This is a genomic window from Mesorhizobium sp. P2_D5 (genome assembly GCF_056404355.1).
In genome coordinates, this window is record NZ_JBFUEE010000002.1 from 230,686 (window position 1) to 287,401 (window position 56,716).

Consider the following 56,716-nt stretch of genomic DNA (forward strand, 5'->3'; position numbering starts at 1 on the left):
CCAGGATTCCCGGCGGACCCGCCGAGTTTGACCGGATCCAGCCGCGCCTCAAGGCGATGCTGCGGGTCGCGCGCTATCATGGCGTCGAACTCGACCCCAACGAGTTCAGGGCGGCCATCCCAAGCCCGGTCCCGAACGCGGCTGACCTCTCGCAATGGGCCCAGAACGGCGGCATGTGGTCGCGCGCGCTTCGTATCCGCTGGTCGCATCTCCTGCGCTTCGAGCACACGGGGCCGGTCGTCCTGCTGTTCAATGACGGTGGCGCGGGTCTGCTCACCGGGGCCAGCCCGGAGCGGAAGGTCGTCTTCCTCAAGAGCGCGGGCGCGCCAGATGATGACGAAGCCATCGCCATCGACGAGTTGCGGCTGTCGCAGGTGTGGACGGGTGAGGCGGTGTTGTTGCGTCCGGCGCGATCCTACATCGCGGCCGATGCGCCTTTCACCCTTCGCTGGTTGATCGACCTGGTACGGCAAGAAAGCCGTTCCATGCGTGACATCGGTATCGCCTCGTTCACGCTCAGCGTCCTTACCGTTCTGCCGCCGATCATCGTCATGACGTTGGTCAACAAGGTGCTGCAGTTCAACAGCGTTTCGACCCTCGTGCTGCTGTCGGCCATAATCGCCGTCCTGTTCGTTTACGAGACGCTCCTCGGTCACGCCCGAAGGCTGATCATCAACGTCGTCGGCGCCAGGCTGGACACCAAACTGAACTTGCATGTCTTCAGCAGGCTCCTGCGTCTGCCACTTGACTATTTCGAGCGTCATCCGGCCGGCCAGACGATGTATCACCTCGCGCAGATCTATCGCATCCGCGAGTTCCTGACCGGAAAACTCCTCAGCACGTTCCTCGATCTGATCACGCTCTGCGTGCTGATCCCGGTGATGTTCTACATCAACGCCACCCTTGGCTGGATCGTGCTTGCCTGCGCGGGCGTGATCATGCTGATCATCTTCGCCTTTCTCGCACCCCTGCGCCGCAGCTACCAGCAGGTGGTCGAAGCGGAGACCTGGAAGTCGGCGGCGCTCGGCGAAACCGTCGTCGGCATCAAGACGGTAAAGGCGCTCGGTCTGGAACCGCAACGCAAGGCGCTTTGGGACGAGCGGGTGGCGGACGCGGGCAGGGCCCGCCTTGCCTTCGGTCAGCTTGCCAACTGGCCGCAGACGCTTGTCACGCCAATCGAGCGTGTGATGGTCCTCGGAACCATGTTGATCGGCGCTTATCTCGCGATGAGCGACACCTCTGGCTACATGATCGGCAGCCTGTTCGCATTCATGATGATCGCCCAACGCGTCGCGCAGCCTCTCGTTGGTCTTGCTCGACTGGTCGAGGACTTCGAGGAGGTAGGGGCGGCAATCGGCGAAGCAGGATCCGTCCTCAACCGACCCCTGGAAAGCAGTTCGAATTCCACCGGCCTAAGGCCGAAGCTCGTTGGCGAGATCAGTTTCCGTGACCTGACCTTCTCCTACCTCGGCACCAAGACGCCGGCGCTCGACCGGGTCAGCTTCGACATTCCGGCAGGGACGATGTTCGGCATCGTCGGGCGTAGCGGTTCGGGAAAATCGACGGTTGCGCGGCTGCTGCAGGGGATCAATCGCGATTACAGCGGTTTTCTCAAGCTGGATGGCGTCGACCTCAAGGAAATCAACCTGCGTCACCTTCGCCAGGGGCTCGGCGTGGTCCTCCAGGACAATTTCCTGTTCCGCGGGTCGATTCGCGACAACATCATCGCCGGGCGCCCCGGCCTGACCCTTTCGGATGCCATGCGAGCCGCCCACCTTGCCGGCGCCGAAGAATTCATCGAACGCATGCCGAACGGCTATGACACCTATATCGAGGAAGGGTCGCCCAACCTGTCGGGCGGTCAAAAGCAGCGGCTGGCGATCGCGCGCGCGCTCATCCACAATCCGACCGTCCTGATCCTCGACGAGGCGACCAGCGCGCTTGACCCGGAGAGCGAGGCGGTGGTCAGCGCCAATCTCATGCGCATCGCCAAGGGCCGCACGATGATTATTGTCTCGCACCGGCTTGCCTCGCTGACCGAGTGCGACCAGATCCTGGTCATGGATCAGGGCAAGGTCCTCGATGTCGCGCCGCACGCGACCCTGCTCGAACGATGCGCGCTCTACCGCCAGCTTTGGTTGCAGCAGAACCGACATCTCGACAGCCGTCACGGTCGTCTGGCCGCCGTGCCGCCGCGACTTGTTTGAGCATCGGCTTCGGGGCGCCCCATGAGCAGCATCAGCATCACCCAATCCAGCCTTCCCGCCCGCCGGCGCCGGACAGAACCAAGCGATCCGACGATGCCCGCCATCCTGGAATTCCAGTGGCCGTCGACGGCTATCGCCAATGCGCCTGTTCCGCGAATGGCGCGCAGCATCGTCTACATCATCTTGAGCATGGTCATCGCCCTGATAACACTTGCAGGGATCATACCGGTCGATCAGGTCGTCACCACCAGAGGGCTTGTGGTCTCGCAATCGCCAAACATCGTGGTGCAGCCGCTCGAGACAGCCATCGTGCGCTCGATCGAGGTACGCGAAGGACAGCGCGTGCGAGCCGGTCAAACGCTTGCGCGCCTCGATGCGACCTTCGCCTCGGCTGACCTCACCGCGCTGGCGACACAGGTTTCGACGCTTGAGGCCGAAGTGGCGCGGTTGAAGGCGGAGGCCGACGGCAAGCCCTTCAACTATGACGGCCTGGACCCGAGCTGGACCTTGCAGGCGTCGATCTATGATCGCCGCAAAGCCGTCTACGACGCCAAGCTGTCGAGTTTCGACCGGCAGAGCGATGAACTCAGTTCCGTGATCTCGCGTTCCCAGTCCGATGCTGATGGCTACCGCCAGCGGCTGGCCGTCGCGGCCTCGATCGAACAGATGCGCAAGCAACTGGAAGAAAGACAGGTGGGGAGCCGCCTCAACACGCTTCTGGCCGAGGACAACTCGGCGGAAATGTCCCGGGCGCTCGGCAACGCCTTGCAGACATCGGAAGCCGCCAAGCGACAGCAGGCGACGGTGTCCGCGGACCGCGATGGCTACATCCAGAGCTGGCGCGCGGAAGTCTCGCAGGGCCTGTCTGAGGCGGGATCGCGCATGTCGGACGCCCGCGAGCTTCTCAACAAGGCAAAGCTGCGCAAGCAACTGGTCGAGCTGAAGAGCGAGGCGGACGCCATCGTCCAGTCGGTAGCCAAGGTCTCCGTCGGCTCGATCCTGCAGTCCGGCGACCGATTGATCACGCTGGTGCCGGACGACGCGGTGCTGGAGATCGAGACGAACATTGTCGGTCGCACCAGTGGGTTCGTCCACGTCGGCGACCCCGTGGCCATCAAGTTCGACACCTTTCCTTATTCGCAATATGGCCTGGCTCATGGCACTGTGCGCGCGGTCAGCCCGGATTCCTTCTCGGCTCGCGAACAAGCGCGCGACCCGAACAGCTCGTTGGCCATGCTGCCATCGGACACTGACCTGTTCTATCGCACGCAGATTTCCATCGACCAGGTCGCCCTCCATGGCGTGCCCGCCAGTTTCACGATCAGCCCCGGCATGCCGGTGACCGCCGACGTCAAGGTCGGCCGCCGCACCGTGCTCAAGTACATTCTCGGCGCCATGCTCCCCGTAGGCCAGGAAGCGATGCGGGAGCCATAGGCTTGGGTGCCGTGCCGCGACAAACGGAGGTATGAGTTCTCGCATCGATGGCAATCCTTGACCGGCTGACTGCCCTTGCCCCGCCGGCGCTGGTGTTGCGCCGGGCGATAAAGCTTTCCGACAGCGGCAAGCCTTCAGAAGCCTTTCCGCTGATGGCAATTGCCGCGCGCGCCGGCATCACCGAGGCCGAATACCGGGTCGCTCGTTGCTATCTCGAAGGTTTGGGTGTGCCGCCGAGCCGGTCGGAAGGCGCGCGCTGGCTGCGGCGGGCGGCCGATCACGGCAGCCCCGATGCGCAGTCGCTTCTCGCCGCGCTTTACGTGGCTGGACTGGCGACACAGGAGCCCGACGGCAATCGCATCGGATCGGAAAGCCTGTTCGAGCGGGATTCCTCGCGGCAGCCGGAATTCGCGCCGGCGCTCGGTCTCGCGAAAAAAGCAGCCGAAGCCGGCTCCGCGACCGGGCAGGCAATCCTCGGCTATATCCTCAGCAGAGGCCCCGAAGCGATGCGCGACCTCGATGCGGCGCATGGCTGGTATGAGAAGTCCGCGGCCGCCGGCTGCCCCGAGGGATGCCTGGGCCTTGCTCTTTCGCTCGCCCGGCGCAGGCAACCTGGGCAGGCGGACAAGATTGCCGCCGAGGTTCGACGCGCTGCCGACGCGGGCCTGCCCACCGCAATCTACCTCCTTGGGGTGCTGACCGAGCATGGGCGTGGCGTGCCGGTCGATCGAGCGGCAGCGGCGCGACTGTATCAGCTCGCTGCCGAGAAAGGCCTTCCCTCGGCCCAGTTCCGGTTGGGATTGGGGCTCATCGACGGTGGCCTTGCGGGTCAGGATATCGCGGCCGGCGAGGCGTGGCTGCGGCGCGCCGCATTGGCGGGAAATATCGAGGCAGCCTACCGTCTCGGCGATCGGTATGTGAAGAGTTCGCAGCCGGACTATGCGGAGGCCGCGACGTGGTATCGACGCGCGGCCGATGCAGGCCATCAGGCCGCCGCCCGCGCCTTGGCATCGCTCTATCTCTCGGGAAACGGTGTCGCCCAGGACGTCGAGGAGGGAGCGCGCTGGCTGCGCACGTCCGCAAATGCGGGAAATCAGGAAGCGCAGGTCGACTTTGCCAATCTGGTCCTCGAAGGGGCAGGCGAGCCTGACGACCGCGACCGCGCCAGTATTGCCGGATGGTTCGAGGCGACCGCCTCGTCGGGCGATCTGGTTGCAGCCTTCAACCTCGGGCTCTGCTTTGCCCAGGGCGTCGGCGTGCGAAAGGACGAGGAGCAGGCGGCGCTATGGGTGAGGCGCGCGGCCGAAGGCGTGGCCGAGGCGCAATATGCGTATGCGCGCATGCTACAGGATGGGCGCGGCGTGGCCGCCGACCAGAAACAGGCCCGCCTCTGGTTTGAGCGGGCGGCCAACGCCGGCATGGTCGACGCGCAGGTGGCGCTTGCCGAAATGCTCCTCAATGGGCGCGGCGGCGCATCCTTGCCCGTGGCTGCGGCGCAGTTGTTCAAGCGGGCAGCCGCCGCCGACCACGTCGGGGCGATGTTTGCGATCGGCGCCCTGTACGGGAGCGGCCAGGGCCTGTCACTCGACCCGGCGGCAGCGCAGAAATGGTTCACGGCCGCCGCCGAGCGGGGACATGGCCAGGCCCAACTCATGCTCGGGCGCTATCTTTCCAATGGCCTTGCCGGGGACCACGACCCGGCAGCCGGTCGCCTGTGGTTCGAGCGAGCGGCTGCACAAGGTGTTCAGGAAGCCGTCGACGAACTCGCCGAGTTCGCCTCGATTTGAGGCTGGTGTGGCGGTCGCTACAGGTTTGCTACACGACGCGCTTACCGGATCGGCGTCTCGCCGCGAAACAGTGGCTGGTGCGCCCGCATCAAGGTGGCGATCCGGTCGGCGACTTTTCGCACCGGCGGGGCGTGACGCTCCTCGTGATGGGTGACGATCCACTGGTCTGTTTCGAGTTCGGGGATAGGGTGGGCGACGCGAACCAGCCGCGGATCGCTGTCACCGACGAAGCACGGGAAGACCGAAAGGCCGGCGCCGGCGGCCACCAGTTCGCGCACCGAATGGGTGTTGTTGCCGCGCACCGCGATGCGGTCGCCATGATGGGCTTGCAGCCAGCGCGCCGAAGCAATGTTTGCCCCTTCGCCCGTGACGCCGACGAACAGCCCGGCGGCGATGCCGTTGATCAGGTGGCGTCCGGAATAGATGGCATGGGCGACCTTGCCGCTTAGACGGCCGGCCAGCCACTGTTCGGTCGGGCGCTCGCTTCGGATGCCGATGTCGGCGGCACGGCGTCCGATATCGACCCTGTCGGTGGTGGTGACGAGTTCCACCCTGATGCCGTCATCGACCGTCCAGATCTCGCCGATATGGGCGGAAACGAAGGCCGAGGTCCACGGTCCGGCTGAGACGCGGACGATGCGGTCGGGCAGGCTTCCCTCCCGCCAGCGGGTCAGCGACTGCATTGCCGCCTCAACCTCCTCGGCGCGCCGCAGCAGTTCTTCGCCGACCGGGGTCAGCCGGTAGCCGGTCTGCTGACGCACGAACAGCGGTTCGCCGATCTGCTTCTCAAGCGCGGTGACGCGTCGTCCGAGGGTGGCCGCGCTGAGCCGCGTGGTTCTTGTCGCCGCGCTCAGGCCACCCAGCCGCGCAACGTCGAGAAACAACCTTAGATCGTCCCAGCCGATATCCATTTTGCAGAAATGAAAAACTCCTTGCGACCCTGGCTGTAGCGCGAAGCGGGCATCATACGCAAGCATGCAGGCCTTGGAGGCGTTGGACAATCCTGCCTGGCGGACCGTGCCCAAGCACCTCGGCTGGCCAGCAAGCCAGTGCAATCCCTTCGATCGCGCATGCGCCTGGCACGGATGCTTTGCGCTTTCGACCAACCATGCGCGTTGGCCATCCGCGCGCCAAAAGGAGACGATCATGCTGGATGAACTTCGACGCCGTTTCGCCCGTTGGCGCGCCTATCGCCAGACGCTTGCGCGCTTGAGGCATATGTCGGACAGCACGCTGGCGGACGCCGGCATTTCTCGCCAGGAGATCCGCAAGCGCGCCCGCCAAGCCAGCCAGCGTCTTTGAGATCGTGGAGGCGGGCATTCGTCGAGACCGCCTGGTGCGGTTCCGCCGTTTCAGGCAAGACGCAGAACATAGGCTGCCGAGCGGGGCGCTCAAGGTACCGGTGCGCCGGCTTCGATCAGCCGGGCCTGCTTGAGATCGACCCACAAAGCCGGCGGAATGTCCTCGCGCAGATAGGCCAGATTCTGTTTCAGCTCGTCGGCTGATCGCGCGCCCGGAATGACGCTTGATACGAGGGGATGGCCGAGCGGGAACTGAAGCGCGGCCGCCGGGAGCGACACCTTGTGACTGATGCAGATCGCCTCGATGCGGCGGACGCGCTCAAGCACCGGCTCAGGCGCCGGCCTGGTGTTGAAGGTTGCGCCCTTCACGGCGCCGGTGGCCAGGATGCCGGAATTGTAGGGCCCGCCGATGATGATCCTGGTGCCGCGCTGCTCGCACAGCGGCAGCAAGGTCGCCAGCGGCTCCTGCTCGAGCAAGGTGTAGCGGCCGGCGAGCAGGAAATAGTCGAACGCACCCGCCACGACGAAGTCGGACAGCATCTGCCATTGGTTGATGCCGACGCCGACCGCCTTGATGACGCCTTGCGAACGCAATTCGTCGAGCGCCGGATAGGCGCCGTCCATCGCTTCCCTGAAACGGCTCCTGGCATAGGGATCCTCGCCTGGGCCGAAATGAATGGCTTCGTCCGGATCATGGATCGAGACCATGTCGACATAGTCGGTGTCGAGGCGCTTCAGCGTTCCTTCGAGCGAACGCATCACGGCGTCGCGCGAATAGTCGAACTCGGCGCGGAATGAACCGGGCTGGTCCCACAGCGCCGGCTGAAGCTCCTCGGGCGGGATCGGCACGAGGTCGTAGCCGATCTTCGACGAGATGACGATGTCCGCGCGGGGTAAGGATCTGACCGCCAGCCCAAGCCGGGTCTCGCTCACGCCAAAGCCATAGACAGGTGCTGTGTCGAAATAGCGGATGCCATTGTCATAGGCCGCGTGCACCGTCTGGACTGCGGCATCGGTGTCGACGGCGCGATACATATTGCCCAGCCCGGTGCCGCCGAGTCCGATCGTCGTCACCTTCAGGCCGTTCTTCGCGACAGCCCTGAATTCGATTTCAGCCATTTTCTCTTCCTGTGATCGCTGCTGTTCTTCGTGCCGGCCAAGCGGCTTCCTGCACCACGCTCGTGCAGCGAAAAGCCCGTCATGAATCCGGTGTCGAAAAAGCATTGACACAAAAGTTGTCATATAACAATGTAACCAGATGACAAATGTGGGCTAGCCCGCAAAACGAAGAGGGAGGAACCAAGTGGACGACGAAACGAAAAATCAGATGGAGACGGTCAAGGCCGCCATCAGCCGGCGCAGTGCCTTTGCGCTGGCCGGCAAACTCGGCCTCGGTGCCGCCGGCCTGGCCAGCGGATTGGCGGGTGCCGGACTTGCCGGCGGCGTCAGCGCCGCGAAAGCTGCGGATTCATCGGCAGGCCTGCCGAAGAAGCCCTACAAGTTCCACTTCGTCTGCCATGTGACGCTCGACCAGTTCTTCACCCCGACCGTCTATGGCATCCAGGACGCCTGCGCGGCCTTTGGCTGCAGCTACCAGTGGACGGGTTCGCAGAAGAACGTCGTCTCCGAGATGGTCAGCGCCATGCAGACCGCGATTGCGCAGAAATCGGACGGCATTGCCGTCTGCCTGGTCGATCCGACCGCCTTCGATGCCGCAACCGACATGGCCGCCCAGGCCGGCATCCCGGTCGTCGCCTTCAACGCCGACGTGCCGGTCGGCAGCCCCAACAAGCGGCTGTCCTATGTCGGCCAGCCGCTCTACCAGTCGGGCTACAACTCGGCGCTGAAGTGGCTGAAGCTGATCCCCAAGGGCGGCCACGTCATGCTGTCGATCGGCGTGCCCGGCTCGCTCAACACACAGCCGCGCCTCGATGGCTACATCCAGGCGATCAAGGACAGCGGCAGCGGCGTCACTTACGATGTCGTCAACACTGGTCCGGATCCGGCAACCGAAATCTCGCGCGTCGAGAGCTACTATCTCAGCCACAAGGACGTGAAGGGCATGTTCGGCACCGGTGGTTCCGACACCTATGCCTGCGGTTTCATCTCCAACAAATATGGCCTGGTGAAAGCCGGCGGCGCCGTGGCCGGCTTCGACCTCTTCCCGCAGACGCTGGACTTCATCAAATCCGGCGACGTCAACTTCACCACCGACCAGCAGGCCTATCTGCAGGGCTTCCTGCCGGTCCAGCAGATGTATCTCTACAAGCTGTCGGGCGGTCTCGTCGGTCCGGCCAACAGCGACACCAGCCAGGCCTATGTGACCAAGGACAATGTCGACGCCTATGTCGGCAAGTCTCGCTTCGAGGGCCGCAGCGACGTCGAGCCGACCTGACGCAGTTCAGCCAAGCGAAAACTCCTGCCCTCGCCACGTCATTGTCCGATGACGTGGCGAGGGCGCCGCTGACTGCCGCCGGCTTGCCCGTCGCCGATCCCCGCCCAGAATTCGAAATCAGGAAGACAAGAGTGCCGCCAATCGCAATCGCAAAAGCCGGGAAAGGCGCCGTTGGCGTCAAGGTTCCGCAGACGATGACGGAGAGGCTGCTCATCCTGCTTTCCCGTTATCGCGAGGCCAGCATCGCCGTCGTCGCCATCGTTCTGGTGGTCTATTTCCAGGTCGGCAGCGATGGCGGGTTCCTGTCGCCGCAATTCATGAGTGTCGTGCTGCGCGACACCGGCCGGCTCGGCCTGATCGCGGCTGCCGAAGTCATGCTGATGATCACTGGCGAGATCGACCTTTCGCTGAGCGCCATCTTCTCGATCGCGCCCTATGTCATGGCGCTGATGTCGGTCACCTGGGGCGTGCCGCTGGCCGTCGGCGCCGTTGTCGGCGTCTTGATCGGTGTGCTGGTCGGCGCCATCAACGGCATCATCACGGTGCGTTTCCGCGTGCCCTCGCTGATCACCACGGTCGGCATGCTGTTCTTCCTGCAAGGCATCGTCGTCTCGATCTACAACAGCCAGCCGATCGTGGCGCCGGTCGAGCAGCCCTTCAACGCGATCTTCGGGCAGAGCCTCTACCAGCCGTCGGATGCGCTCCTGTCCTGGCACGGCGTGACGGCCTTCACGCCATTCCTGTGGGCGGTGCTGATCGTGCTGGCGCTGGCACTGGCGCTGAACCGCACCACCTTTGGCCTGCACACGATTGCCACCGGCAGCAACATCATCGGCGCGCGTGAAATCGGTGTGCGCACCGACCGCATGAAGATCTACAATTTCATGATAGCCGGCGGCTGCGCGGCCTTCGCCGGCATCATCAACACCGCCCAGTTTACCTCAGCAGACCCGCAGGCCGGCAGCCCGTTCCTCACCTTGCAGGCGATCGCGGCCGCGGTCATCGGCGGCACCTCGCTGCTGGGTGGCTCCGGCACCGTCATCGGCGCGCTGATCGGCGCGTTCGTGGTCGCTTCGCTCAACAACGGCCTGGTGATGATCGGTGCCCAGGCCACCGTTTCCGACATCTATCTGGGCGCGGCCATCATCGCGGCGATGATCCTGAGCATCCAGGTCGACCGGCTGCGCACACGGAGGCGCCTATGAACACGCAGACCATTCCGCCGCTCGCGCCCGATGCGCCCGTCGTCCTGGAAATGTCCAACATCTCCAAGAGTTTCGGCGCGGTCACAGCACTTGTCGACGTCTCGATCAAGCTGCGCCGGGGCGAGGTCCTGGCCCTGGTCGGCGACAATGGCGCGGGCAAGTCGACGCTGATCAAGATCCTGTCAGGATTTCACCAGCCCGACACCGGCACGATCGTCTCGCAAGGCAAGGAGGTGCGTTTCGCCTCGCCGCGCGACGCGCGCGCCCAGGGCATCGAAACCGTCTACCAGGACCTTGCGCTGATCGGCGATCTCAGCGTCTTCCACAACATGTTCCTCGGCCGCGAATACCACAAGCGCATCCTGGGGCTGAACCTACTCGACAACAGGAAGATGCGCGAACAGGCACAACTCTACCTGGACACGCTGGGCATCTCGATCCCCAGCGTCAACAGCACGGTCGACCTTCTGTCCGGCGGACAGCGCCAGTGCATAGCCGTTGCCCGCTCGATCTATTCGTCGCCCAGGATCCTGGTCCTCGACGAGCCGCTGGCGGCACTCGGCGTGCGCGAGAGCGCGCATGTCCTGGGCCTGATCCAGAACCTGCGCCAGCAGCGCCAGGTATCGGTGATCCTGATCGTCCACAACTACAACCAGATCTTCGAAGTCTGCGACCGCATCAACTTCCTGCATTCGGGCGAGGTCGCGCTGGACGCCTCCACCGCCGACACCAGCGAGGAGGAATTGATCCGCATCGTTAAGTCGGGCCTCGGCCGCAAGGCGATCGACGCCGCCGCGGCCGAAGTCCGGCCCGGCATCGTATGAACCCACCCAACGCCACGGCTGCCAAAATTCCTGCCGGCCAAACCGTCCAAGCCGATTTGTCGACCCCACACACGGAGTACTCGTTTTGACGTTCTCACCGACCGAGCTGACCAAATCCCTTGGCCGCGGGCTGCTGTCCTTTCCGCTGACCTTTTTCGACGATGCCGGCGCCTTCAACGAAGCGGGCTATCGCGCCCATGTCGCGCAGCAGGGCGCTGCCGGAGCGAGCGGGCTTTTCGCCGCCGGCGGCACGGGCGAGTTCTTCTCGCTGACGCTCGAGGAATACAAGCGTGTCGTGCGGGCGGCATCGGATGAAGTTCCCGATCACCTGCCGCTGCTGGCGGGCGTCGGCTACGGCACGCATATGGCGGTCGAGTTCGCCAAGGCCGCGGAGGCCAACGGCGCCGACGGCCTGCTGGTGTTGCCGCCCTATCTGGTCAAGTCCGAGCAGGAAGGTCTGCGCCGGCATCTGACCGCCATCTGCCGCTCGGTCGGCATCGGCGTCATCGCCTACAACAGGGACAATGCGGTGCTGACGCCCGAGACCCTCGACCGGTTGGCGCAGGATTGCCCGAACCTGATCGGGCTCAAGGACGGCGTTGGCGATATCGAGCTTCTCACCGCCTTGCGCTACCGCATGGACGACCGCCTGATCTTCATCGGCGGCATGCCGACGGCCGAAGTCCATGCCAGTGCCGCCGCGGCAATAGGCATGACCACCTATTCGTCGGCGATCTATAATTTTGCCCCCGAGATGGCGCTGCGTTTCTTCAACGCCTTGCGCGCCGGCCGCATGGCCGAGGTCGGCGACCTCATCCGCAGCTTCTTCCTGCCCTATCTCGCCATCCGAAACCGGCGTGCCGGCTATGCCGTCTCGATCGTCAAGGCTGGCGCGCGCATTGCCGGGATCGACTGTGGACCGGTCCGGTTGCCGCTGCTTGACCTCACAGTGGATGAAGAACGGCAGCTCGCGGCGCTCATGCAGTCCTGCCGCATGCCGGTTGGAGAGCTGGCGTGAGATCAGGGAATGAAGGTCAGGCGCGACGCCGTGCTACGAGCTGACCGAACCGTCGACCATGCGGCGATAGCGCTCGCGGCCCGCCTCCAGATGCTCGCGCAAGGTGAAGCGGGCGGCCTCGACATTGTGCCGCTCGATGGCTTGGTAGATGCGTCGATGCTCCGTCTGGACCTGTTCGAGATAAAGCCGCCGCTGCTCCGGCGTCTCAGTCCGCGGGCGGATCGACTGGCGCGGAATGATGACGGGTCCCAGAAAATGCATGAAGCGCTCGAAATAGGGATTGCCGGTGGCCGAGGCGATCGCCCGGTGGAAGGCAAAATCCGGTTCGATGGCGCTGTCGCCGGCAGCGATCGACGCGTCGATGGCGACAAGGCAATCGCGCATGCGGGCAAGGTCGTCGTCGCTGCGCTTCTCGGCGGCGATGCCGGCGGCTTCGAGTTCCACGGCGAGCCGCAGCTGCAACACGTTCTGGACTTCCGTCAGCGAACGAAGCTCGTCGGAGACGATGCGAAATGTGGTGTTGGCCTCGTGGTCGGCGACGAACACGCCCGAACCCTGGCGGCTGACGACCAGCCCTTCCGAGCGCAGCGAGGCCATCGCCTCGCGTATCACAGTGCGGCTCACTCCGAATTGCGCGATCAGTTCCTGCTCGGTCGGCAGTTTCTCGCCACTGGTCAGATGACCGGCGCGTATTTCGCGCGCAAACCAGTCGGCCACCTGCGCCGTGCGGCTGATCTGAGGGGGAAGGCCAAAGGAACGTTTCATCGCCACCAAGCAATAAACGAACCGCTGTTCTTGGCAACCGATTATTTATATGGTGATATGATGACATTGCAGGGGCGCTTGAAGCACCCAACAGCCGTTCGCCTTGCCGGGCCGGCACCAACATCTCTCCCGATTTCCCTATCATGAAAGGACAGGGATTGGCTCTCTCCGACAAACCGGTGCTGCTGACCGGGGCATCCGGCACGATTGGACGCCTGCTCTCGGTCAGGCTGGCAGAACTGGGCTGGACCTTGCGGCTGACCGATGTCGCGCTCTTGCCAATCCCGCTGCCGCAAAACGCAAGTTTCGATCGTGTCGATCTCGAGGACCAGCAGGCGGTGAACGATCTTGCCCAAGGCTGCGGGCTGATCCTGCATTTCGGCGGCATATCCACCGAACAATCCTTCGAGACGGTGCTCGGCCCCAATCTGCGCGGCAGTTACCACATCTACGAGGCGGCGCGCAGCCAGAAGGCACGCGTGGTTTTTCCTTCCTCCGTGCACGCGGTGGGCCTCTATGAGCGGACCGAGATTCTCGACCAGGACTGCCTGTTGCGCCCGGATGGCTATTACGGCCTGTCGAAGGCCTATGGCGAGATGCTGGCGCGGCTATACTGGGACAAGCATGCGGTCGAAAGCGTGCTGATCCGCATCGGCTCGGTGCTGCCGGAAGTTCCCGATGAACGGATCCTGTCGACCTGGATATCCCACGACGATTTCGTCAGCCTGATCGAGCGCTGCGCCGAGGCCCAGCATGTCGAATGCTCGGTGATCTGGGGGCAGTCCAACAACAGCCGCGGTTTCTGGCGGCATGATGCCAGGCAAAAGATCGGTTGGACGCCGCTCGACAGTTCCGACAGCCAGGCCGAGCGCGTGCGTGGCAAGGTGACGGACAATCCGGTCGTGGAGCGATACCAGGGCGGCAAGTTCATCGTCGTCGACTATAGCCGCGCCGACTTCCCGCCGCGTTCGATGTTCCCGGACGAGTGAGTTTGTTGCGCCGGCAACCGGCCCCGCCCGGCGATCATGTCGGCGGCCTTTTCGGCGATCATGATCACCGCGGCGTTGGTGTTTGACGACACGATGCTTGGCATCACCGAGCTGTCGCAGACGCGCAGGCCCTGAAGCCCGCGCACGCGAAGCTCGGGATCGACGACGCTTTGCGCATCGCCGCCCATCCGGCAGGAGCCGACCGGATGGTAGGCGCTGCGGCCATGTTCGCGGGCGAAGGCTTCCAGCGCCGCGCGTCCATTGGTTGCCGCACCCGGAAGATGCTCCCGGCTGATATATTTGGCGAAGGCCGGCTGGGACAGGATTTCGCGGCTGATCTCGATGCCATCGACGGCGCGCTCCAGGTCGTAGCGTTCGGCAAACGGGTTGGGATCGATGATTGGCGGATCGCGCGGATCCGGTGACCGCAGCGTGACGCTGCCGCGCGAGCGGGGGCGAACGTGGTAGGAATTCAAGGTGCAGCCATTGCCGCCGGGCACCGAGCCGATGCCTTCCTCGACGCCGGCGCCAGGCAGGAAATGGAACTGGATGTCAGGCGTCTTCTCCGCATGGTCGCCCCACCAGAAGCCGCCGGCTTCGACGATGTTGGAGGCCACCGGGCCCTTGCCGAACAGCGCGTATTCGAGGCCGGCGACCGCCTGCCAGCGCTTCTTCTTGTAGCGGTCGATGCCGTGTGGCCCGTTGAGTTCGGCGACGACATCGACATCCATGTGATCATGCAGGTTCTGGCCGACGCCGGGCAGATCGTGGATCGCCTTGATGCCGTGCGTGCCGAGATGCTCGGCCGGGCCGATGCCGGACAGCATCAAGAGTTTGGGGGAGCCGATGGCGCCGGCGGTGACGATCACCTCGCGCCCGGCGCGCAACAATTCGGTACTGCCGTTGCCGACGATCTCGACGCCGATGGCGCGGCCGTTCTCGACAACGATGCGGCTGACCGTGGCGTCGGTGCGCAGCGTCAGGTTATTGCGGCCGAGCGCCGGCCTGAGATAGGCGACCGCCGTACTGCTGCGTTTCCCCTGACGCGTCGTCGTCTGGTAGAATCCGGTGCCTTCCTGCTGGCCGGCATTGAAATCGGCCCTGAAGGGAAGACCCGCCTGCTGCGCCGCCCTGACGAAGACCCGCGTCAGCGGATGCGGCGCGCCGCTCGAAACCCCGAGCGGGCCATCTGTGCCGTGCTGCGGACCGGCGAAGGTGTCGTTGCCCTCGGAGCGCCGGAAATAGGGCAGCACGTCGGCGTAGCTCCAGCCGCTGCAGCCATCGTCGACCGCCCATCCGTCGTAATCCTGCGGGCAACCGCGGGTGAACACCTGGGCGTTGATCGAGGAACCGCCACCGAGCACGCGCGCCTGCGGATAGACCATGGTGCGGCCCTCGATCGCGTTGCCGGGCGCCGTGTCATAGCCCCAGATCAGCGGCCCGGCCGTCATCTTGAAGAAGCCGACCGGCAGATGGATGTAGCGATCGGTGTCCCGCGGCCCGGCCTCCAGCAGGACGACGGACAGGTCGGGATCCTCGCTCAGCCTGGCAGCCAGAATGCAACCGGCCGAGCCGCCGCCGACGATGATGTAATCCGGCATTCTCGCTCCCTCATGTGGGCACAATCGGCGCCCCCTCGTGTGCGCGACGATCTCAAGTCCCTTGTGCCGCGTCAAGAGAAAGGGTATGGTTGCCGTGTTGAAGGGTTGTCGTACAAGTGAGGAGCTTGACGATCCGTCGATCGGAGGCCCGGCCGCGCTCCCCGCAAGCCGCCGGGCGGGAAACAGAATTCAATCGGGAGGTTCGATACATGAAGGACAGGACAGGTTTAACGCTCTCCGGCGCGGTCAGCCGCCGGACGCTGATGATGGGCGCCACCGCCGGAATGGCGGCGCTCGCCATGCCAAAGGTTTTGCGCGCGCAGGAAAAGCCGACATTGGTGACGTCGATCCGCTCGTTGTCCAACCCCTACCACGCGGTGTGGAAGACCGGCGCTGAGGCCTACGCCAAATGGGCCGGTCTCGAACACGTCACGCTGGTCTCGGAAGGCAACAGCGAGAAAGGCATCGCCGACATCAAGGCCATGCTGGCCAAGACCGGCGGCAACATGGTGCTCAATTCCGATCCCAACGACACGCCCGATGCCCGCCCGATCGTCGAGGCCTGCGCCAAGGCCGGCGCCTATGTCGTGACGCAATGGAACAAGCCGGCGGATTTGCATCCCAAGGACTTCAACCCGAACTATGTTTCCCACATCGAGTTCGACGGCATTGCAAGCGGCAAGACCATCGCCGAGATCCTGTTCAAGACCATCGGCGGCAAGGGCGGCATCGTCGCCCTCGGCGGCCTGATCTCGACCACGGCGGCGATCGAGCGCAAGAAGGGCCTCGACGCGGCGCTCGCCGCCAATCCCGACATCAAGCTGCTCGACTTCCAGGTCGCCAACTGGAAATCGACCGAGGCCTTCGACCTGATGGGCAATCTGCTCACCCGCTTCGGCGACGACATCAAGGGCATCTGGGCCGCCAATGACGACATGGGCTCCGGCGCACTCGAGGCGCTGCGCGCCGAGAACCTTGCCGGCAAGGTTCCGATCGTCGGTGTCGACGGCATCAAGACGGCGGTCGACGCGGTGCGCACCGGCGAGTTCGCCTGCACCGTCACCTCGGATCCGTTCTGGCAGGGCGGCATGGGGCTGGCCATCGGCTACAACGCCAAGATCGGCAAGTTCGACCCGGTCAAGGAACCGCCGGAGCACCGCGAATTCTACGGCAAGGCGGTGCTGATCTCGCACGACAATGTCGAGGAATATTACAAGACCAATGTCGACGCCAAGCCGGAGATCGACTGGAACGATCTTTGGGGTCGGGTGACCGGAGCCATCCGGACCTGACCGCCGGGGCGGGCTGCTGCTCCCTGGCGGCCCGCTCCCCTTTACAGTTCGTCGTGCATCGTACCCGCCCGGCGATGGTCATCAGCAGACGGGAAGCGGTTTCTTGACAATCCATACAGAACCCCTGAAGTCCGTTTCGGACATCGAGCGGACGACGCTTATGACATTTCTCCCCGGCCGCATCGCCACCATGTTCGGTGGCAGGCGCTGGCGCAGCCTGGCGCCGCTGGCGGTGCTGGTCGTGCTCTGCCTGCTGATCGCCATTGCCAATCCCAATTTCATCGAGTTGCGCAACCTGGTGCGCCTCGCCAACTCGGCCGCCGTGCCGCTGACGCTGGCGATGGGACTGACCTTCATCATCCTGATGGGCAGCATCGACCTCTCGGTCGAGGGCACGCTGTCGGTCTCGGCGATGGTCGTGGTGCTGCTCGCCGCCAATGACAGCAACGGCAACGAGTATGGCTGGTGGGCGGTGCTGGCCGCGATCGTCGCCGGCACCGCCATGGGTTTCGTCAGCGGCCTCGTCCAGACCATGCTGCGCATCCCGTCCTTCATGGCCACGCTCGGCATGTGGTTCATCGGCCTTGGCCTGTCGGTCTATATGCTCGGCGGCTCGGCGATCCGTCTCAACGACACCTCGATCCGCGAGCTGGCGTTGGCCCGTTTCCTCGGCCTACCGCTGGCGGTGTGGGTCGCCACCGGGGCGTTCCTGCTCGCCGCCGTCATCCAGTATCACACCAAGCTCGGACGCCACATCCTGGCCATCGGCGGTGACGAGGACGTCGCCAAGCTCTCCGGCGTCAACGTGGTGCGCGTGCGCATCACCGCCTTCGCGCTGGCCGGCTTCTTCTTCGGCATTGCCGGCGTGCTTGCCGCGGCACAGCTCGGCCAGTCGCATGCCGTCATCGGCGACGGCCGGCTGTTTGCCGCGGTCACCGCCGTCGTTGTCGGCGGCACGGCCTTGACCGGCGGCGAAGGCGGCGTCGTCAACACGCTGATCGGCGTGCTGATCGTCACCGTGCTCGCCAACGGCATGATCCTGCTCGGCATTTCGCCCTACATCCAGCAGACGGTGCAGGGCCTGATGATCATCGCCGCGGTGGCGCTGTCGCTCGACCGCGTCCGCCTCAGGATAGTCAAGTGACCGCCATGCTGAGCGCTTCCGGCATCATCAAGAATTTTCCTGGCGTCCAGGCTCTGCGCGATGTCTCGATCGAGGTCCGGCCGAACGAAGTGGTCGGGCTGATCGGCGAGAACGGTGCCGGCAAGTCGACGCTGATGCGCGTGCTGGCTGGCAGCTACCGGCCGGACGGCGGCAGCCTCACCCTCGACGGCGAGCAGCTGCGCATGCGCAGCCCGCGCGACGCGGCACGGCATGGCATCGGCATGGTGTTCCAGGAACAGTCGCTGGTGCTCAATCTGACGGTCGCCGAAAACATATATCTCGGCGAGGAAGACCGCTTCACCCGCTTCGGCATCGTCAACTGGCGCGCCATGAACGCGGCGGCGCGCCGGCAACTGGCCAAGATCGGCATCGACATCGACGTCACCGCGCGCACCTCCGAGCTCACCTTCGCCGCGCGCCAGATGGTCGAGCTGGCCAAGGCGCTGACGCTTGAGGAAGTGGTCGAGCGGCAGCTGCTCATCCTGCTCGACGAGCCGACCTCGGTGCTCAACGCCGCCGATATCGATGTGCTGTTCGCCCGCGTGCGCTCGCTCAAATCCCGCGCCAGCTTCGTCTTCGTCTCGCACCGTCTCGACGAGGTGCTTGCGATCTCCGACCGCGTCTACACGATGAAGGACGGTGCGGTCGTCGCCGAGCATCGCGCGGCCGATGTCACCGCGCCGGAGCTGCACGAGATCATGGTCGGGCGCGGGCTGCAGGCCGAATATTACCGTGAGGCCCGCCAGCAGGCGCCGCGCGAGACGGTCATGGTCGAGGCAAAGGGCTTGGGGGCAAACGGCGCCTATCACGGCGTCGACCTCAAGATCAGGGCCGGTGAGATCGTCGGCATTGCTGGCGTCGTCGGCTCCGGCCGCGAGGAGGTGACGCGCACCATCGGCGGCTTCCTCCAGCACGATGCCGGAGAAATGAAAATCGCCGGCGACGCGGTGCGTTTCGCCTCGCCGGAACCCGCGGTGCGCAGGGGGATCGGCTATGTGCCGCGCGAGCGTAGGCTCGAGGGGCTGGTGATGTTCCTGTCGATCGCGGAGAACATTTCGCTGGCTGACCTGTCGAGCGTCATGCGCCATGGTGCGATCGACTATGGCAAGGAACGCCGGCTCGCCGCCGACTGGATCAAGCGGCTGCGCATCAAGGCGCCGGGCCCCGATGCCGCCTGCCGCAAGCTCAGCGGCGGCAACCAGCAGAAGGTGGTGCTGGCGCGCTGGATGACGGCGGGCTCGCGCATCCTCGTGCTCGACCATCCGACGCGCGGGCTCGATGTCGGCGCCAAGGAGGAGGTCTACGAACTGGTCCGCGATCTCTCCGCGCAAGGCGTGGCGATCCTTTTGATTTCCGACACGCTGGAGGAGACCATCGGCCTGTCGCACCAGGTGCTGGTGATGCGCGACGGCGAGATCACCGCGCGTTTCGACGCCAGCCCGGGCAACAAGCCGAACCAGGTGGAACTGTTGCGGGCGATGGTATGAGAGACCGTTTGCAAACTCTGCTCTGGCGGCCATCTGAAGGCGTTTTCTGCGCTTCCGGTGCTCACGGACCAACGTCCGCTGCGCTCCGGTTCTCGAAACCACCATCATATGACTCGCCAGAGCGAGTTTCGAAACAGTCTCTGAGGCAGGCCGATGAATGAAGCTTTCTCGCTGCGGCGCATCTTCGAAGGCAAGTGGACGCAGGGCGCCATTCCGCTGGTCCTGCTTGTCGCCCTGCTTCTGATCATCGAGATCGCCGCGCCCGGCTTTCTCACCGGCGAGACCGTGGCGCTTTTGTTCGCCAACACCGCTGTGCTGTTCATCCTGGCGACCGGCGTCACCTTCGCCATCCTGCTTGGCGGCATCGACCTGTCGATCCAGGCGGTCGCCTCGCTGGCCAGCGTCATCCTGGCGCAGCTGCTGCCTTCGCTCGGCCTTGCCGCCTTTCCGGTGGCGATCCTGTCCGGGCTCGCCTTCGGCACCTTGAGCGGCATTGTCCATGTCAAGCTGCGCGTGCCGTCCTTCGTGGCGACGCTCGCCACCGGCGGCGTGGTCACCGGCATCGCGCTGTGGGTGTCCGACGGCCGCGCCATCACCATCGAGGAAGGCGGCCGCGAAAACACCGCCTGGATCAACGCCACGGTCGCCGGCCTGCCAGTGGTGGTGCTGATCTCGGCGGTCATCTGCGTCGCCAGTTTTCTGGCGCTGCGCTACACGCGCTTTGGCCGCCAGGCGATTGCCGTCGGTGCCGGCGAGCCGGCCGCCTGGGCGGCGGGCATCAATGTCGACCGCACCAAGATTATCGCCTTCGCCGCCTCCGGCATGCTGGCCGCCGTCGCCGGCGTGGTCTTGGCGGCGCGACTGTCGAGCGGCTCGCCGGTCCTCGCCAACCAGCTGCTGCTGCCGGCGATTGCCGCCGTCATCGTCGGCGGCACCGCCATCACCGGCGGGCTGGGCGGCGTCGCGCGCACCGCGGTCGGCGCGCTGATCATCTCGATCGTGCGCATCGGCATGACCTTCGTCGGCGTCAACATCTTCCTGGAAAACATGGTGTTCGGCGCGGTGCTCATCGCCGCCGTCGCCATCACCATCGACCGCAGCAAGATCGCGGTCATCAAGTGACAAATCCATCCGCACCGCCTCCCAAGCAAGCGCGGACCGGACGGGGTCGCATCAAAGGCGTGATGCGGCCCCGCCCCATCAGGTCACAGCATCGTGTCGAGGCCGATCAGCTCGATCTTGTAGCCGTCCGGATCCTCGACGAAAGCGATATGGGTGGTGCCGTGCTGCATCGGCCCGGGCTTGCGCGGAATCTTGGCGCCGCGCTTTTCGAGTTCGGCGCAGACGGCGTCGTTGACGCCGAGCGCCAGGTGGCCGAAGCCGGTGCCGATCTCGTAGGGCTCTTCGCGCCCCCAGTTCAGCGTCAGCTCGACCACGGCTTCCTTGTCCTCCGGCCCATAGCCGACAAAGGCGTTGGTGAACTTGCCGCCGGGATAGTCCTCCCGGCGCAGCAAGGTCATGCCGAGGACCTCGGTGTAGAAGGCGATCGACTTGTCGAGGTCGAGCACCCTGATCATGGTGTGCATATAGCGAAAGCCCGGGGCGTCGCTCATTGGGAAAGTCCTCCGTGTCGGGTGATTGGCTGGTCTGACCGTCCACATCAAACAGCTGGCGGGAGCGTGGCCTCGCTTGATGTTCTAAATCAGGGTTGTATGATAACACGACAAGCAAGGTGGTTGTCCAGTCGTTTTCCCAGAGGGTCCAGAGCCAGGTCATGAATGTCGTGCCGCCCATTTCCGCATCGCTGCTATCGGCCCTGGCCGGCGTGCTGCCGGATGGCGGCTTGTTGACCAGCGACGAAGACCTGGCGCGCTACAGCCGTGACTGGTCCGGCGACCATTTCGGCCGCCCGCTGGCGGTCGCTCGTCCGGCCTCGGTCGAGGAGATGTCGGCGCTGATGCGGCATTGCCACGCGGAGCGCATCCCGGTCGTGCCGCAAGGCGGCCTGACCGGCCTCGTCGGTGCTGCGGTGGCCGCCGATGGTGGTGAGATCGTCATCTCCCTGGAGCGCATGAACCGGATCCGCTCGATCAGCTCGATCGACTTCGCCATGGTGGTCGAGGCCGGCTGCATCCTCGAGGACGCCAAGCGCGCCGCTGGGGAAAGCGACTGCCTGCTGCCGATCACCTTCGGGGCGCAGGGAAGCTGCCGCATCGGCGGCAACGTCGCCACCAATGCCGGCGGCTTCAACGTGCTGCGCTACGGCATGACGCGCGACCTGGTGCTCGGCCTCGAAGTGGTGCTGGCCGATGGCCGGATCTGGAACGGGCTGAAGGTGCTGCGCAAGGACAATCGCGGCTATGACCTCAAGCAGATCTTTATCGGCTCGGAAGGCACGCTCGGCATCGTCACTGCCGCCGCACTGAAACTCTTTCCCAAGCCGACGCAGATCGAGACGGCGCTGGTCGGCCTGCGCTCGGTCGAGGACGCCATGGCGCTCTATGCGCGGGCCCGGCGCGACTGCAGCGACCTGCTCACCGCCTTCGAACTGATCCTGCGCCAGGGCATCGAGATCACCATGCGCGAGGGCGCGGACTTTGCCGATCCGCTGGCAAAAGCCTATCCGGCCTATGTGCTGATCGAGGTTTCCTCCGGCGGGCTGATCGACCTGTCCGCCATGCTCATGGGTTTTCTCGGCGGCGTCGCCAATATCGTCGAGGACGGCATCGTCGCATCGACCCGGGCGCAGGCCGAGCGGCTGTGGCTCTATCGCGAGATCATGGTCGAGCGGCAGGGCAGGGGAGGCCGCTATCTGCGCACCGACGTCTCGGTGCCGATCTCCAAACTTGCCGATTTCGTCACCGACGCGCTCTTCGAATTGCAGCGCGCCCGGCCCGACGCGCTCGCCGTCACCTACGGCCATGTCGGCGACGGCAACATCCATTTGAACGTCGTGCCGCCGGAAGGCATGGATCCGCAAGCGGTGGAGCAACTGTTCGAAGAGGCGGAAGCCGAGATCTTTGCCGTCGTCGACCGCTATGGCGGCTCGATCAGCGCCGAACACGGCATCGGCCGGGTCAAGCAGAAGGCCTTCCTCGAGCGGATCGATCCGGTGACACTTGATCTGGCGGCAGGCATCAAGCAAGCCTTCGATCCGCGCCATATCCTGAGCAATGGCCGCATTCTGGCAAGCAAGGCCAATCATGGTCTATAGGTGAGCGATGACGCTGAAGCTCGACAAGGTCAATCGCGGTCCGCACCTCTCCACTTTGGTTGCGAGTTCGATCTCGCGCGAGATCGCGCAGGGGCGCCTGAAGCCCGGCGACCAGTTGCCGACCGAGCAGGCGCTGGCGACCACCTTCGGCGTCAGCCGCAACGTCGTGCGCGAGGCGATCGCCCGGCTGCGCTCGGAAGGCCGCATCTGGTCGCAGCAGGGGCGGGGGGCCTTCGTGGTGGAGAGCACCAACCCGACGGTGCTGACCATCGACTACGAGGCGCTGCAGCGCGCCGACTCCTTCCGCAACCTGTTCGAGCTGCGCGGCATCCTCGAAGTGCAGGCGGCTGCCCTTGCCGCAAGGCGGCGCACCGAAGCCGATCTCACCGCGATGGGCGATGCGCTGGCCGGCATGCGCGCGGCCCCCTATGGCAGCGTTGCCTGGCTGCGCAGCGACCTCGAATTCCACCGCACCGTCGCCGAGGCGACGCGCAACGCCTATATGGGCCAGTTCCTGGTCTTCGTGTCCGAGCGGGTGCGCGAAAGCATTCTTGCCGCCGGCAACCAGCAGAAATCGGATGACATGGCCCGCATCACGCTCGGCGAGCACGAGCGCATCCTGGCCGCCATCCGCGCCGGCGATGCCGAAGCGGCGCAGACGGCGATGCGCGACCATCTGGCGGGCGCGGCGTTGCGGGTTGGACTGCACGATGGTGAGGCGGTTGCGGAGGCAAAACCTGCGGTGCGGCACTCAAGGTTGAGGAAAGCTATCCGCGGGCAAGCAGCGGGATGAGGTCGCACCCCTGCACCTTGGAGAGCTATGGCGGCTCTATCGGATTGTTCCATGTCTAGCCATGTAACGAGAACATGGTGTGCGACATCCTGATATGCAATTTCGACCGCGCTCAACAGTGGTCGGCTAACAATGCTACGCAGTAATCGCCCGGGGTTCGAATCCCTCCCTTTCCGCCATATAAATTTCCTAACAATTTGATCTGATTTAATTTTTCTGAAGGCAGTTCCAGTTGGCTGCACCGCTGGCTGTACCTTCAACCGGCGCTTGGGGGCGTTTTCGACGCCAAGCAGCCTTCTGCGTACGCCATCTGTTCAGATATCGAGGAACTCCGAGCTCAGACTTCCCTGATTGGCGTCCAGCCATGCCTTCGACGCCTCGAAGCCAAGCACAATCGTTTGCAGGAAGTCCCAGACTGCGGGCCCGTGCGAGCGGTGCCGAAGATGGGTCAGCTCGTGGGCAATGACATACTTCAGCACCTTCCTCGGAGCGAAAACGAGATGCCAGTTGATGAGGATATTACCTTCAGCGCCGCATGATCCCCAGCCATTGGCGAAATCAGCGGCGCGGATCGTGCGAGGTCGAGACAGTATCTTCGAGCCGGTCATGAAGCGCGGCACGGCATGCCGGTTGGAGATGACCCGCTCCATCTCGCGAACGGTGTTGAACACCCACTGCCGCTTGCGCTCCAAGAAGTCTGCGATGTCGTGGTCGTCGTCGCTGGTGAGGGCCAGCACCTCGACATGGCCCGGCGTGACGGTGATGCGGCGTTCCGATGCCGCAGCCGAGCGACGAAGTTCGTAGGGGATTTGCCTTCGGCCTATCTGGAGCGTCGGCGTCAGGCAGCGCCCCCATATGGCCCGCCCCCGTCTGCTGGAAATGCCGGGGGGATGCGCTACCGGCGGGATCGAAGCGGCGTTTGCTGCTTCGACGCGGCGGGCTCACGTGCTTCGGAGCTTTGCCTTGCCTCGCGACTGATGATGTCGGTGACCTGACTGGATGCGATGACATTGACGGGATGACAGATCAGGAGCAAGTTGAGCGCACCGACCGAGCCCCGGGCGGGCCCGGCCACCGCGTGTGCGGTGAAAACCTCGAGCAGCACGGAGACTGACGGGAGGAAGAAATGATCCGGGTCAAGGACGTTTGCGATCGAGCACAATCGCTATGGCTGCGGGTGGTGCGATCGACCCACCCTGTCGACGATGTCGAGAACGACGAGCTGTATCGGCTGATCGACGGCAAAAACAAGGATAACACCGGCACCAACTTCGAGGCGTCCCGCTTCGACATCGAGACCCGTCTATCGCGGTGGGAGAGCTACAAGCCGCCGAACCGTAACTGAAAACTATTCCGGTTCGGAGTACTTTGGACAGCCCAGCCACCGCGCTGGGCTTTTCCATTTCAGTGAACAATGCGATCGGCTATCTCGGCTCGAAGCCGGGCTACGAGCGCGAGTGGCCCGACCGCGACCCGGCGAGCACTGCGAGGGCGCAGCAAGATGCTGATGGCGAAAGCGGTCAGTTGGCTTTCGGCGCGAACCTTGCCCGTCCACTCTTCCATCGACATTTGCTGCCGGTCGCTGGGTTCGAATTTTTCGACTGGTCGGCAGAGTGCTCTCACGGCAGAGTGTGGGCCATGTGCAATCTCTACAACATCACCACGTCGCAAGAAGCCGTCCGCCAGTGGACCCGGACTTTGCGGGACATCTTGGGCAACCTTGAGCCGTCCATCGACATCTATCCCAACCAACCCGGTCCGGTGGTGCGTAATGCGCTGGACGGACAGCGGGAGCTTGCCAACCTGCTGTGGGGCATGCCGACGCCCCTCGAGCGGATGAAGGGCAAGGCGGACTACGGCACCACCAACATACGCAATCCCCAGTACGGCCATTGGCAGCAATATGTCGGCGTCGAGAACCGCTGTGTGGTGCCGGTGACGAGCTTTGCAGAGCCGAGCCCGACGCCCGGCGACAAGGACCCTGAGACGGGCATCCAGCGAAACTATTGGTTCGCGCTCGATGAGGACCGCTCGCTGTTCTTCTTCGCTGGGCTCTGGACGCCATGGCAGGGGGTGCGCAAGGTCAAGGACGGCCCCGGCGACTTCGAGCTTTACGGTTTCATGACGACCGCGCCGAACGCCCTCATCAAGCCGATCCACGAAAAGGCCATGCCGGTCATCCTGAGGACGCAAGAGGAAATCGAAACCTGGCTGACAGCGCCTTGGTCGGAAGCGAAGCGGCTGCAGCGCACGGCCCCGGACGATGCCCTGGTGATTGTCGAGAAGCCGGCGACGCAGATCAAGTTTCCGCAGCAGGCACCGCAGGCTCCGGCTCAGGGCTCACTGTTCTAGGCGGTGTGGACAAATTCCGCATACCACGGTAGCCCCCCCAAGCGCCCCCTGGGGCCGGCAGGGAGCGAGGCGCGAGGCCGACGACCGAGTGGACCTCAAGGCCGAGCAACGCTGCCAAGGCCGCCGCTTCGATCGGGACCTTGGTCGATGAATTTTCGAGGAGGGTTTGAGCTTCTTGTTCGTTCCTTCGTCACTATGGCGAAACCCGAACCCTCCTCAATAAACACCCCTAAATGTCTACCATAGGCGATAATGGATGAGAGATGTCGTCAAGACCTGATGAACGAGAGCAGGTCGGGGTTGAGGACATCCGCATGCGTGGTGAGCATGCCATGGGGATAGTCGGGATAAGTCTTCAGCGACCCGTTCTTAAGCAGGTCGACCGCACGCGGCACGGAACTTGCGAACGGGACGACTTGATCAGCCTCGCCATGCATCACCAGCACCGGCACGGTGATCTTCTTGAGGTCTTCGGTATAATCTTCGAGCCAAGAGTCGACAGTCGCGTAGTGAGCGAGGGCACCGCCGGCCATGCCTTGGCGCCACCAGTTCGCAATGATCGCCTCCGAAGGCTTCGCCCCATCCAGGTTGTAGCCGTAGAACGGATTCTCAGGGACGAAACGGTAGAACTCCGACCGGTTGCCCAGCACGCCTGCCCGGATCGCTTCGAACCACTCCGGCGGTTGACCGGACGGGTTGTCCTCGCTCCGGTACATGTTCGGCGTCAATGAAGCGACCAGCGCCGCCTTCGCGACGCGCTCCTGGTGGCGAGCGACATAGCGCGCCACCTCACCGCCACCTGTGGAGTGGCCGATGTGGATCGCGTCGCGCAGGTTGAGGTGTTCAGTCAGGGCCGCGAGGTCGGCAACCCAGTGGTCCATGTCGTTGCCAGTGCTGGGCTGGTCGGACCGGCCGTGGCCGCGCCGGTCGTGGGCGATCACCCGATAGCCGTGGCGAAGGAAGAAGGTCATCTGGGCGTCCCAGTCGTCCGCTGTCAGCGGCCAGCCGTGGCTGAAAACGATCGGCTGGCCTGAGCCCCAGTCCTTGTAGAAGATGTCTACGCCGTCTGTAGTAGTGATCGTGGGCATTGTTCAGCTCCTTTAGATTAGCCGCGGATGAGAGTCATCGCTCGCTGGCGCGGCGTTCCAGCGATGATCCGGTAAACTAAGACGACCAGTCGTCTATTAATTGGTCAAAATGTTTAACTCAGCAGAGAGGGCAAAACAAAGCGCTCGAAGCTGTCGAAGGGCGCCCGGCTACGTTCGACCTTGGCCCGCATGACCGCCCCTTCGAACGTGTCAATCAGCGCGACGGCAAGCTGCCCTGGATCCTTTCCGGCCGACAATTCCCCTTTCTCCTGCGCTTCCCGCAAGCATGAGGCGAGCGCGGCCGACCACTCGCGATAGATCGCCGCAAGCTTGATCCGCACATCCTCGCTCGTCGGCGTGACCTCCAGTGCCATGTTCCCGATCAGGCAGCCGACCGCGTAACGGCGGCGCTCGTGAAACTCGGCAAGCCCGGCGAAATAGCGCGCGATGCGCGACAAGGGCGGCGTCCGGCGTTGATTCAAAATGGCCCCATACTCAGCGACAACCGCCTCCCAATATTCGGTCAATACGGCGACGGCGAAGGCTTCCTTGCTGTCGAAGTAATTATAGAACGAACCCTTGGGCACGCCGGCTGCCGCGGTGATCTCCTGCACGCCCGTGGCGTTGAAGCCGCGGGTGCTCACAAGGTCTCCCCCTTTTTCCAGGAGGCGCGATCGCGTTTCAGGATTGGCTGGTCTAGGCATGGGTTAATATATGACTGGTCGTCTTATTATCGTCAAGCAGTTTTTTGGTGTGGGCACCGGTTCGTCCGGTTGAACTGCGTTTCCAGCCGTTGAAACTACCGGATAGACGAGGCATGCCGTTGACGCCGTCTCACTGTATTGATTCAAGGCTGTTTTTTGGAGGCAGGCTTGAGCAGAGGCGATCTCACCGAAGCGGAATGGCGGGTTTTGAAGGGCCTATTGCCGATTGAGCCTGTAAATCGAGCTCGCGGCAGGCGACCCGAACAGAACCGTTCGATCATAAACGGCATCCTCTAGCGGCTTCGATGTGGAGCGCCGTGGCGCGACGTGCCGCCCAAATACGGTAGCTGGAATACCATCTATCGTCGGTTCCGACGATGGGCCGAAGCCGGTCTGGGAGACCGTAGCGGTGACGTTGGCTGAGGTCATGGCGGACAGCGGTCACTATAGCATCGACAGCACTGCCGTCCGCGCCCATGTCTCGGCTGCGGGCGGAAAAGGGGGACTCATCAACGCGCTCTTGGCCGCTCGCGGGGCGGGTTCACCAGTAAGCTTCACTGCCTGGCTGACGCCCTCGGACGACCGCTCGCTTTCATCCTAACCGGCAGCGAAGCGGCAGACTGCAAGGCGTATGATGCATTATTCGGCTTGCCCGAGCGCACGCCCGATGCCCTGCTCGCAGACAAGGGATACGATGCCGACGCCATTCGTGCCGACCTTGCCGATCGGAAGGTCGAGGCCGTCATTCCAGGTCGCTCAAATCGTCGCGTAAAAATCGAGCATGACCGCGCGCTCTACAAGCAGCGCAATCGCATCGAACGCATGTTCGGTCAGCTGAAGGTCAACCGCGCCATCGCCACACGCTACGACCAACTGGCCAGCAGTTTCCTCGGAATGATCCATCTCGCCACCGCCAGATATTGGCTCAAATTTGTCCACGCCGCCTAGGCTAGCTGTCATCCCGCCATATCACGCGGCGCACCATGCGGATTTCAACAAGCCGCCTCACGCGTATCTTCATGCCCTCCAATGCGCTTGGCAGCAGGATATCCACGTCGAGCTCGCGGCGTTTGCACCGCTCGCAACGCATGTGCCGGGCCACGTCCCAAAACGGAATGTCCCCGACGAGCTTGACGAGATCCCCCGGCAGATAGTGGCGGGTGATGTTGCAGTTGATGCAGCGGACGCGGATCAGTTGCCCGACCTCATGCGCTCGGCACAAGGTCTGCACAAGGCGGCGCGGTCGTCTGCTCTGTTCCGGCATGGCCAAAAATAGGAACCTATTCCTCGCCGAGTCAATTCGCTCTTGACATTTTCGTTCCCTTTTTGTTCACTGCGGCCATGCAGCGTTTGGAGGAATTGCCGTGGATCGCATTGTCACACTTAACTCTCGTCAAGAGGCCGCCCTCCAGGCCCACGCCGAGGACTTCATCGCAGTCTACAAGGGCGACGTGATGAAGGCGCTCAAGGAAATGATCGTGCTCAACGGGCACCTTCAAGAGCGGCTCGACGCGCTCTCGGCCCCGCGCAGAGCAAGCCGCTAGGGGAGGGGCCGCAAATGGCCACGATGCACCTGGACGCTGAATCCAAAGCCGAGTTGCACACCGAAGCGGAGAAGCTCATAGCCCGCTACGAAAGCCCGCTTGAGACCGTGAAGGCGCTGATGGCCTACAACTGCGAGCTTGAGACCCAAATCCTCGCTCTCGCCCATAGGTATCCGGGGCTGGTGGCGATCAGCTACGACCCTATGCCTCCCATAGTCGTCTGATTGCCATGACCCGCATGGCGGGGTGAATGCCGCTCATTTGAATTGGGACGAGTCGAAGCCGGCGATAGCAGCGCTCTTCCGCTTGGCGCCGTTCAACTGCGGATCGGGCTTGCCCGTAGGCCGTTGCTGGCAGGCGCCTGTTGATCCATGCCAAATCGCAAGATCGGTCGAGCGCGACATATCCCGAAGGGCGTAGCTGATGTCGCCACGGAGGAAGAGACGGTGAAGGCGTCACTTGAAAACTACCATGCCCGGATGCAGCGGGTGCTGGACCACATCGACCGGCATCTGGACGACGATCTGGGCCTGGAAGCACTGAGCGGCGTCGCGGCGTTCTCGAAATACCATTTCCACCGGCAGTTCATGTCCACCTTCGGCTTGTCCGTGCATCGCTATGTCCAACTCGCCCGCATGAAGCGCGCTTCGTACCGGCTGGCCTACACGGATGCCCAAAGCGTCACGGACATAGCGATGGATGCCGGCTACGACGCCCCCGATGCCTTCGCCCGCGCCTTTCGGCAACGGGTCGGGCAATCGCCGTCGTCGTTCCGGAAGTCTCCCGAATGGGAGCCGTGGCTTGCGGCCTTCGGGCCTCTCGACAACGCCAGGAGCAAGCTCATGCAGAAGATTTTTACCACCGACGACGTGACGATCCGCGATGTGGCCCCGACGCCGGTGGCGATCATGGAGCATCGGGGCGACCCGGCGATGCTCGGCGCCACCATCCAGCGGTTCATCGCCTGGCGCAAGGCCGCCGGCCTACACCCCAGGACAAGTCCGACCTTCAATGTCTGGCGCTCCGAGCGGCGTCCTGCGTCGCCTGCCGATTACAGCGTGGACCTTTGTGTCGGGACCGGCCAACCGATCGAGGCGAACGACGAACACATGAGGGCTGGCGTGATCCCCGGCGGACGCTGCGCGGTGCTGCGTGTCGTCGGCAACACCCACAATCTCGAGCCTGCCGCGCTCTACCTCTATCGCGACTGGCTGCCGGCGAGCGGCGAGGAAGCACGCGACTTCCCGATCTATTGCCAGCGGCTGAGCTTCGTCCCGGAGGTGCCGGAACGTGAGACGGTCGCGGAGCTGTTCCTGCCGCTGAAATAGCACCGCTCCCACCCCGTCACATCTCCGGCGGCTCAACCAGCGAAACCCCGTTCAGGCCGGCGACGATATCCGACAGCGCCGGCACGAACTTCTCGCCATGGCCGGTCGCGACCGCGGTGGCAAAGCCGTTGCGCACCGCCGCACCGATCGGGTTGGCGACATTGGCGGCCTGGGCGAAAGAGGCGAGATAGGTCATGTCCTTCAGCGCATTGACGATGGCGAAGCGCTGGGCGTTCTCGTTGCGGGTCAGCACGAAATCGAAGAAGGCCTGGTAGAAGCCGCAATCCATGCGGCTGCCCGAAATGACGCTGTTGAAGACGTGCGGCGTCAGCCCGGCCTTGGCGCCGAGCGTCAGCGCTTCCGAATAGATCGCCGAATAGCCCATCGAGACGAAATTGTTGAGCAGCTTCATCGTGTGGCCGCTGCCGGTCGGGCCGGTGTGGACGACGCGCGCCGCAAACGCCTCGAGCACCGGCCGCGCGCGGGCGACGGCGTCGGCTGGGCCGCCGACCATGACGTCGAGCTTGCCCTCGGCCGCTTCCTTGGGCGTGCGCGCCAGCGGCGCATCGATCAGCGTCACGCCAAGTGCCGCCAGGTCAGCGGCAAGCGCTGTCGTCGAGGACGGGTTGGAGGTCGAGCAGTCGATGACCAGCAGCGGCTTGCCCGCCGCGCCCAGGCCATCCGGTCCCTTGACCAGCATTTCGACCTCGCGCGAACCGGTGACGCACAGGATGACGACATCGCAGGCGGCGGCGAGCGCGCGCGGGCTTGCCGCTTCGGTGGCGCCGGCTGCGATCAGCCGGTCGGCGGCGGTGCGGCTGCGATGCACGCACACCGCCAGCGGCCAGCCCTTGCGCAGCAGATTGTCGGCCATGCCGGCGCCCATGCTGCCCAGACCGATGAAGCCTATGCGTTCTTTCATGCAATCCTCCAAATGGCCCACGTTGGCGGGCCGCATTTCGTCACCTTGCGGCGGGCACCTGTCGATGCAATCCTTTGAAGAAGAATCGGCCTTTGCCGAAGAATCGGACCGGAGGCCGTATTCCCCGATGGCGGAGCCCATGCTTTTCGATGCCATACCGCAAGCGCCCAATCTGCGGACCGGGCTGGTCAACACGCTGATCGCGCAGATCGAATCCGGCGACCTGGCGCCGGGTCAGCGGCTGCCGACCGAGCAGGAGATCGTCGCCGCCACCGGCGTCAGCCGCACCGTCGTACGCGAGGCACTTGCCGCGCTGCGCGCCCGTGGCCTGATCACCACGCGCCAGGGCCTCGGCGCCTTCGTCGCCAAGGATCCGCTGCCGAGGACCTTTTCCATCCTGCCGGACGACCTTGAATCGATCGACGAGGTGCTGCGCGTGCTCGAACTGCGCATGGGCATCGAGGTCGAAGCGACAGGGCTTGCCGCCGAGCGGCGAAGCGACGCGGCGCTCGAGCAGATGGCGTCGCGGCTTGACGCGCTGGAGGCGGCGGTGCGCGCCGGAGGGTCGGGCTCGGAAGAGGATTTCGGTTTCCATCGCGCCATTCTCGCGGCGACGCAGAACGCCAATTTCACCCGGCTGTTCGACACCTTCGGCAGCGCCATGATCCCGCGCCAATGGATACGGCTCGACCGGATGACCCTGCCGGAGCGGGAGAAGTACCTGGCCCGCATGCAGCGCGAGCACCGCGCCATTCTCGCCGCAATTGAGGCCAGGGATGCCAACGCGGCGCGGCGCGCCATGCGCAGCCATCTGACCAAGAGCTATGCCCGCTTCGAGGAGTTGCGCGACAGGGCAAGCCACGACTGAGCGCTTGCTCATGCCGTGGCTCCCGCCACGCCGCCGAGATAGAGTTCGCGCATCAGCGACATGTCGCGCAATTCGGCAATCGGCCCGGAGACGACGATGCGGCCGTTCTGCATGAGATCGCCGCGCGACGCGACGGAGAGCGCCAGGCCGGCATTCTGCTCGACCAGCAGCACCGAAGCGCCGAAGCGCTCGCCGATGCCGAGGATGATCGCCTTGATCTCCTTGACCAGCAGCGGCGACAGGCCGAGCGACGGCTCGTCGAGCAGCAGCACGCGCGGCCGCGTCATCAGCCCGCGCGCGATGGCCAGCATCTGCTGCTGGCCGCCGCTCAGCGAGCCGCCCTTGTCGCGCCGCTTGGTGGCAAGGATCGGGAAGAAGGCCAGCATGGTTGCGAAATCGGCCTCCACGGCGGCGGCGTCGCGGCGTGCATAGGCGCCAAGACGCAAATTCTCCTCGACGCTCATCTCCACGAAGATCTTGCGCCCTTCCGGCACCAGCACGACGCCGCGCCTGGCCATGACATCGGCGGCAAGCTCGGTCACGTCAGTGCCGTCGAAGGAGATGCTGCCGGCGCGCGGCCGGATCAGCCCGGCGATCGCCTTGAGCAGCGTCGACTTGCCGGCGCCGTTTGGGCCGAGGATGGTGACGATCTCGCCCGCCCCGAGCGTCAGCGAGACGCCGCGGTTGACGATGGTCGGCCCGTAGCCGGTGACGACCTCGGAAACGGCGAGCAGGTTCACAGATCGCCTCCCAGATAGACTTCCAGCACCTTGGGATCGGCAAGCACCGTCTCGGTCGGCCCATCGGCGATCTTGGAGCCGAAATCGAGCACGGCAAGGCGCCGGCACAGCATCTGCATCAGCTTCATGTCATGATCGATGACGCAGACGGATATGCCGTGGCCGGGAAGCTGACGGACAAGTCCGACAAGAGCTGTGGTTTCGCGGTCGTTGAGGCCTGCGGCGGGTTCGTCGAGCAGGAGCAGCGACGGCCGCGTGGCGAGCGCCAGCGCAAGGCCGAGCAGGCGCAGGGAGCCGAATGGCAGCACGCCGGCCTTCTCATTGGCAACCGCGCTCAGCCCGACGAAGTCGAGCAGCGCCTGCGGCGTCGGCCACGGGTTGGCGGTGCCGCCGGTCCCCACATGCTCGCCGGCGATCCGGACATTCTCCAGCACGCCAAGGCCTGCAAAGGCCATTGCCTGCTGGAAGGTGTAGCCGATGCCGGCCCGCGATATGGCATGCGGCTTGAGACCGGTGATGTCCTGACCGCGGAACAGCACGGTGCCGCCGCTCGGCCGGTGCACGCCGGTGACGACATTGAACAGCGTGGTCTTGCCCGAACCGTTCGGACCGACGACACCAAGGATTTCACCCTCTTCGATGGCGAGGTCGACGCCTGCCAGTGCGGTGACGCCGCCGAACTGCTTGCTCAGGCCGCTGATGGCCAGGATCGGGCTCATCGCCGCGCCTCCGAGGGCGCCGCGTTGCGCTGTTCCGTCTCCTGTTTCGGCTTACCCGAAACCACCGCACGAAGCGCCCGCACGATGCCGCCGATCAGGCCATCGGGCAAAAGCATGATCACCGCGATCAGGCAGACGCCGTAAACGATGCGCGACTGGACCGGATCGAGGTTGAGCACTTCCGGCAGGAAGGCGACCAGGATGCCGCCGGCGAGCGGTCCCTCGATCAGGCGGGCGCCGCCGATCATGACCATCAGCGCCAAATAGATGCTGGGGAAGGAGGAGAACTGCGACGGGGAGATATGCCCGAGGAAATAGGCCAGCAACACGCCGGAGATGCCGGCAAAGACGCCGCTGACGACAAAGGCGCCGATCTTGTGCCGGCCGACATTGATGCCGAGCGAGGCGGCAAGCTTCTCGTTCTCCCGGATGGCGCGCAGCGTGCGGCCATAGGACGAGTTGATGATCGCCCAACTCGCCACCGCCGCGGCCGTCACGAAGGCCACCACCATCAGGTAATAGCGCGTCAAATCGCTCATATCGGCGCCGAACAAGGTGACCGGGCCGGCAAGGTCGAGCCCGGTCGCGGCACCGGTATAGTCGCCGCCATTGGTGAGGACGATGGCGAGCAACTGCCCGAAGGCAAAGGTCATGATGACAAAATGGTGGCCGCCGACCCGCAGCGACGGAATGCCGACGATCATCGCGAACACGGCACTTGCCAAAGCCGCCGCCGGCAGTGCTGCCCAAAACCCCACGCCAAAGTCCCGCGCCAGGATCGCCGCCGCATAGGCGCCGACGCCGACCAGGGCCGCGTGCCCCATCGACAGGATGCCGGTCTGGCCGAACAGAACCGACAGCCCGTAGAGTGCGATCACATTGATTCCGGCCGAGATCGCCAGCGACAGGAAGCGGTTGCTCGGCGAGAACAACGGAACCAGCGCGATCAGCGCCAGGATGACCAGCACCGGCAGCAGCGATCGCAACGCCTTGAGGCCGGAACCGGCGCGATCCTGGTGGAGGCCTGCCGTCATGACGCCATCCGGGGTCCGCTGGTGCCGCCGAACAGGCCATGCGGGCGAACGATCAGCACCAGGATCATCAGGGCGAAGGAGTAGGCATCGGTCCATTGCGAGAAGCCGTAGCCGGCGCTGAAGCCTTCGACGATGCCGAGGATGAGCCCTGCGGCGACGGCGCCGTAGATGTTGCCGAGCCCGCCGATCAGCGCCACGGCAAAGCCCTTCATCACCATGGTGCCGCCGGTGAACGGCGTGATCGGAAACAGCGCGATCAGCAGCGCCCCGCCGAGCCCGGCCAACGCACTGCCGAGCACGAACACGCCGGTGATGTAGCGGCGCACCGGAATGCCCATCAGGGCCGCGGTGTCGCGGTCCTCGACGCTTGCCCGCAAGGCGCGGCCGTAGCGGCTGGCCGTGATCATGCGGAAGCTGAGTGCCACCACGGCAATGGTGATCGCGATGACCATGACCCGCACCGAGGCGATGCGCACGCCGCCGACCTCCCAGACCGTGGTCAGCGGGCGCGGAATGCTCTTCTGGTTGGGGTTCCAGAACAGCACGACGACATGCTGCAGCACGACGATGAGGCCGAGCGAAACGATGAAGCCATTGGTCGGCCGCTCCAGCGTGAACCGGAAAAGGCCGCGCTCGAGGATGTAGCCCATCAGCCCGACCGCCAGGATCGCCAGCACCACCGCCAGCGGGAAGCCGAGGCCGGCGCTGACGGCAAGCCAGGTGACGATGCCGCCGATCATCAGGAATTCGCCATGGGCAAAGTTGATGATGCCGGTCAGGCCGAAGATCAGGGTGACGCCGATGGCGATCAGCGTGATGACGCTGGCGATCGAAAGCCCGTTGAGGATCTGCTGGATGAAGATGTCCACGGCTCGCATTCTCTGTCGAAGTGATGGCGCTTTTCACGTGGTGGCCGGCTTTCAAGCCCTGCCTGCATTTCTGAGAAGGAGAGGTTGGCGGCGTGAGTGACGCCGCCAACTCAAGGTAGGTTCGCCAGATCAGCTCTTCGGTGCTTCGGCCGGCGGCTGTTGCATCGAGCAGGAGATGGCGCCGCCGGGTGCCGCGGCGCAGACCTCGGTGGCATGGGTGACCTGGTGGGTTGGATTGAAAGTCAAATCATCCGAGACCACGCCCTGATGGTGTAGCGTCAACAGCGCCTCGACAGTCTTGTCCGGATCGAAGCTGCCGGCCTTCTCCCAGGCCTCGGCGAGGAAGTGGACATAGTCGTGGTAAAGCAGCGACACCGACGAGGTCACGCCGTGGGGCGCGCCGGCGGCGAAGTAGGCGTCGAAATAGGCCTTGGCCTTCGGGTTGGACGACTCGCCCCAGCAGACCGGAACGCAGCTCATCGCCACCGGCACGTCGGCCGAAAGCTGCTTTTCCTTCCAGATGCCGGGGTCGACGCCGAACAGGAAGTAGCTCTTGGCGGCTCCCAGTTCGAGCGCCTGCGGCAGCGCCGTCAGCGTTGAATCGCCATTGTACCAGAAGTGGATGATATCCGGATTGAGGCTCTTGGCGCGGGTCAGGAACGGCGAGAAGTCGGTCGTGTCAGGCGGATAGAAGATGATGTCGGGGACGTCCTGCCCCTCGGCCTTCAGCGCCTTGAAATAATAGGACGACAGGAACTGGCCGGTGGCGTCGTTGCCGACGATCATGACCGATTTCTTCGGCTTATAGCCAAGCAGCGGCTCGAGCAGCGTCAGCACGCCGCGCGCGGTCGACCCGGACCGCTGGAATTCCTGCGGCTCGGACTGGAAGAGATAATGATCCTCGCCGCCCGGCTTGACCGAGTCCGGTGTCAGGATTTTCGCCAGCGTCGAATTGCCGGCGAAATGGATGATCTTGGCCGGCTGCGTGATCTTGGCCATGGCCAGCGTGAAGTCATGCGTTTCGGATCCGAAGATCGCCTGCACCTTCACGTCGCGCACCAGTTCCTGGGTGGCGGCGATTGCGGTCGCGATATCCGTGCGGTCGTCGCGTTTGACCATTTCCAGTTTGTAGTTCTTGCCGCCGACATTGATACCGCCGGCATCGTTGATCTGTTTCACGGCAAGTCCGACGCCTGCCGGCAAGGTATGGCCGGCGGAAACGAACGAGCCGGACTCCGCCGCGACGACGCCGATCTTGACGATGTTGTCCTCGGCCAATGCAGGATGAGCAAGCACGCCAAGGCACAAGGCCGCCGACGCGCCCATTTTCAGAACGGTTTTCAACTTGAGATCCTCCCGACTCCAAAATCATTGCAGTCTTACCGGGTTGTCATACAACCCTGTTATCTGGTAAATCCAACGAACGGGGATGTCAATCGCGTTGCCATGCGATAAAAGGCGGCCCGCAGATCAGCAATCACCACCAAGCCGCAGTTAGGAACAGGACATGCAGTCACGGAAATTCGGCCGTACCGGCCGCGACGTCAGCGAGATCGGCTTTGGCTCATGGGCGATCGGCGCCGCCTGGGGCGAGGTCAATGACGACGATGCGGTGGCCGCCCTGCATGCCGCACTCGACGCCGGCGTTACCTTCATCGATACCGCCGACGTCTATGGCGACGGCCGTTCCGAAAAGCTCATTGCCAGGGTGATGAAGGAGCGCGGCGGCGAGCGGCCGTTCATCGCCACCAAGGCCGGAAAGCGCCTGCCGGAGCAAACTGTCGAGGGGTTCAGCCAGAAGAACCTGACCGACTGGATCGACCGCAGCCTGAGATATCTCGAGGCCGACACGCTCGATCTGGTGCAACTGCATTGCCCGCTAACCGACCTCTACTATCACCCGGAAGTGTTCGAGCGGCTCGACCGTCTCGTCGAGCAAGGCAAGATCCGCAACTATGGCGTCAGCGTCGAGCGCGTCGAGGAGGCGCTGAAGGCGATGCAGTATCCCGGCGTCGTCAGCGTCCAGATCATTTTCAACGCCTTCCGCCAGCGGCCGGCGGAACTGTTCTTCGACCTGGCGAAAAAGAACGATGTGGCTGTTATCGCCCGCGTCCCGCTGGCCAGCGGCTTGCTGTCGGGCAAGTTCAAGGCGGACACCAAATTCGAGGACAGCGACCACCGCAAATTCAACCGCCATGGCGAGGCCTTCGACGTCGGCGAGACCTTCTCGGGCGTGCCCTATGAGGTTGGGCTGGCGGCGGTCGAGCGCATCCGGCCGCTGGTTTCCGGCGACACGACGATGGCCAAATTCGCCCTGCGCTGGATCCTGATGTTCGACGCGGTCACGGTGGTCATCCCGGGCGCCCGCAATCCGGCGCAGGCGATATCCAACGCCGAAGCGGCGGACCTTGCGCCGCTGTCGGATGAACTCATGGGCAAGATCCGGGATATCTACGACCAGGACATCAAGCCCCATGTGCACCAGCGCTGGTGATCGAAGGCCCGCAAGCCCTCGTCAGTTCACGGCGCGGCGGACCTGATGGCTGGGGCAGGCGTGTTCGCCCTCCATCAGTTTCCCCGCCCCAGCCGACTTCGCTTAGCTGAGCTACCCGGCGGCTTGCGAGATGAGCTGGGCGATCTCTTGCGGGTGAGAGATCAGCGACAAATGGCTTGCCTTCACCTCGATGGTCTTTGCGTTCATCCGCTTTGCCATGAAGCGCTCGAGATCCGGGTTGATCGTTCGATCCTCGGTCGAGACGGCATACCAGCTTGGCTTCGAGCGCCACGCCGCTTGCGTCGTCTTTCCGGTGAAAAGCTGGTCCGAGATCGGCCCCTGGACGGCATAGAGGATGCGCGCCTTCTCGTGAGCAATGTCGCCGGCGAAATCCCGCAGGAAAGCCTCCTCGCTGAGCTTGCCGTAGCCTTCGGACCAGACAAGGCCAGCGGAGGCAGGCGGCGCTGCAAAGGTCTTGGCGAGCGCCGTGTAGTCTTCGCCCGCGTCCGGAGCGCGCGCCGCGACATAGACGAGCGAGGAAACCTTGGGATCCGTGCCCGCCTCGGTGATGATCATGCCGGCAAAGGAATGTGCGACAAGTATCGTCGGTCCATCCTGGAGCGCGATCGCTCGCCGCGTTGCATCGACGCCCGCCTCCAGCGTGGTCAGCGGGTGCTGGACGACGGTTGCCCTGAAGCCGGCCTGCTGCAGGATGCCAACCACTTCCGACCAGCACGAGCCATCCGCATAAGCGCCATGGACCAGCACGACATTGCGGGCCTTGGGGCCTGTCTGCGCTTGCGACTTGTGGGAGCCGGCCAACAAGCCCGTCGCCACCCCGGCGACAAGTGCGGTGGAGAAAGTACGCCGATTTATCATGATCGTGAATTCCTTGGGCGGTTGGCAGATGGGGATCTGGTTTGTGCCGAGACTTCGGCCGAGACGAGTCGCAAGCGCTTTGTGCGGCGCTCACGTCCAGTCTTCGCAGCCCAGTGCGCCTTCATTACAGCCGTCACCGCTTCGTGATCGCCTGCCACGGGCTGCCTCCTTCAGGAATGCATTGTCCCCGCGACTATCCACAGGTTCGCCCGGCTATTTCGATGCGTGGGGCGGTGGCGTAGAATGACATAAATTCGGCGGGTCTGTAGCCCGCCAATGGCTTGGGAACGAGGCGGAGAGCTTGAATGCGGAACACGATGCTGGGCTTCACGGCACTTATCCTGGCCGCGTGCCAATCGGCTCCTGAAGCGCCGCAATCGGCCGCTCCCGAACCTGCGGCCATCGCGCCCCTGTCTACCTTGGATCCGGCCGCTGCTGCTCCTGGTTCGGCCACAATGGATCAATCCACAACGATCACCCCGCCAGCGAAGGGCGTTCCCGCAAAGTACGCCGCATTCTCGGGCATGTGGGCTGGACGGTTGGAGGGGACGTCCGAAGCCAAAGTCGCTGTGCAGACGATTTCTCCCAGAGGCGATGTGACGGCCACCGTTGCGTGGGGGAATCTGGGCGACAACAGTCCCGGAGAGGCAGCCGGCGCTGGAAGAATTGCGGGGAACACATTGAAGCTCAAGCGCCTCCCGAATGGCGCGGACGTCAGTCTTGTGATGCTGCCCGAAGGAACCTTGGCCGGAACCGTTGCGCTTGCCGGCCAGACCTACACGGGCCCGTTCATCAAGCAATGATCACTGAACCATCCAACCGGCCGCATTGATTGCGCATCGTCTTCCGGTTCCTCGCGGACTGTTCAAGCGTTCCGATGGTCACCGTGAAGGGCGCAACAGACGCCATCGTCGTGTCACATGCCTTCTTCCCGCGGCTTGATGAGAGCGGCCCGGCATCCCTTCTGTTGGGATGAGCTAGGACACCGGGCCTAACCGACAGGATGCCTGTGAGGAACAATGCCGCCGGCTGGATAATTTATGCGCCTCCGCTAATGTAAAGTGAAGCCATCCGAACGAGGGAACGCAACGGTCCGGTGATAACCGGCAAACCCGGTGACGACCTGCATCGTGAGCGTGTTCGAGTAGCTAGCTGGCGTACCGTTTTGACGACGAAGGACGAGGCGAAGGCTTTTTATCTCGCCAGGGAGATCGGAGACGAGGTGCCGACCGAAGAGATCACACCAAGAAGCGAAAACTGAAAATGGCCGGCACCTGTTGGGCGGGGGGCCTGGTTGGGGTAAAGGCGCCGGCCAGGCGGAACAGGTCCGCCACCCGAACAATCTAACAGACGGACCGCTGGCGCCTATGGTGTTATCGCGGAAGCAGGGCCGGACACCGGTGGACCCCTCAATGGGGTGCCGGCGACGCACATGGCGGCTTGGTGCCCGCTATCCCTGACACTTGATTTCTCGACGGGAGACTTCGAGGGACCAGGCGTCGTATTGCCGATACGACCTAGCTTTCGATATATTCGTGCTCGAATCCAGCAAACTTCGTCAGGCCCGGTTGATCGAGTACGCGCACCTGGCCTTGGCGGAATTCGAGAAACTTGCGCTCGCGCAATTCCCGCAGCATTCGATTGACATGAATTGGAGTGAGACCGAGAGCGTCCGCGAGATCGTACTGGGTGAGAGGGCATTCAAAGCTGTTCTGGGTAACAGAGCCGGTCCGTTCCAGACGCGCCTTCAGTTCGAGGAAGAGATGCGCTGTCCGCGCCAAGGCGCTGCGTCGTCCTACATTGGTGAGATGTTGAGCGAGAACCGCTCCGTTGTGCACGAGGGTTTCGAGAACAAGGGAGAAGAGATGGGGCGATTGCATGGCGGCAAGGGTAAATGTCTTGGTCGAAGCCACCAGCACCGTAAGTTCGGTTTGAGCCACGAACGTTTCAAGAGCGCTGCCCGAGTACGATTGAGGCAGGACGATATCGCCTCTCAGTGCAAAATCCAGGATCTGTCGCTGCCCGCCGGCGAGTTCATGGGATCTACAGCCCCAGCCCGACTCGACTATGAACATGCGATCGCTGTCCTCGCCCTGATTGACGATGACCGTCTCCGCCAGATAGCGCTTTGGCGTGAATCCCAACGTCTTGATAAGCGCCGCATCGTCGTCGTTAAGTCCGACATACGATGGACGATTTTCATTCCCGCGCGAAAAAGGATGTGAAGCGTACGTCATCTATAGCCCCGCCCAATGCCCCAAAATACCTCCCTCTGATGGAATGTACATCAAATTTGATGTGATGAGTATCCGTTGATGGCAAACTATCGATCGGTGTAGCGACGGCGCTTTTCGATGAAAATGCGCAGGTTCCACCGACTCGCCACCGGCACGCTACGAAATTGACACGTGGCGGCAGGACTAGGTTTTGTTTCTCTTGAAACTTTCCCGCATGGAGTCGACGATTTCGCTGGCAATGAGGCAGCTGCGATTGTCGACCTGATCGGCGGCATTTCGTAACGTCGTCGACGCGTCCTTCAGCAATCCTCTGATCTCGGCCGCTGACAACAGCTCGGATGCTTCGAGTTCCAGCAGCACGGATTCACTCACGTGCAGCGCGGCAAGCGCCACCGCTCTCGGCCTGGTAGCAAGCAGTTTTAGGAGGTCACCGCTGGCCCTGGCACGCGCTTTTTTTTTTGCCATAGTTGCGTCTCAACCGTTCGGACATGAAGGTTCATAGGCTCAAAATTACAACGCCTCGACGAGTTTGCCGCAACTCCAAGATCGGAAGAGGTCGCTCAATGCCTCTCTTTGAGGCATCCTGTAAGCATACTATCCCGGTTTGCAGCCACGACACAGAGGCACGGGATACCGAATTAGCCGTAGTTACCACCTCCCTACCACCTCTGGGCTACCGTGGTTACAAGCAGACGCAGGAGAAAGCATAGCTGCTCGTAGCCTCTTTGGATTGGCGTCGCTCAGGTTCGCCGTATACGACCACAGTGGCACGAACATCGTATCCCAGGATCGGCGCATTAGCGGCGGCTGAGGACCTGCTTCAGACCTGGCTTGCCCACATCCAAAGCTGGAAGCGGGAAAGGCTCGACCTGTCCACCGGTCTTGTCCAGATACTGCATCAACGCCGTCACCAGATGGTAGAAGATGCTTGCCGGGACTTCCGTCGCCACTGACCTTCCGCGCTCGTCGATCCTGTCGACCCACAAGCCAAGCGGTGCGGGATCGATATGCCATCTGAACAGGCGCGCGACGCGAGCTTCGATCTCGGGTTTCAGATCAGGCCCGCCAATGCCGTCCAGGGCGGCGGCTGCCTTGACGGCTTCGCATTGCGGCCAGCTGCGGGAGAACCGGTCGAGAGGCATTCCCTGCCGCGATACGGCTGCGTAAGCCAGACCTGTGGCTCGGTTCAATCCACTGGCGACCGCCGATGAATAGAGCTTCCTGGCGTAGGCGACCAGGTCTTTTTGCCCGCTCGCCCGCGCGAACTCGACAAGCAGCGAGGCCCATTCGAAATGATGCCCTGGTTCGGTCCATTGTCCTTTGTCTCCCGGCAAGGGCAGCCAATCGACGTCGAAATATTCCCCAAGCGTCCAGCTTTCCTGGTCGAAGAAATGGCACCGGAAGAGATCGATGACGCGTGCCGCCCGTCGCAGATAGGCACGGTCGCCGGTGACGCCGTACCAAGCAAGAAAGGATTCCAGCATGTGCATGTGCGGGTTCGAAGACCGTGCCCCGTTGGAGCCGGGGCTCTCGAGGAACCCGGTCAGGCTGTCGTCCTCGAGATGGGTGTCGACGAAATGAAATGTCTGTTGTGCAAGCCGCAGGGCGTCCTGATGGCCGCATCGATGAGCATGAGCCAGCGCCAGGAGCACGCAGGAATGATCGTAGGCGTCCTCCGTCGGGTCAGCCACGCTGCCGTTGGCATTGAGCGTGCGCACCCAGCCGCCACGGTCGGTGCGGCCGTATTTCGCGATGAAGTCGATACCGTGGTCGATGAGTTTGTCGGCCGGTCCAGTCCAGCCGCGTTCCTTGGCCACCGCGAAAGCATAGATCTGGCGAGCCATCGTCCGCATGCGCTTGGGTTTGCCCAACGGCCTTCCATCGAAGCCGAGAGCCTCGTGGAAGCCGCCATGCACATCGTCGACACCGGCAGTGGACCACAGTGGCAGGGTTTCTTCGAAGAGCCAGTGTTCGACACGCTTGCGCCATGAGCCGCTGATGATGACCCGGTCTTCCGAGGCGGTGAATTTGGTTTCGAGGCGTCCGCTCTTCTCCAGCTGTTCGACGACCTTCTTCACGTGCTGACTGTGGCTGACCGGGGCGACGAACACCGCGTCCGGCGTCGCCACTATCGCTACATCCTTCATTCCGACGACGGTCAGCAGCCTGCCCTGGCTTCTGAGGTAGGAGTTGCCGCAATCCATGGCGACGATGTCGCCCATGACGACGTTGCCGTCGCCGTCGGTCGGGCTGGCTTCCAGCAGCGATTGCCAAGATCCAAGGTCGTTCCAGCGGAAGGAAGCCGTGACCATCGCGATGTCGCCCGCATGCTCCATGATCGCGTAGTCGATCGACGTCGAGGGGACAGCCAGGTAGAAGCCCTGTGGCAGGTACAGACCCGAGACCTCGGTCCGCGCTGTCTTGTAGGCCCGTTCCGCAGTCTCCCAGATGTCCAGCTGGAAATCGAGAAAGGCCTGCCGCATGGCGTCGGCACGGAAAAGGAAGATGCCGGCGTTCCAGTAGAATCGTCCCGACGCCAGGTATTGGCGGGCCGTCTCGGCGTCTGGCTTTTCGACAAAGCGTGAAACCAAGGCTACTCGGTCACCATTTGCCGTGGCCTCGATGTAGCCATATCCGGTTTCGGGATGCGTCGGCTTGATGCCGAACACGATGATACTTCCTGCATCGGCGGCAGGCACGCCCGCCTCGACGGTTTCCCAGAATTGCGCTTCGGTCGATATCTGATGGTCGGACGGGACCACGAGCACCAGCGCGTCGGCGCCATGTTCGGAGATCGTTTGCAGGGTGGCAATGGCGACCGCGGCGGCGGTATTGCGGCCGACCGGCTCGAAGATCGGTCTGCCGCCGTTCAGGCCGAGCGGAGCAATGTCCGAGATGACGCGGTCGGCATGCCGTTCGGACGCTATCAAATAGATCGGCGTCTCACCGTCCGGCCGCGCCTTGAGGCGTCGAACAGTCTTCGCAAGCATGGAGCCGTCGCCCGAAAGGTCGTGGAATTGCTTGGGATTGTCTTCGCGCGAAAGCGGCCACAGCCGTGAGCCGACGCCCCCGCTCATGACGAAACTTACGATCCGGTCCGGCATGGTCCAATTCCTCTTCAGCCAATTCCCGTCAGAACGTCTGGTTGTAGGCTCCGACCTCTGGATTGCGGCGCAGCACGGCATCGAGAGCCTCGAACATCTCGCGGCGTCGTTCCGACGAGACGGGGCTTTCCACCACGACGACAATCTCCGGTTTGTTCGACGAAGCCCTGACCAGACCCCATGTGCCGTCCTGGGCAACCACACGGACCCCATTCACGGTGACGAGATTGGCCAGCGGCTGGCCAGCGAACTCGATCCCGTCCCCCTTCATTTTCGTGAATTCCCCGACAACTTTCGCGACCACGCCGTATTTCACCTCGTCCGGGCAGTGGGGCGACATGGTCGGGGTGCCGAAGGTCAGCGGCAGATCGCGGTAAAGGTCGGCAAGTGTCTTACCCTGGTTGCGGTCGAGCATCTCGCAGACGGCGATCGCGGTGAGGAGTCCGTCGTCGTAGCCGCGTCCAATCGGCGGGTTGAAGAAGAAATGCCCCGACTTCTCGAAACCAGCGATGGCATTGAGTTCGGCAACGCGCCTCTTGATGTGGGAGTGCCCGGTCTTCCAGTAATCCGTCCTTGCACCGTTCTGCAGGAGGACGGGATCTGTCATGAAAAGGCCCGTCGACTTGACGTCCACGACGAAGGCGGATTTCGGGTGCAGGCCGGAGATGTCTCGCGCCAGCATGACGCCGACCTTGTCTGCGAAAATCTCGTTGCCTTCGTTGTCGACCACGCCGCAGCGGTCGCCGTCGCCGTCGAAGCCGAGCCCGACATCGGCACCCGTCTCCAGAACCTTGTCCCGGATCGCGTGCAGCATCTGCATGTCTTCGGGATTGGGGTTGTAATGCGGAAACGTGTGGTCGAGCTCAACGTCCAGCGGGATGACTTCGCAGCCGATGCCTTCCAGCACCTGCGGTGCAAAAGCGCCGGCGGTTCCGTTGCCGCAGGCCGCCACCACCTTGAGCTTTCGGCCGAGGTTCCTTCCGGCAGTCAGGTCTTCGATGTATCTCTCGCGAAATCCGGATACGAATTCATAGCTTCCCCCGCCTATGAGATCGAAATCGCCGTCCAGCACGACCGCTTTCAAAGCGGTCATCTCATCAGGCCCGAATGTCAGAGGCCTCTGCGCTCCCATCTTCACGCCGGTCCAGCCGTTCTCGTTGTGGGAGGCCGTCACCATGGCCACCGACGGAGCGTCGAGCGCGAACTGGGCGAAATAGGCCGTGGGAGAAAGTGCCAGGCCGATGTCTTTGACGCGCGCGCCGGCCGCCATCAGGCCGGAGACCAGCGCCATCTTGATCGCCATGGAATAGCTGCGGAAATCATGGCCAGTGACGATGTCAGGGCCAACGCCCATTCGGCGGATCAAGGTGCCGAGCCCCATGCCGATCGCCTGAACGCCCATCAGATTGAGTTCGGGTTCTTTGTCCGAGCCTGGCTGCCCGAACCACCAGCGCGCGTCGTATTCCCGGAAGCCAGTGGCTTTGACCAGGGCGCTGGTTTCGAAGGCGAATGTGTTTGGCCTGGCTTGGCCGACTATGGTCACGGTCACGGTTTCCGCTCAGCAGTTACAGGCGAATAGTCCTAGCACGCTGCCGGACGCAGCCCCCTTCATGAATTCGAGTAGCCCTAACGCGCTGGTTTGCACCCCCTCATCCAATAGGAGCATGACCGCCGATGGCCGAAAGGATGTCTCGTCCAGGCAATGGGGTCTTGTATTCTATAAGGTGCGTCCTGCTCGGGCGCCGACGAGAAAGGTGGGCTGCAAGATGCCGCTGACCGCATTCAAGTACCCGTTCCGCGAGGACGTCGACGAAAGGCGGTTCGGTCGCCTGGCTCGGCTTCTCGAGCTCATTCAAGTGGAAATCGAAAGGGAATCCGCGGCACTGCGTCCGTCCGTGGAAAGGATGACGGACTGCGCCGCGTTCGCTTTGGAGGCCATGGAAAATGGCGAGAGCCCCGAATGCATATCCGAGCGGATCGATTCCCTTGCGCGCGACCTGGCACTCAGCCGCGGACGGCAGGCCTTGCTGGAACAGCAGAAGTCTTTTGTCGACAGGACCAGAGCAGGGCTGCCGGGCATTCTCCCTTCCCATAGGGCGTAGGTCCCTACGCCAATTGGCGGCGTTTAACCTTCCCTGACGCAGGCGTAATCTTTTCGCGGCAAGTCTGGGATCGAGGGGCCTCAGCTTTCAATGAAAACATCGGCTGAATGTCATCGACCGCCAGCATGGGGACCGCCTGCATGGGAACCGCCTGCATGGGGACGGCGTGCGCGCAGGATTTCCCGCACGCCTGCAGGAGAATTTGAATGAACCGCATGTTTCCCAATCAATGGCCTCCGGCAGCGGACCAGCAGGCTTCCGTCAGTCAGGAGTTTATTGGCCTCTCCGACATAACCGAATTTCTGCGGCACTACGTTGGAACCATCTTCGCCTGCCTTGCTGCGGCTCTCTTGGTGGCCGGGTTCTACAATTCGACCACCGACCCAACTTTCATCGCCAGCGCGCAGATTCTGATCGAGCCGAAATTGCCACAACACTTGCAGGAGGGTGGCGAAGTAGATCTGTCGTTGGACACCGCCCAGGTGGAAAGCCAGATAGCAGTGATGCAGTCGGAAAAGATCGCCGCGATGGTCCTCGACCAGTTGAAACTCGTCGACGACCCCCAGTTCAACCGTCCGCAGACTCCGACTTTGCGGGAGAGATTCAAGAAGATAGGATCAGTCCTGCTCGATGCTTCCGAGCTTAGGAAGAGCGCCTGGCTGACGTCGCTTGCGCAGCATTTTGGCCAAGGCGTGCCTGAAACACCCGTGACGCTGACCGATTACCAAAAGTCCCGGCGCAGCATGTTGATTTTCCGCAACGGCCTCGACGTCCGCAGAGTCGGCGTTTCCTACGCGATAGACATATCCTTCACCTCTCTCGATGCCGAAGGTGCAGCCAAGGTTGCGAACGCCACGGCCGATGCCTTCGTGCGTGAGCAGATCGAAACCAAGGCCGACGCGGCAAGGGAAGGCGGCGCGTGGCTCGAGATGCGCCTTAAGCAACTGCGCACCCAGATGAACGAGGCCATGGCGAAGGCGCAAGAGTTCCGGTCACGGCACGACTACAGCGTCGGCGGTGAAGCCACGGACGAAGGTGGGGCGAACGCAGTGCCGACGCTCGAAGAACTCGAGGTGACTGCTGAAACCTACCAGAAGATGTACGAGAGCTTCCTGCAGGCCTACACCAACTCGGTAAGCCAGCAGTCGTACCCGGTCGCCGACGCAAGGGTGATCACAGCTGCGACGGCGCCGCTCTATCCGAGCACTCCAAGGCCGAAGCTGATGCTGGCCTTCGCGGCGGTTGCCGGCCTCATTTTCGGCATCGGACTTTCGTTTGTGAGGCATACGTTCGACTGGACCATCAGGTCAGCACGACTCATCCGGGAGAATTTGGGTGTCGAATGCGTCGGAGAGCTGCCGCCCACCACCAAGAGAAGGGAATCCGGCCACCTCGACGAAGTCGCAAGATATCCGCACTCCAGATACAGCCACAGTCTCAGGAAAGTGCGAACCGAAATCAGCCTTGCGGAAACCAGCCGCCCGATCAAGTTGCTTGGGCTGACGGCTGTATCCAACGACAGTTCGAAGAGCTCAGTCGCCAGCAATCTTGCCACGCTGTATTCGATGTCCGGGCTGAAGACGCTGGTAATTGACGCCGACATCAGGCGACCGACACTGACTACGCGGCTGCTCGGCCCGTCGGGCGCCCTCGACAAACCGTGCCAGGACCCCGTCCGGCTTAATATCGTCCGCGCTCCTGGGCGGCCGTTCGACTTGCTTCCAAGTTCGGTGGTGGATGCCAGGCACCTGCTGTCACCAAGCAACATGGAGGCGTTCCTCCTGGATCTGACCGCTCGCGACCTTGCCGCCTACGAACTTGCTGCCTACGACATTGTCATCCTGGACCTGCCGACGCTTGCCTCGGGAGCCGACGAATTGATTGTCGGATCCGTCCTGGATGGCGTCGTCGTCGTTGCCCAGTGGGGCAAGACACATGTCCAAACGTTGCGGGAACTCGTCAGGACGCTGCAGGCCAGCAGGACGCCCATCCTGGGCGTGCTCCTGACGAAGGCCCGCGCGATGAAGTCCAAGCCCCGCATGAAACTGGTGGCGAGACATTCCTCCCTCGGAGGTCGCAAAAGCGTGTAGGGGGATCATTCCTTGGGATTAGGGGGTAGCCCTGGAGCGTCACGCTACCTCCTTTGCCTTTCTTGCCGACAAGCCCCGACCTTGGAAGAGTGATCGGAACAATTCGAACAGCAACCGTCCCATGTCAACAAACACCTTCGAGTCGCATCAGGGAACCCCGATCTGGGTTCAGCCGCCTCTTCCCGTGGCGGCTGACAGCCGAACGGCAGTCCTGCACGTTGTTCCTGCGCCCGACCACAACAGTGCCGGGGCAGTATTGACAGACCTGTCGCCCGCCATCAGGACGGGAACGACGAACCCTCCCATCGGAGGTCTCCTGAAGCGGCTCATGGATCTGGTCATAGCGGGCACGGCGCTTGTCATGGCTGCGCCTGTGATGATCGTCGTTGCCCTGCTGATCAGGATCACGGCAGGAGGCCCGGCAGTGTTCTCGCACAGCCGTATCGGGTTCGGGGGAAAGCCATTCGATTGCTATAAGTTCCGCTCGATGGTTGCCAATTCGGAAGAAGTTCTGAAAGCATATCTCGAAGCCAACCCGCATGTCTGCAAGGAGTGGGAAGAGACCCACAAGATCAGGAACGACCCTCGCGTCACGCTGCTTGGGTGGATGCTGCGCAAGTCGAGCCTCGACGAACTCCCCCAGCTCTTCAACATCATCCGTGGCGACATGAGCTGCGTGGGCCCAAGGCCCATCGTAAAGGACGAACTCATACGCTACGGCGACCACCTGGGGGAATACCTTCGGACAAGGCCGGGACTCACCGGTCTCTGGCAGGTGAGCGGAAGAAGCAGCATGGACTACGCCAACCGCGTGGCGCTCGACAGCCAGTATGTGCGGAACTGGTCGATCTGGCTCGACATCGTGATCTTGTTCAGGACGATTTTCGCAGTGATGCGCTTCGACAGGGCTGCCTGAAGTCCCGACCGCTCACCCTTCCGTCCGCTTCCAGTGGACGGACAGCGACAGGCCGACGATGTAGGCGCAAGCCAATACGAATGCCAGGATCAGGAATTTGGTGACGGTCACATGGCCGGGCAACCCAAGGCCATTCCAGGCAAAGCTTCCGATCACAAGCAGTGCGGTAGCCGCGATCAGGGCGGGAGCCTTGAACCGCAGTCCCAACAGAACGCCCCCCGCCGATACAGCCACGACACTCATGAGCACCGAAATCTCCAATGATACCCGCAGCACTGATCGACTCACTGCGGCAGGGAAGGTTTCGTCAGCGTGTGCTCACTGATATGCGGCCTCAAAGTGCATGGCAAGTGCCAGGGTATTGCGCAGACGATCCGGTTAGGCATAGCCCCCAGTTTTCTTGCGCCCTTGTTCTTCGTGCTTCCAGGCGGCTTCCAGCCGAAGCGCAGGCCAATGGGTGCGACGGGTGAGGACCTCACTGAACCATGCAAGTTTGATCAGTTGGTGCCCTGAATCGGGAGCGTCTCTGCCTGCACGCTGCCGCCTGCAGGGAGGGCGGCCAAGCCGGACGGCGGCGGGGGGATATCGATCTTCACGGTATCGCCTGGCTCGATCGGCGTGGTTTCCTCAGCCGTGAGCTCTTGCGAGCCGCTGTCCGTCATCCTCACGATCTTGAAGATCGGCTTGGCCCGTTCGCCGCGCTCTCTAAGGGCGAGCAGAGCAGGTGCCGTGACCTCGGTATCGTGCAGTAACTGCACCGCGGTGTTGGCCTTGCTGGTCACTTCGTTGAGCTGCAACTGCGTCTCGCGCAAGGAAGCGGCGACTTCGCTGGCTTGGCTATTGGCGAGGTTGAGGATCTCGATGTCGGTCTTGCTTATCTCCTGCCTGACTCGCAAAAGCGAGGTCTCGGCAACCAACCTGTCGCTCTGCATCTGTGCGACCGTTCCCTGTAGAGAGAGTTCCCGCGGTGCAACCGCCAACCCCTTCTGGACAAGGGCCGAAACACCCGCGAGTTCCTTCTGGATGAGTTCGATCTGTTGGTCGTGGAAGGCCATCTGCTGGCCGAGCGAGGTCAGTTCCTTTTCGAGGAAATCCTTGAGTTCGCGGAGCGCACGGAGTTGTGTCGCCATGGCGTCCTTGCGGACAGCGAAGATCTTGCGCTCCTGCTCCATCGCAACCGCGACCGTCTCGTTCGAAGCTCTGTCCATCAGTTGCGCAGGGAAGGCGATGTCGTCGCTGCCAGCCAGTTCCGATTCCAGCCGCGCTTTGCGGGCGAGCAGACTGACGTTGCTCAGCGCCAACAGACCCACGTCGCCCTGGCCCGCGATGACTTCACGCTCGAGCCTCGACATGTCCTCCTCGCGTGTTCGCAGGCCGCCGGCGATTCCCATCGCCTGCAAGACCGTCAGTCCGGGCCTGAAGGGAAACTCGCCGGGCTGCGTGACGTAGCCGACGATGTAGAACGGCCTGTACTGGACAATCTCGACGGCGACATCCGGCTGGCGGCCGAGTCCCATCTGCTGCATCAGGCGGTCGCCGATCGCACGGGCGAGGTCGCCGGGGGCGGTGCCTTGCGCTCGTATCTGGCCGACGAATGGAAGGAAGAGCGTGCCGTCGGCACCGACAACGAAGCTGTCGTTGAGAGCGGTCCATTCGAAGATCACGTCGCGTGATGCGCGCCATTCGTAAACCTTGAGCCTGACCTTGTCCTGGGGTCCGAGGAGATACTCGGCAGCCATCGTCGGCAAGGGGCAGGCAGCTGCTGCCGCCAATGAAGCCGCCACCACCGTCAAGAGCCATTTCCGCATTGTCTTTCCCGCCGTCAGATTTTCAGGATGTATTCGGGTTCGATTCGTCCCATGGCGATGTGCAGGATCGCCAGCATGTTGCCCCTGAGCCTGCCCCTGCGATCGATATACGGCTCGGGCCGCAGGCTCTTTGCGAGGTTGGCTGCAATATTCCTGAACATCAGGGGAAGCGCGAAAGAGGCCGGAACGGAGCCCTTCCTGATCAGGTAGATCGCATTCGCAACCTGGGAATAGCCGAACCGCTTTCCGCTGACCCGGCCTGACTTGATACCGAGGTGGACGCCCGTGATTTCAGTGACGCAGACCACGCGACCTTTGGATCTCATTTGGCTGGTGAAGTCGATGTCTTCCTGCCAGCCGTACAGGACCAGGCGCTCGTCGAAGCGCAAATCTCCGACAAACGAGGACCGGAAGGACATGTTGCATCCGTACGCACCGACATGATCGACCACCGGTGGCCCATCATGTTTTTTGCCGCGGGCTTCCCGCAAGGCGGCTTCGGCATCTTCCCAGGTGAGGCCGGCATTCGTGGCCCCGTCCCTGACGACCATGCCCATCACCACCGCCCATCCGTCATTTTCCACGAAAGCTTTCTCGACCTGCGCCAGGTATTCGGTGGACGGAACGAAATCGTCGTCGAAGAATGTGATGATGTCGAAGCGCGCCAGGGAAGGTACGAGAGCCGTGTTCCGCTGGGCAGACGATCCCATCGGTCCGAAAACGAGCGACAAGGGGAAAGGACAATCTTCCGGCAGTTCGACATGCGTGGCGTCGGGCGCAGACACGATGACCTCGTCAGGAAGTCTCGTCTGGTCACCCAAATACCGAAGCAGGCGCGCGACCTGTCCGCGGCGGCCAAGGGTCGGGATTATCACTGCGAGTCTCATGCTCGATCCAGTTTCGGTTCCCGCCGAACCTAGACCGACGAGGGGACCGAAACAGCCTGCATAAAAGGTGACGGAAGCAGCTTGGCCTACCCCCGGACACAGGCTTTCGGAGTATCCCTGTAAACGACCCACAGCCATAAGTATTAGATAGGCATGCGTCCGGAACAGCCTGTAACCGATCGTACAACTTGCCGGGGCAACAAGATGGAATGGAGACTGCTGGCCTGACGAGGCTAGGGGGAACCATGCTCCACGAACGCTCTTCCGATTTGGCGGTCGCGGCCAAGGTCGATGTGCCCATCGAGGAGTTCCCGGCCGCACCGGGGCCTGCCGTCGACAGGTATGCGAAGATAGCGGTCGTTCATGACTGGTGTCCGAATTTCCGGGGAGGGGAACGGGTTCTGGCGCAAATCTGCAAGCAGTTCCCCAATGCCGAAGTCTTCACGCTTTTCGATTTCCTGCCGCCCGAGGTGAAGGAGCAATATTTCCACGACGTGGAATTCCATACCTCCGCGGCCAACCGGATCCCGATGGTCCAGAAATTCTATCGATCACTCTTCTTCTTTTGTCCCTTCCTGATCGAACAGTTCGACGTGACAGGCTACGATGCGGTGATCTCGTCTTCGGCCGCATTTTCGCGCGGCGTGATCACCAGGCCGGACCAGCCGCATCTATGCTATGTGCACAGCCCCGTCCGCTACGCCTGGGACGAGCAGTTTTCGTATCTTCAGCAAGGGCGGCTTGGCTTCGGGCCCAAGGGAATGCTCTATCGGTACATGCTGCATCGCCTGAGGACGTGGGACACGAGAACCGCGCACGGTCCGGACCTGATGCTGGCGAATTCGAACTATGTCCGCTCCCGAATCCAGCATATTTACGGGCGCGCGGCGCGCGTCGTTTTCCCGCCGGTCTCACTGGGGGAACTGCCCTGTGTGGAGGACAAGGACGATTACTACGTTTCGGCGTCCTTCCTCGCCCCTTACAAGCGCACCGACCTCGTCATCCGGGCCTTCAACGAGATGCCGTCGCGGCGACTGGTCATCGTTGGCGAAGGACAGCAATCAGCCAGCTTGCGGGCGCTTGCTGGTCCCAACATCACCTTCTCGGGTTACCTGCCCCGGAAAGACTATGTGGACACCCTGGCGCGGGCGAAGGCGATGGTCTTTGCGGGCTGCGAGGATTTCGGCATAGCGCTGGCCGAGGCGCAGGCCTGTGGGACGCCGTTGGTCGCCTTCGGCCGCGGCGGGGCCGTCGACATCGTACAGCGCCTGGGATCATCCCCCGAGCCGACAGGGGTCCTGTTCAAGGCTCAGACCGTCGAGCACCTCAAGGAGGCCGTCGAACGGTTCGAAGCGAACAGCCATGCCATCACACCCCGCGCTTGCGCCAGGAATGCCGGACGCTTTTCCGAGGAGAACTTCGACCGCGCGATCCTGGAATCACTCGGGGCCGTCCAGGCACTTCACGAGATCATGTGAATTCGCGAGCCCTGACGATCTTCGCTTCCGCATCGACGCCGTCCGCGGCCGCCATCGCCTTGAGATAACGCAAGGCCGTCGCCCTCCAGCTGTATGCCGAGGCTCTCGCCCTTCCCTTGCCTATCATCTGCAGTCGCAAGGCCTGGGAACCGCGAAGCTGCGCGAAACTGTCGAACCATGCGTTCGGGTCGTCGGGCGGTGCAAACAGCGCTGCGCCGCCGCAGACTTCAGGCAGGCTGGCGCGGTCGGAAACCACCACGGGGCAGCCGACGGCCATCGCCTCAAGGGCCGGGAGACCGAAGCCCTCCGTGAGCGAGGGGAAAGCCAGGCATAGCGAGTCCCTGAGCAGGGCCGCCAATTCGCCATCGGAAACGCGGCCGAGCCAGTGGATGTTTCGAGCTTCGGTCCTGGCCGTCCCTGACCTGAAGACGCGCGAATCCGACATGCCGACGATCGCTATTCTGAGGCCGGCCTCGCCAAGACGATCAGCCATGTTCAGGAGGAGATCCACATTCTTGTGGGGCGCGGCACTGCCGATCAGGACAACGGTTTCCCGCGAGGCCGCCAGCCGTGTCTGTGCCGAGTGTTCAGGCTTCCATCGCAAGGCATGCTCATGGCCGTTCGGCGCGACGAAAGCCCGTTCTGTCGGGATGACGCCGCGGCGAACCAGTTCATCCAGGGAGTAGTTGGAAACTGTAGAAATTCCGCACGCCGTCTTGCCGAGGCCGGGCAACAGGTTCCTGTAGAGAAGCTTGAAGGCAAGGGAGTAGCTCTGCGGGGCGTTCCAGACATTTGCATCATGGATGCAGACGATATGCTTGCGGGAAAGCAGCGGCCCGGTGTTGCAGAGGCTGAGCAGTCCGCTGCCATCGAGGGATGAGGCGAGTTGCACCTGCTCCCAGACATGCCCGCTCGTGCGGCCGATCTCGCGACGTTCAATGAAAGCCAGGGGGATGTCCCCGGACCCGGGCGGACAGTGCAGACTGAGTTCGAGGCCGCGGGCGAGCGGCTCCTGTTCCGCGATCAAGGCGTCGAGAGAGTGAACGACCTCGCGCGCATAACGCTGGACACCTGTTGTCGGCTGGGAAAGAAAACGCCCATTGATGGTCCAACGCCGCGCCATGTCGTCCCCCTTTGAAACCTTCAATGTGGAGCCGCAAAGACGCCAGGTCACCATGGCCATCGGGTCATCCGACTAAGCGGCAATCATCCGGATAGGCGAGGTCGGACAGCGTGCCTACCTCAAACGTTTGAGGGCCTTGGTGCCCCCGGGGATGCTAGTCTGGTCCAAGGTGCGGGAAGGACCGGGGAAGGGGGACATGGGCAAACTCGAGTTCGACACGACGGAGTCGCCGCCACCACGACGGGCCAGACGGGTGAATGGACACCGAGCCGACGCACCCCTGGCCAGATCTGCTGCCGACGGCGCCGAATTCCTGATCGGGCATTCGGCTGGGGTGTGCGTGGACCCTGAAGCGCCGAGACGACGCTGGACGATAAACGGAGACTTCACGACACTTCGGCCGACCGGAGTGGCCCGCTACGCCCGCGAGGTCACCTTGGCTCTCGACGCCCTCATTTCGGAAGGCCATCCCCTCGGTCGCGATCTGGAAATCGATCTCGTGGTGCCGCGCCCGCTTTCCGAACCTCTCCGCCTCGATGCCATCTCCGTGCGTGTCGTTCCCGAATTCAACAGGCCGCGACTTCCCCAATTCTGGGTGCAGGCGCAGTTGCCCTGGCATGTGCCCGGAGGATTGCTGAGCTTCTGCAACCTCGCTCCGGTCGTGCTGAGGCGCCAGATCGCGTGCATCCACGACATGCACACCAGGCTCATGCCGTCGAGCTACGCGCGGGGGTTCCGGTGGGCGCACCGCCTGATCCTGCCGGCACTCGGCAGGCGGGCCGCCCGCATCACCACGGTCTCGCAACTCTCGCGCAGCCATCTGGTCGATTTCGGGATCGCGCCACAGCAAAACATCGTCGTCACCTACAACGGCAGCGACCATGCGAAGAGATGGGATGCAGCGAGATCGTCTCTGGTCGTCGACCGGGGCAGGCCGTATGTCCTTTGCCTTGGCAGGCGGGACCAGGAATACAAGAACATGGGGCTGCTCGCCAGGCTGGCCCCACTCCTCGACGGGATGGGTCTCGACCTCTGGATGCCAGGCGATGTCGACGAGACCACCGTCCTGAGGTACGTCCCGGAAATGCCCGGAAACATCGTCCTCCCTGGCCGCATAGGGGATGACGACTTCAAGAAGGCGCTCGAAGGCGCCCTGTGCTTCCTGTTCCCGTCACGGATCGAGGGCTTCGGGCTGCCCGCTGTTGAGGCGATGGCTTCGGGCTGCCCGGTCGTGGCCTCGACCTCGCCGTGTCTTCCCGAGATATGTGGGGATTCGGCCCTCTATGCCGATCCCGACGACGTCCAGTCATGGGCCGAAGCCATCCGCCTGCTGATGCTTTCCCCGGACTTGCGGCAACGGCTGGTCACCAAGGGGCACGCGAGGGCGAGCAGTTATTCCTGGCGGTGGATAGCGTGGAAATACCTCGAACTCATGGTTCAGGTCGACGCCGATTTCGGGGAGTACGGCAGTTGACCGGCAGCCAGTACAAGGATTGATCTCCAGGAGAGCACGATGAACGAGCGGCCCGACCCGCACGACCTACGCGTCGCGAGCAGACAGGCATCCGCCAGCTTGCTTCTTTTCGACAACTCCCTGTCGATCCTGAACAGAACTGGCGCCTACCACATTGCCAAGGATCTCACCGGGGAATTTGTCCAGGGCCAGGCCAAGGTCCGCTACTGGCGGCTCGGTTCCTTTGCGCCAGAGGGTCTTGCCCGCAAGATAGTCGCCCGGCTGATGATGCTGGAAATCAACTGGCTCCGCGATAGCGAGTTTCTCCTGATCCGTGACGGCGTCGAAGAGCGTGGCTTCCGGCTGTTTCTGGATCCGCTCTACGTCCTGAGGTCACGCCTGACCGAGAATGATATCGTCCTGTGCCACGATGTCGGTCCGCTGACGCACAAAGACCTCTACGGCGAACGGACTTGCGCCAACTACCACCTCGCTTACGA

The 56,716-nt window shown here is 63.3% G+C and carries 53 protein-coding genes and 1 pseudogene (2 of these 54 running past the window's edge); 30 read left to right on the plus strand and 24 right to left on the minus strand.

The features are described from left to right. The 3 genes from AC1DYW_RS07935 to AC1DYW_RS07945 form a co-directional block, all read left to right on the plus strand. Positions 1-2,207, plus strand: partial view of a peptidase domain-containing ABC transporter gene (locus tag AC1DYW_RS07935; RefSeq protein ID WP_477225745.1) — the 3' portion only. 100 nt of this gene lie to the left of the window's left edge; 2,207 of the gene's 2,307 nt are visible here — the last part of the coding sequence; the start codon falls outside the window, past its left edge; its stop codon occupies positions 2,205-2,207. A gap of 21 nt (positions 2,208-2,228) precedes the next feature. Beyond that, positions 2,229-3,641: an HlyD family type I secretion periplasmic adaptor subunit gene (locus tag AC1DYW_RS07940; protein WP_477225746.1), complete on the plus strand. Its 1,413-nt coding sequence runs from the start codon at positions 2,229-2,231 to the stop codon at positions 3,639-3,641. A gap of 152 nt (positions 3,642-3,793) precedes the next feature. Then, positions 3,794-5,428 carry a tetratricopeptide repeat protein gene (locus AC1DYW_RS07945; protein ID WP_477225747.1) on the plus strand — a complete coding sequence of 545 codons (1,635 nt, stop codon included), beginning with the start codon at positions 3,794-3,796 and terminating at the stop codon, positions 5,426-5,428. Between the two features lie 41 nt (positions 5,429-5,469). On the opposite strand, the gene AC1DYW_RS07950 is transcribed toward AC1DYW_RS07945, so the two are convergent. Next, positions 5,470-6,576 carry a LysR family transcriptional regulator gene (locus AC1DYW_RS07950; protein ID WP_477225748.1) on the minus strand — a complete coding sequence of 369 codons (1,107 nt, stop codon included), beginning with the start codon at positions 6,574-6,576 and terminating at the stop codon, positions 5,470-5,472. Here AC1DYW_RS07950 and AC1DYW_RS07955 point away from each other — a divergent pair. Continuing rightward, positions 6,575-6,730 carry a YjiS-like domain-containing protein gene (locus AC1DYW_RS07955; RefSeq protein WP_477225749.1) on the plus strand — a complete coding sequence of 52 codons (156 nt, stop codon included), beginning with the start codon at positions 6,575-6,577 and terminating at the stop codon, positions 6,728-6,730. The genes AC1DYW_RS07950 and AC1DYW_RS07955 overlap by 2 nt on opposite strands. A gap of 89 nt (positions 6,731-6,819) precedes the next feature. Here AC1DYW_RS07955 and AC1DYW_RS07960 read toward each other — a convergent pair whose 3' ends face one another. Then, a complete protein-coding gene (locus AC1DYW_RS07960) occupies positions 6,820-7,848 on the minus strand; it encodes an aldo/keto reductase (protein WP_477225750.1) in 1,029 nt (342 codons plus the stop codon). Between the two features lie 184 nt (positions 7,849-8,032). Between AC1DYW_RS07960 and AC1DYW_RS07965 the strand changes: the two genes are divergently transcribed. From AC1DYW_RS07965 to kdgD, 4 genes are all read left to right on the plus strand, one after another. Beyond that, positions 8,033-9,124 carry a substrate-binding domain-containing protein gene (locus tag AC1DYW_RS07965; protein WP_477225751.1) on the plus strand — a complete coding sequence of 364 codons (1,092 nt, stop codon included), beginning with the start codon at positions 8,033-8,035 and terminating at the stop codon, positions 9,122-9,124. 131 nt (positions 9,125-9,255) lie between these two features. After that, positions 9,256-10,329: an ABC transporter permease gene (locus AC1DYW_RS07970; RefSeq protein ID WP_457151234.1), complete on the plus strand. Its 1,074-nt coding sequence runs from the start codon at positions 9,256-9,258 to the stop codon at positions 10,327-10,329. Continuing rightward, positions 10,326-11,153 (plus strand): ATP-binding cassette domain-containing protein, encoded by an 828-nt coding sequence (locus tag AC1DYW_RS07975; protein ID WP_095080556.1) that lies wholly within the window; start codon positions 10,326-10,328, stop codon positions 11,151-11,153. Before AC1DYW_RS07970 ends, AC1DYW_RS07975 begins: the two co-directional genes overlap by 4 nt. A gap of 85 nt (positions 11,154-11,238) precedes the next feature. Next, on the plus strand, positions 11,239-12,171 hold the full coding sequence (gene kdgD, locus AC1DYW_RS07980) for a 5-dehydro-4-deoxyglucarate dehydratase (RefSeq protein WP_477225752.1): 933 nt from the start codon (positions 11,239-11,241) through the stop codon (positions 12,169-12,171). Between the two features lie 33 nt (positions 12,172-12,204). Here kdgD and AC1DYW_RS07985 read toward each other — a convergent pair whose 3' ends face one another. Further along, the gene (locus tag AC1DYW_RS07985) at positions 12,205-12,936 is read right to left on the minus strand and encodes a FadR/GntR family transcriptional regulator (RefSeq protein WP_095080558.1); all 732 of its coding nucleotides are present in this window, start codon (positions 12,934-12,936) and stop codon (positions 12,205-12,207) included. 158 nt (positions 12,937-13,094) lie between these two features. Between AC1DYW_RS07985 and AC1DYW_RS07990 the strand changes: the two genes are divergently transcribed. Continuing rightward, entirely contained in the window at positions 13,095-13,925 is an 831-nt protein-coding gene (locus AC1DYW_RS07990; protein ID WP_477225753.1) for an NAD-dependent epimerase/dehydratase family protein, read from the plus strand. Here the strand turns inward: AC1DYW_RS07990 and AC1DYW_RS07995 are convergent. Next, positions 13,877-15,526: a GMC family oxidoreductase gene (locus AC1DYW_RS07995; RefSeq protein ID WP_477225754.1), complete on the minus strand. Its 1,650-nt coding sequence runs from the start codon at positions 15,524-15,526 to the stop codon at positions 13,877-13,879. The two genes, AC1DYW_RS07990 and AC1DYW_RS07995, sit on opposite strands and share 49 nt — an antisense overlap. 209 nt (positions 15,527-15,735) lie before the next feature. Between AC1DYW_RS07995 and AC1DYW_RS08000 the strand changes: the two genes are divergently transcribed. From AC1DYW_RS08000 to AC1DYW_RS08015, 4 genes are all read left to right on the plus strand, one after another. Next, positions 15,736-16,818: a sugar ABC transporter substrate-binding protein gene (locus AC1DYW_RS08000; RefSeq protein WP_095080563.1), complete on the plus strand. Its 1,083-nt coding sequence runs from the start codon at positions 15,736-15,738 to the stop codon at positions 16,816-16,818. A 160-nt stretch (positions 16,819-16,978) separates the two neighbouring features. Beyond that, positions 16,979-17,962 (plus strand): ABC transporter permease, encoded by a 984-nt coding sequence (locus AC1DYW_RS08005; RefSeq protein ID WP_477225755.1) that lies wholly within the window; start codon positions 16,979-16,981, stop codon positions 17,960-17,962. Positions 17,963-17,967: 5 nt separating this feature from the next. Continuing rightward, a complete protein-coding gene (locus AC1DYW_RS08010; protein ID WP_477226407.1) occupies positions 17,968-19,470 on the plus strand; it encodes a sugar ABC transporter ATP-binding protein in 1,503 nt (500 codons plus the stop codon). Positions 19,471-19,623: 153 nt separating this feature from the next. Further along, complete coding sequence (locus AC1DYW_RS08015; RefSeq protein ID WP_477225756.1) at positions 19,624-20,592, plus strand: ABC transporter permease; 969 nt, start codon at positions 19,624-19,626, stop codon at positions 20,590-20,592. A gap of 83 nt (positions 20,593-20,675) precedes the next feature. Here AC1DYW_RS08015 and gloA read toward each other — a convergent pair whose 3' ends face one another. After that, the gene (gene gloA / locus AC1DYW_RS08020; protein ID WP_477225757.1) at positions 20,676-21,083 is read right to left on the minus strand and encodes a lactoylglutathione lyase; all 408 of its coding nucleotides are present in this window, start codon (positions 21,081-21,083) and stop codon (positions 20,676-20,678) included. A 161-nt stretch (positions 21,084-21,244) separates the two neighbouring features. Here gloA and AC1DYW_RS08025 point away from each other — a divergent pair, with 161 nt between their 5' ends. Both AC1DYW_RS08025 and AC1DYW_RS08030 read left to right on the plus strand, forming a co-directional pair. After that, positions 21,245-22,684, plus strand: a complete 1,440-nt coding sequence (locus AC1DYW_RS08025; RefSeq protein ID WP_477225758.1) for an FAD-binding oxidoreductase — start codon at positions 21,245-21,247, stop codon at positions 22,682-22,684. A gap of 7 nt (positions 22,685-22,691) precedes the next feature. Next, positions 22,692-23,477 (plus strand): FadR/GntR family transcriptional regulator, encoded by a 786-nt coding sequence (locus tag AC1DYW_RS08030; RefSeq protein ID WP_477225759.1) that lies wholly within the window; start codon positions 22,692-22,694, stop codon positions 23,475-23,477. 314 nt (positions 23,478-23,791) lie between these two features. On the opposite strand, the gene AC1DYW_RS08035 is transcribed toward AC1DYW_RS08030, so the two are convergent. Continuing rightward, on the minus strand, positions 23,792-24,214 hold the full coding sequence (locus AC1DYW_RS08035; RefSeq protein ID WP_477225760.1) for a M48 metallopeptidase family protein: 423 nt from the start codon (positions 24,212-24,214) through the stop codon (positions 23,792-23,794). A gap of 389 nt (positions 24,215-24,603) precedes the next feature. Between AC1DYW_RS08035 and AC1DYW_RS08040 the strand changes: the two genes are divergently transcribed. Further along, positions 24,604-24,822: a hypothetical protein gene (locus AC1DYW_RS08040; protein ID WP_477225761.1), complete on the plus strand. Its 219-nt coding sequence runs from the start codon at positions 24,604-24,606 to the stop codon at positions 24,820-24,822. 293 nt (positions 24,823-25,115) lie between these two features. Next, positions 25,116-25,829: an SOS response-associated peptidase gene (locus AC1DYW_RS08045; RefSeq protein ID WP_477226408.1), complete on the plus strand. Its 714-nt coding sequence runs from the start codon at positions 25,116-25,118 to the stop codon at positions 25,827-25,829. Positions 25,830-26,098: 269 nt separating this feature from the next. On the opposite strand, the gene AC1DYW_RS08050 is transcribed toward AC1DYW_RS08045, so the two are convergent. After that, positions 26,099-26,917 carry an alpha/beta fold hydrolase gene (locus AC1DYW_RS08050; protein ID WP_477225762.1) on the minus strand — a complete coding sequence of 273 codons (819 nt, stop codon included), beginning with the start codon at positions 26,915-26,917 and terminating at the stop codon, positions 26,099-26,101. A 113-nt stretch (positions 26,918-27,030) separates the two neighbouring features. Beyond that, a complete protein-coding gene (locus tag AC1DYW_RS08055; RefSeq protein WP_457152747.1) occupies positions 27,031-27,561 on the minus strand; it encodes a TetR/AcrR family transcriptional regulator in 531 nt (176 codons plus the stop codon). Positions 27,562-27,789: 228 nt separating this feature from the next. On the opposite strand from AC1DYW_RS08055, the pseudogene AC1DYW_RS08060 reads away from it, so the two are divergent. Then, a pseudogene (locus tag AC1DYW_RS08060) lies at positions 27,790-28,569 on the plus strand (IS5 family transposase). A gap of 1 nt (position 28,570) precedes the next feature. On the opposite strand, the gene AC1DYW_RS08065 reads toward AC1DYW_RS08060, so the two are convergent. After that, entirely contained in the window at positions 28,571-28,885 is a 315-nt protein-coding gene (locus AC1DYW_RS08065) for a hypothetical protein (protein ID WP_477226409.1), read from the minus strand. A gap of 100 nt (positions 28,886-28,985) precedes the next feature. Here AC1DYW_RS08065 and AC1DYW_RS08070 point away from each other — a divergent pair, with 100 nt between their 5' ends. The 3 genes from AC1DYW_RS08070 (at position 28,986) to AC1DYW_RS08080 (ending at position 30,493) form a co-directional block, all read left to right on the plus strand. Next, positions 28,986-29,165 (plus strand): hypothetical protein, encoded by a 180-nt coding sequence (locus AC1DYW_RS08070; RefSeq protein ID WP_477225763.1) that lies wholly within the window; start codon positions 28,986-28,988, stop codon positions 29,163-29,165. 14 nt (positions 29,166-29,179) lie between these two features. Then, entirely contained in the window at positions 29,180-29,389 is a 210-nt protein-coding gene (locus AC1DYW_RS08075; RefSeq protein ID WP_477225764.1) for a hypothetical protein, read from the plus strand. A 222-nt stretch (positions 29,390-29,611) separates the two neighbouring features. After that, the gene (locus tag AC1DYW_RS08080) at positions 29,612-30,493 is read left to right on the plus strand and encodes an AraC family transcriptional regulator (protein ID WP_477226410.1); all 882 of its coding nucleotides are present in this window, start codon (positions 29,612-29,614) and stop codon (positions 30,491-30,493) included. Between the two features lie 16 nt (positions 30,494-30,509). Here the strand turns inward: AC1DYW_RS08080 and AC1DYW_RS08085 are convergent, their stop codons facing one another. Further along, on the minus strand, positions 30,510-31,415 hold the full coding sequence (locus AC1DYW_RS08085; protein ID WP_477225765.1) for an NAD(P)-dependent oxidoreductase: 906 nt from the start codon (positions 31,413-31,415) through the stop codon (positions 30,510-30,512). Positions 31,416-31,542: 127 nt separating this feature from the next. On the opposite strand from AC1DYW_RS08085, the gene AC1DYW_RS08090 reads away from it, so the two are divergent. Then, positions 31,543-32,283, plus strand: a complete 741-nt coding sequence (locus AC1DYW_RS08090; RefSeq protein WP_477225766.1) for a FadR/GntR family transcriptional regulator — start codon at positions 31,543-31,545, stop codon at positions 32,281-32,283. An 8-nt stretch (positions 32,284-32,291) separates the two neighbouring features. On the opposite strand, the gene AC1DYW_RS08095 is transcribed toward AC1DYW_RS08090, so the two are convergent. From AC1DYW_RS08095 to AC1DYW_RS08115, 5 genes are all read right to left on the minus strand, one after another. Beyond that, complete coding sequence (locus AC1DYW_RS08095) at positions 32,292-33,023, minus strand: ABC transporter ATP-binding protein (RefSeq protein WP_477225767.1); 732 nt, start codon at positions 33,021-33,023, stop codon at positions 32,292-32,294. Next, complete coding sequence (locus AC1DYW_RS08100) at positions 33,020-33,742, minus strand: ABC transporter ATP-binding protein (RefSeq protein ID WP_477225768.1); 723 nt, start codon at positions 33,740-33,742, stop codon at positions 33,020-33,022. Before AC1DYW_RS08100 ends, AC1DYW_RS08095 begins: the two co-directional genes overlap by 4 nt. Continuing rightward, entirely contained in the window at positions 33,739-34,776 is a 1,038-nt protein-coding gene (locus AC1DYW_RS08105; RefSeq protein ID WP_477225769.1) for a branched-chain amino acid ABC transporter permease, read from the minus strand. Before AC1DYW_RS08105 ends, AC1DYW_RS08100 begins: the two co-directional genes overlap by 4 nt. After that, positions 34,773-35,654: a branched-chain amino acid ABC transporter permease gene (locus AC1DYW_RS08110; protein WP_095080594.1), complete on the minus strand. Its 882-nt coding sequence runs from the start codon at positions 35,652-35,654 to the stop codon at positions 34,773-34,775. The genes AC1DYW_RS08105 and AC1DYW_RS08110 overlap by 4 nt, the downstream gene beginning before the upstream one ends. Before the next feature lie 120 nt (positions 35,655-35,774). Next, positions 35,775-36,989: an ABC transporter substrate-binding protein gene (locus AC1DYW_RS08115; protein ID WP_477225770.1), complete on the minus strand. Its 1,215-nt coding sequence runs from the start codon at positions 36,987-36,989 to the stop codon at positions 35,775-35,777. 163 nt (positions 36,990-37,152) lie between these two features. Here AC1DYW_RS08115 and AC1DYW_RS08120 point away from each other — a divergent pair, with 163 nt between their 5' ends. Further along, complete coding sequence (locus AC1DYW_RS08120) at positions 37,153-38,139, plus strand: aldo/keto reductase (RefSeq protein WP_477225771.1); 987 nt, start codon at positions 37,153-37,155, stop codon at positions 38,137-38,139. 111 nt (positions 38,140-38,250) lie between these two features. Here the strand turns inward: AC1DYW_RS08120 and AC1DYW_RS08125 are convergent, their stop codons facing one another. Continuing rightward, the gene (locus tag AC1DYW_RS08125) at positions 38,251-39,021 is read right to left on the minus strand and encodes an alpha/beta fold hydrolase (protein WP_477226411.1); all 771 of its coding nucleotides are present in this window, start codon (positions 39,019-39,021) and stop codon (positions 38,251-38,253) included. A gap of 302 nt (positions 39,022-39,323) precedes the next feature. Here AC1DYW_RS08125 and AC1DYW_RS08130 point away from each other — a divergent pair, with 302 nt between their 5' ends. Beyond that, positions 39,324-39,821 (plus strand): hypothetical protein, encoded by a 498-nt coding sequence (locus AC1DYW_RS08130; RefSeq protein ID WP_477225772.1) that lies wholly within the window; start codon positions 39,324-39,326, stop codon positions 39,819-39,821. A gap of 714 nt (positions 39,822-40,535) precedes the next feature. Here the strand turns inward: AC1DYW_RS08130 and AC1DYW_RS08135 are convergent. The 4 genes from AC1DYW_RS08135 to AC1DYW_RS08150 form a co-directional block, all read right to left on the minus strand. Then, a complete protein-coding gene (locus tag AC1DYW_RS08135) occupies positions 40,536-41,255 on the minus strand; it encodes a Crp/Fnr family transcriptional regulator (protein ID WP_477225773.1) in 720 nt (239 codons plus the stop codon). Positions 41,256-41,438: 183 nt separating this feature from the next. Continuing rightward, positions 41,439-41,720: a hypothetical protein gene (locus tag AC1DYW_RS08140; protein ID WP_143748636.1), complete on the minus strand. Its 282-nt coding sequence runs from the start codon at positions 41,718-41,720 to the stop codon at positions 41,439-41,441. A 332-nt stretch (positions 41,721-42,052) separates the two neighbouring features. Next, positions 42,053-44,359 (minus strand): AGE family epimerase/isomerase, encoded by a 2,307-nt coding sequence (locus AC1DYW_RS08145; RefSeq protein WP_477225774.1) that lies wholly within the window; start codon positions 44,357-44,359, stop codon positions 42,053-42,055. 28 nt (positions 44,360-44,387) lie between these two features. Continuing rightward, the gene (locus tag AC1DYW_RS08150; RefSeq protein WP_477225775.1) at positions 44,388-45,908 is read right to left on the minus strand and encodes a phosphomannomutase/phosphoglucomutase; all 1,521 of its coding nucleotides are present in this window, start codon (positions 45,906-45,908) and stop codon (positions 44,388-44,390) included. 217 nt (positions 45,909-46,125) lie between these two features. On the opposite strand from AC1DYW_RS08150, the gene AC1DYW_RS08155 reads away from it, so the two are divergent. The 3 genes from AC1DYW_RS08155 (at position 46,126) to AC1DYW_RS08165 (ending at position 49,467) form a co-directional block, all read left to right on the plus strand. Beyond that, on the plus strand, positions 46,126-46,461 hold the full coding sequence (locus AC1DYW_RS08155) for a hypothetical protein (protein ID WP_457154860.1): 336 nt from the start codon (positions 46,126-46,128) through the stop codon (positions 46,459-46,461). A 206-nt stretch (positions 46,462-46,667) separates the two neighbouring features. Beyond that, a complete protein-coding gene (locus AC1DYW_RS08160) occupies positions 46,668-48,551 on the plus strand; it encodes a GumC family protein (RefSeq protein WP_477225776.1) in 1,884 nt (627 codons plus the stop codon). Between the two features lie 121 nt (positions 48,552-48,672). Then, positions 48,673-49,467 carry a sugar transferase gene (locus tag AC1DYW_RS08165; protein ID WP_457155505.1) on the plus strand — a complete coding sequence of 265 codons (795 nt, stop codon included), beginning with the start codon at positions 48,673-48,675 and terminating at the stop codon, positions 49,465-49,467. A gap of 12 nt (positions 49,468-49,479) precedes the next feature. Here AC1DYW_RS08165 and AC1DYW_RS08170 read toward each other — a convergent pair whose 3' ends face one another. From AC1DYW_RS08170 to AC1DYW_RS08180, 3 genes are all read right to left on the minus strand, one after another. Continuing rightward, on the minus strand, positions 49,480-49,716 hold the full coding sequence (locus AC1DYW_RS08170; protein ID WP_477225777.1) for a hypothetical protein: 237 nt from the start codon (positions 49,714-49,716) through the stop codon (positions 49,480-49,482). Between the two features lie 248 nt (positions 49,717-49,964). Continuing rightward, on the minus strand, positions 49,965-51,275 hold the full coding sequence (locus tag AC1DYW_RS08175; RefSeq protein WP_477225778.1) for a polysaccharide biosynthesis/export family protein: 1,311 nt from the start codon (positions 51,273-51,275) through the stop codon (positions 49,965-49,967). 14 nt (positions 51,276-51,289) lie between these two features. Further along, positions 51,290-52,162, minus strand: coding sequence for a glycosyltransferase family 2 protein (locus AC1DYW_RS08180; RefSeq protein WP_477226412.1), 873 nt, complete (start codon positions 52,160-52,162; stop codon positions 51,290-51,292). Between the two features lie 245 nt (positions 52,163-52,407). On the opposite strand from AC1DYW_RS08180, the gene AC1DYW_RS08185 reads away from it, so the two are divergent. Next, positions 52,408-53,640: a glycosyltransferase gene (locus AC1DYW_RS08185; RefSeq protein WP_457153831.1), complete on the plus strand. Its 1,233-nt coding sequence runs from the start codon at positions 52,408-52,410 to the stop codon at positions 53,638-53,640. Here AC1DYW_RS08185 and AC1DYW_RS08190 read toward each other — a convergent pair. Further along, on the minus strand, positions 53,633-54,823 hold the full coding sequence (locus AC1DYW_RS08190; RefSeq protein WP_477225779.1) for a glycosyltransferase family 4 protein: 1,191 nt from the start codon (positions 54,821-54,823) through the stop codon (positions 53,633-53,635). The genes AC1DYW_RS08185 and AC1DYW_RS08190 overlap by 8 nt on opposite strands. Before the next feature lie 136 nt (positions 54,824-54,959). Here AC1DYW_RS08190 and AC1DYW_RS08195 point away from each other — a divergent pair, with 136 nt between their 5' ends. Continuing rightward, a complete protein-coding gene (locus AC1DYW_RS08195) occupies positions 54,960-56,237 on the plus strand; it encodes a glycosyltransferase family 4 protein (RefSeq protein WP_477225780.1) in 1,278 nt (425 codons plus the stop codon). A 39-nt stretch (positions 56,238-56,276) separates the two neighbouring features. Next, positions 56,277-56,716, plus strand: partial view of a glycosyltransferase gene (locus tag AC1DYW_RS08200; RefSeq protein WP_477225781.1) — the 5' end (the start) only. It continues 718 nt past the right edge of the window; 440 of the gene's 1,158 nt are visible here — the first part of the coding sequence; the start codon lies at positions 56,277-56,279; the stop codon falls past the right edge of the window.

Coding starts and splice junctions, on each gene's coding strand:
- AC1DYW_RS07940 (WP_477225746.1), top strand. CDS start 2,229: ATGAGCAGCATCAGCATCACCCAATCCAGCCTTCCCGCCCGCCGGCGC.
- AC1DYW_RS07945 (WP_477225747.1), top strand. CDS start 3,794: ATGGCAATTGCCGCGCGCGCCGGCATCACCGAGGCCGAATACCGGGTC.
- AC1DYW_RS07955 (WP_477225749.1), top strand. CDS start 6,575: ATGCTGGATGAACTTCGACGCCGTTTCGCCCGTTGGCGCGCCTATCGC.
- AC1DYW_RS07950 (WP_477225748.1), bottom strand. CDS start 6,576: ATGATCGTCTCCTTTTGGCGCGCGGATGGCCAACGCGCATGGTTGGTC.
- AC1DYW_RS07960 (WP_477225750.1), bottom strand. CDS start 7,848: ATGGCTGAAATCGAATTCAGGGCTGTCGCGAAGAACGGCCTGAAGGTG.
- AC1DYW_RS07975 (WP_095080556.1), top strand. CDS start 10,326: ATGAACACGCAGACCATTCCGCCGCTCGCGCCCGATGCGCCCGTCGTC.
- AC1DYW_RS07985 (WP_095080558.1), bottom strand. CDS start 12,936: ATGAAACGTTCCTTTGGCCTTCCCCCTCAGATCAGCCGCACGGCGCAG.
- AC1DYW_RS07995 (WP_477225754.1), bottom strand. CDS start 15,526: ATGCCGGATTACATCATCGTCGGCGGCGGCTCGGCCGGTTGCATTCTG.
- AC1DYW_RS08000 (WP_095080563.1), top strand. CDS start 15,736: ATGAAGGACAGGACAGGTTTAACGCTCTCCGGCGCGGTCAGCCGCCGG.
- AC1DYW_RS08005 (WP_477225755.1), top strand. CDS start 16,979: ATGACATTTCTCCCCGGCCGCATCGCCACCATGTTCGGTGGCAGGCGC.
- AC1DYW_RS08010 (WP_477226407.1), top strand. CDS start 17,968: ATGCTGAGCGCTTCCGGCATCATCAAGAATTTTCCTGGCGTCCAGGCT.
- AC1DYW_RS08015 (WP_477225756.1), top strand. CDS start 19,624: ATGAATGAAGCTTTCTCGCTGCGGCGCATCTTCGAAGGCAAGTGGACG.
- gloA (WP_477225757.1), bottom strand. CDS start 21,083: ATGAGCGACGCCCCGGGCTTTCGCTATATGCACACCATGATCAGGGTG.
- AC1DYW_RS08025 (WP_477225758.1), top strand. CDS start 21,245: ATGAATGTCGTGCCGCCCATTTCCGCATCGCTGCTATCGGCCCTGGCC.
- AC1DYW_RS08030 (WP_477225759.1), top strand. CDS start 22,692: ATGACGCTGAAGCTCGACAAGGTCAATCGCGGTCCGCACCTCTCCACT.
- AC1DYW_RS08040 (WP_477225761.1), top strand. CDS start 24,604: ATGATCCGGGTCAAGGACGTTTGCGATCGAGCACAATCGCTATGGCTG.
- AC1DYW_RS08045 (WP_477226408.1), top strand. CDS start 25,116: ATGTGCAATCTCTACAACATCACCACGTCGCAAGAAGCCGTCCGCCAG.
- AC1DYW_RS08050 (WP_477225762.1), bottom strand. CDS start 26,917: ATGCCCACGATCACTACTACAGACGGCGTAGACATCTTCTACAAGGAC.
- AC1DYW_RS08065 (WP_477226409.1), bottom strand. CDS start 28,885: ATGCCGGAACAGAGCAGACGACCGCGCCGCCTTGTGCAGACCTTGTGC.
- AC1DYW_RS08075 (WP_477225764.1), top strand. CDS start 29,180: ATGGCCACGATGCACCTGGACGCTGAATCCAAAGCCGAGTTGCACACC.
- AC1DYW_RS08085 (WP_477225765.1), bottom strand. CDS start 31,415: ATGAAAGAACGCATAGGCTTCATCGGTCTGGGCAGCATGGGCGCCGGC.
- AC1DYW_RS08090 (WP_477225766.1), top strand. CDS start 31,543: ATGGCGGAGCCCATGCTTTTCGATGCCATACCGCAAGCGCCCAATCTG.
- AC1DYW_RS08100 (WP_477225768.1), bottom strand. CDS start 33,742: ATGAGCCCGATCCTGGCCATCAGCGGCCTGAGCAAGCAGTTCGGCGGC.
- AC1DYW_RS08105 (WP_477225769.1), bottom strand. CDS start 34,776: ATGACGGCAGGCCTCCACCAGGATCGCGCCGGTTCCGGCCTCAAGGCG.
- AC1DYW_RS08110 (WP_095080594.1), bottom strand. CDS start 35,654: ATGCGAGCCGTGGACATCTTCATCCAGCAGATCCTCAACGGGCTTTCG.
- AC1DYW_RS08120 (WP_477225771.1), top strand. CDS start 37,153: ATGCAGTCACGGAAATTCGGCCGTACCGGCCGCGACGTCAGCGAGATC.
- AC1DYW_RS08130 (WP_477225772.1), top strand. CDS start 39,324: ATGCGGAACACGATGCTGGGCTTCACGGCACTTATCCTGGCCGCGTGC.
- AC1DYW_RS08135 (WP_477225773.1), bottom strand. CDS start 41,255: ATGACGTACGCTTCACATCCTTTTTCGCGCGGGAATGAAAATCGTCCA.
- AC1DYW_RS08140 (WP_143748636.1), bottom strand. CDS start 41,720: ATGGCAAAAAAAAAAGCGCGTGCCAGGGCCAGCGGTGACCTCCTAAAA.
- AC1DYW_RS08145 (WP_477225774.1), bottom strand. CDS start 44,359: ATGCCGGACCGGATCGTAAGTTTCGTCATGAGCGGGGGCGTCGGCTCA.
- AC1DYW_RS08155 (WP_457154860.1), top strand. CDS start 46,126: ATGCCGCTGACCGCATTCAAGTACCCGTTCCGCGAGGACGTCGACGAA.
- AC1DYW_RS08160 (WP_477225776.1), top strand. CDS start 46,668: ATGAACCGCATGTTTCCCAATCAATGGCCTCCGGCAGCGGACCAGCAG.
- AC1DYW_RS08165 (WP_457155505.1), top strand. CDS start 48,673: ATGTCAACAAACACCTTCGAGTCGCATCAGGGAACCCCGATCTGGGTT.
- AC1DYW_RS08175 (WP_477225778.1), bottom strand. CDS start 51,275: ATGCGGAAATGGCTCTTGACGGTGGTGGCGGCTTCATTGGCGGCAGCA.
- AC1DYW_RS08180 (WP_477226412.1), bottom strand. CDS start 52,162: ATGAGACTCGCAGTGATAATCCCGACCCTTGGCCGCCGCGGACAGGTC.
- AC1DYW_RS08185 (WP_457153831.1), top strand. CDS start 52,408: ATGCTCCACGAACGCTCTTCCGATTTGGCGGTCGCGGCCAAGGTCGAT.
- AC1DYW_RS08190 (WP_477225779.1), bottom strand. CDS start 54,823: ATGGCCATGGTGACCTGGCGTCTTTGCGGCTCCACATTGAAGGTTTCA.
- AC1DYW_RS08195 (WP_477225780.1), top strand. CDS start 54,960: ATGGGCAAACTCGAGTTCGACACGACGGAGTCGCCGCCACCACGACGG.